This is a genomic window from Providencia sp. PROV252 (assembly GCF_033676005.1).
GTDB lineage: Bacteria > Pseudomonadota > Gammaproteobacteria > Enterobacterales > Enterobacteriaceae > Providencia > Providencia vermicola.
Map to the genome: position 1 here is coordinate 576,714 of NZ_CP096294.1, position 57,671 is coordinate 634,384.

Annotated in this window: 53 protein-coding genes (2 of these 53 cut by a window edge); 40 read left to right on the forward strand and 13 right to left on the reverse strand. The window is 42.4% G+C overall.

Going from position 1 to position 57,671, the window contains the following annotated elements:
• Positions 1-610, reverse strand: the beginning of a protein-coding gene (locus M1F05_RS02475) for an inverse autotransporter beta domain-containing protein (protein WP_206086299.1). 1,673 nt of this gene lie to the left of the window's left edge; only the first 610 of its 2,283 coding nucleotides appear in the window; its start codon is at positions 608-610; its stop codon lies off the left edge, out of view.
• Between the two features lie 236 nt (positions 611-846).
• Here M1F05_RS02475 and rnz point away from each other — a divergent pair, with 236 nt between their 5' ends.
• The gene (gene rnz / locus M1F05_RS02480; protein ID WP_206086300.1) at positions 847-1,761 is read left to right on the forward strand and encodes a ribonuclease Z; all 915 of its coding nucleotides are present in this window, start codon (positions 847-849) and stop codon (positions 1,759-1,761) included.
• Between the two features lie 38 nt (positions 1,762-1,799).
• On the opposite strand, the gene deoR is transcribed toward rnz, so the two are convergent.
• Together deoR and deoC are read right to left on the reverse strand one after the other, a co-directional pair.
• The gene (gene deoR / locus M1F05_RS02485) at positions 1,800-2,579 is read right to left on the reverse strand and encodes a DNA-binding transcriptional repressor DeoR (RefSeq protein ID WP_206086301.1); all 780 of its coding nucleotides are present in this window, start codon (positions 2,577-2,579) and stop codon (positions 1,800-1,802) included.
• Between the two features lie 55 nt (positions 2,580-2,634).
• Entirely contained in the window at positions 2,635-3,303 is a 669-nt protein-coding gene (gene deoC / locus M1F05_RS02490; protein ID WP_206086302.1) for a deoxyribose-phosphate aldolase, read from the reverse strand.
• Between the two features lie 168 nt (positions 3,304-3,471).
• On the opposite strand from deoC, the gene rbsK reads away from it, so the two are divergent.
• The 3 genes from rbsK (at position 3,472) to M1F05_RS02505 (ending at position 6,893) form a co-directional block, all read left to right on the forward strand.
• Entirely contained in the window at positions 3,472-4,401 is a 930-nt protein-coding gene (gene rbsK, locus M1F05_RS02495; protein WP_206086303.1) for a ribokinase, read from the forward strand.
• 107 nt (positions 4,402-4,508) lie between these two features.
• The gene (gene fucP, locus M1F05_RS02500; protein ID WP_206086304.1) at positions 4,509-5,816 is read left to right on the forward strand and encodes an L-fucose:H+ symporter permease; all 1,308 of its coding nucleotides are present in this window, start codon (positions 4,509-4,511) and stop codon (positions 5,814-5,816) included.
• 57 nt (positions 5,817-5,873) lie between these two features.
• A complete protein-coding gene (locus M1F05_RS02505; RefSeq protein ID WP_206086305.1) occupies positions 5,874-6,893 on the forward strand; it encodes an aldose 1-epimerase family protein in 1,020 nt (339 codons plus the stop codon).
• Positions 6,894-6,928: 35 nt separating this feature from the next.
• Here M1F05_RS02505 and M1F05_RS02510 read toward each other — a convergent pair whose 3' ends face one another.
• Positions 6,929-7,345: a DUF2750 domain-containing protein gene (locus tag M1F05_RS02510; protein ID WP_206086306.1), complete on the reverse strand. Its 417-nt coding sequence runs from the start codon at positions 7,343-7,345 to the stop codon at positions 6,929-6,931.
• 143 nt (positions 7,346-7,488) lie between these two features.
• Here M1F05_RS02510 and M1F05_RS02515 point away from each other — a divergent pair, with 143 nt between their 5' ends.
• From M1F05_RS02515 to M1F05_RS02535, 5 genes are all read left to right on the forward strand, one after another.
• Positions 7,489-8,508 carry a mechanosensitive ion channel family protein gene (locus tag M1F05_RS02515; RefSeq protein WP_206086307.1) on the forward strand — a complete coding sequence of 340 codons (1,020 nt, stop codon included), beginning with the start codon at positions 7,489-7,491 and terminating at the stop codon, positions 8,506-8,508.
• 272 nt (positions 8,509-8,780) lie between these two features.
• A complete protein-coding gene (locus M1F05_RS02520) occupies positions 8,781-10,940 on the forward strand; it encodes an ornithine decarboxylase (protein WP_206086308.1) in 2,160 nt (719 codons plus the stop codon).
• Positions 10,941-11,037: 97 nt separating this feature from the next.
• On the forward strand, positions 11,038-11,973 hold the full coding sequence (locus tag M1F05_RS02525) for a nucleoside hydrolase (RefSeq protein WP_206086309.1): 936 nt from the start codon (positions 11,038-11,040) through the stop codon (positions 11,971-11,973).
• Positions 11,974-11,976: 3 nt separating this feature from the next.
• Positions 11,977-12,450 (forward strand): DUF6882 domain-containing protein, encoded by a 474-nt coding sequence (locus tag M1F05_RS02530; RefSeq protein WP_206086310.1) that lies wholly within the window; start codon positions 11,977-11,979, stop codon positions 12,448-12,450.
• A gap of 102 nt (positions 12,451-12,552) precedes the next feature.
• A complete protein-coding gene (locus M1F05_RS02535; RefSeq protein WP_206086311.1) occupies positions 12,553-13,347 on the forward strand; it encodes an inositol monophosphatase family protein in 795 nt (264 codons plus the stop codon).
• A 49-nt stretch (positions 13,348-13,396) separates the two neighbouring features.
• On the opposite strand, the gene cbrC is transcribed toward M1F05_RS02535, so the two are convergent.
• Positions 13,397-13,984, reverse strand: a complete 588-nt coding sequence (gene cbrC, locus M1F05_RS02540; protein WP_206086312.1) for a PF03691 family colicin E2 tolerance protein CbrC — start codon at positions 13,982-13,984, stop codon at positions 13,397-13,399.
• Positions 13,985-14,229: 245 nt separating this feature from the next.
• Between cbrC and M1F05_RS02545 the strand changes: the two genes are divergently transcribed.
• The 3 genes from M1F05_RS02545 to dusA all read left to right on the forward strand — a co-directional run bounded on the left by M1F05_RS02545 (position 14,230) and on the right by dusA (position 16,390).
• Positions 14,230-14,439, forward strand: a complete 210-nt coding sequence (locus tag M1F05_RS02545) for a YdgH/BhsA/McbA-like domain containing protein (RefSeq protein ID WP_206086313.1) — start codon at positions 14,230-14,232, stop codon at positions 14,437-14,439.
• 110 nt (positions 14,440-14,549) lie between these two features.
• Positions 14,550-15,176 carry an isochorismate family cysteine hydrolase YcaC gene (gene ycaC / locus M1F05_RS02550; RefSeq protein ID WP_206086314.1) on the forward strand — a complete coding sequence of 209 codons (627 nt, stop codon included), beginning with the start codon at positions 14,550-14,552 and terminating at the stop codon, positions 15,174-15,176.
• A gap of 212 nt (positions 15,177-15,388) precedes the next feature.
• On the forward strand, positions 15,389-16,390 hold the full coding sequence (gene dusA, locus M1F05_RS02555) for a tRNA dihydrouridine(20/20a) synthase DusA (protein WP_206086315.1): 1,002 nt from the start codon (positions 15,389-15,391) through the stop codon (positions 16,388-16,390).
• Between the two features lie 61 nt (positions 16,391-16,451).
• Here dusA and M1F05_RS02560 read toward each other — a convergent pair whose 3' ends face one another.
• Positions 16,452-17,435 (reverse strand): quinone oxidoreductase, encoded by a 984-nt coding sequence (locus M1F05_RS02560; RefSeq protein WP_206086316.1) that lies wholly within the window; start codon positions 17,433-17,435, stop codon positions 16,452-16,454.
• A gap of 214 nt (positions 17,436-17,649) precedes the next feature.
• Here M1F05_RS02560 and dnaB point away from each other — a divergent pair, with 214 nt between their 5' ends.
• From dnaB to M1F05_RS02580, 4 genes are all read left to right on the forward strand, one after another.
• Entirely contained in the window at positions 17,650-19,062 is a 1,413-nt protein-coding gene (gene dnaB / locus M1F05_RS02565; protein WP_206086317.1) for a replicative DNA helicase, read from the forward strand.
• A 330-nt stretch (positions 19,063-19,392) separates the two neighbouring features.
• On the forward strand, positions 19,393-20,475 hold the full coding sequence (alr, locus tag M1F05_RS02570; protein WP_206086318.1) for an alanine racemase: 1,083 nt from the start codon (positions 19,393-19,395) through the stop codon (positions 20,473-20,475).
• Positions 20,476-20,575: 100 nt separating this feature from the next.
• A complete protein-coding gene (locus M1F05_RS02575; RefSeq protein ID WP_206086319.1) occupies positions 20,576-21,772 on the forward strand; it encodes an aromatic amino acid transaminase in 1,197 nt (398 codons plus the stop codon).
• A gap of 71 nt (positions 21,773-21,843) precedes the next feature.
• On the forward strand, positions 21,844-22,578 hold the full coding sequence (locus M1F05_RS02580; protein ID WP_206086320.1) for a hypothetical protein: 735 nt from the start codon (positions 21,844-21,846) through the stop codon (positions 22,576-22,578).
• A gap of 40 nt (positions 22,579-22,618) precedes the next feature.
• Here M1F05_RS02580 and uvrA read toward each other — a convergent pair whose 3' ends face one another.
• Entirely contained in the window at positions 22,619-25,453 is a 2,835-nt protein-coding gene (uvrA, locus tag M1F05_RS02585) for an excinuclease ABC subunit UvrA (RefSeq protein ID WP_272516346.1), read from the reverse strand.
• 449 nt (positions 25,454-25,902) lie between these two features.
• Between uvrA and M1F05_RS02590 the strand changes: the two genes are divergently transcribed.
• On the forward strand, positions 25,903-26,424 hold the full coding sequence (locus M1F05_RS02590; RefSeq protein ID WP_206086322.1) for a single-stranded DNA-binding protein: 522 nt from the start codon (positions 25,903-25,905) through the stop codon (positions 26,422-26,424).
• A gap of 256 nt (positions 26,425-26,680) precedes the next feature.
• Here M1F05_RS02590 and M1F05_RS02595 read toward each other — a convergent pair whose 3' ends face one another.
• Positions 26,681-27,088, reverse strand: a complete 408-nt coding sequence (locus M1F05_RS02595) for a helix-turn-helix domain-containing protein (RefSeq protein WP_206086323.1) — start codon at positions 27,086-27,088, stop codon at positions 26,681-26,683.
• Positions 27,089-27,342: 254 nt separating this feature from the next.
• The gene (locus M1F05_RS02600) at positions 27,343-28,512 is read right to left on the reverse strand and encodes an MFS transporter (RefSeq protein WP_206086324.1); all 1,170 of its coding nucleotides are present in this window, start codon (positions 28,510-28,512) and stop codon (positions 27,343-27,345) included.
• A gap of 338 nt (positions 28,513-28,850) precedes the next feature.
• On the opposite strand from M1F05_RS02600, the gene ivbL reads away from it, so the two are divergent.
• From ivbL to M1F05_RS02620, 4 genes are all read left to right on the forward strand, one after another.
• Positions 28,851-28,940, forward strand: a complete 90-nt coding sequence (gene ivbL / locus M1F05_RS02605; RefSeq protein ID WP_206086368.1) for an ilvB operon leader peptide IvbL — start codon at positions 28,851-28,853, stop codon at positions 28,938-28,940.
• Between the two features lie 103 nt (positions 28,941-29,043).
• Positions 29,044-30,741: an acetolactate synthase large subunit gene (gene ilvB / locus M1F05_RS02610; protein WP_206086369.1), complete on the forward strand. Its 1,698-nt coding sequence runs from the start codon at positions 29,044-29,046 to the stop codon at positions 30,739-30,741.
• 2 nt (positions 30,742-30,743) lie between these two features.
• On the forward strand, positions 30,744-31,028 hold the full coding sequence (gene ilvN / locus M1F05_RS02615) for an acetolactate synthase small subunit (RefSeq protein WP_047756595.1): 285 nt from the start codon (positions 30,744-30,746) through the stop codon (positions 31,026-31,028).
• A gap of 165 nt (positions 31,029-31,193) precedes the next feature.
• Complete coding sequence (locus tag M1F05_RS02620) at positions 31,194-31,856, forward strand: hypothetical protein (protein WP_206086325.1); 663 nt, start codon at positions 31,194-31,196, stop codon at positions 31,854-31,856.
• On the opposite strand, the gene M1F05_RS02625 is transcribed toward M1F05_RS02620, so the two are convergent.
• Positions 31,853-32,413, reverse strand: coding sequence for a helix-turn-helix domain-containing protein (locus tag M1F05_RS02625; protein ID WP_206086326.1), 561 nt, complete (start codon positions 32,411-32,413; stop codon positions 31,853-31,855). The genes M1F05_RS02620 and M1F05_RS02625 overlap by 4 nt on opposite strands.
• Positions 32,414-32,624: 211 nt before the next feature.
• On the opposite strand from M1F05_RS02625, the gene M1F05_RS02630 reads away from it, so the two are divergent.
• Positions 32,625-33,377, forward strand: a complete 753-nt coding sequence (locus tag M1F05_RS02630; RefSeq protein ID WP_206086327.1) for a sulfite exporter TauE/SafE family protein — start codon at positions 32,625-32,627, stop codon at positions 33,375-33,377.
• Between the two features lie 186 nt (positions 33,378-33,563).
• Entirely contained in the window at positions 33,564-34,760 is a 1,197-nt protein-coding gene (locus M1F05_RS02635) for an MFS transporter (RefSeq protein WP_206086328.1), read from the forward strand.
• A 31-nt stretch (positions 34,761-34,791) separates the two neighbouring features.
• Here the strand turns inward: M1F05_RS02635 and M1F05_RS02640 are convergent, their stop codons facing one another.
• Positions 34,792-36,477 carry an ArnT family glycosyltransferase gene (locus M1F05_RS02640; RefSeq protein ID WP_206086370.1) on the reverse strand — a complete coding sequence of 562 codons (1,686 nt, stop codon included), beginning with the start codon at positions 36,475-36,477 and terminating at the stop codon, positions 34,792-34,794.
• A gap of 636 nt (positions 36,478-37,113) precedes the next feature.
• On the opposite strand from M1F05_RS02640, the gene M1F05_RS02645 reads away from it, so the two are divergent.
• From M1F05_RS02645 to M1F05_RS02655, 3 genes are all read left to right on the forward strand, one after another.
• Positions 37,114-38,460, forward strand: a complete 1,347-nt coding sequence (locus tag M1F05_RS02645) for an NCS2 family permease (RefSeq protein WP_206086329.1) — start codon at positions 37,114-37,116, stop codon at positions 38,458-38,460.
• A gap of 258 nt (positions 38,461-38,718) precedes the next feature.
• Positions 38,719-40,368: a Na+/H+ antiporter gene (locus M1F05_RS02650; RefSeq protein ID WP_206086330.1), complete on the forward strand. Its 1,650-nt coding sequence runs from the start codon at positions 38,719-38,721 to the stop codon at positions 40,366-40,368.
• 57 nt (positions 40,369-40,425) lie between these two features.
• Complete coding sequence (locus M1F05_RS02655) at positions 40,426-41,325, forward strand: carboxylate/amino acid/amine transporter (RefSeq protein WP_206086331.1); 900 nt, start codon at positions 40,426-40,428, stop codon at positions 41,323-41,325.
• Here the strand turns inward: M1F05_RS02655 and metR are convergent.
• Positions 41,210-42,166: an HTH-type transcriptional regulator MetR gene (gene metR, locus M1F05_RS02660; protein ID WP_206086332.1), complete on the reverse strand. Its 957-nt coding sequence runs from the start codon at positions 42,164-42,166 to the stop codon at positions 41,210-41,212. The two genes, M1F05_RS02655 and metR, sit on opposite strands and share 116 nt — an antisense overlap.
• Before the next feature lie 108 nt (positions 42,167-42,274).
• On the opposite strand from metR, the gene metE reads away from it, so the two are divergent.
• Positions 42,275-44,554 carry a 5-methyltetrahydropteroyltriglutamate--homocysteine S-methyltransferase gene (gene metE, locus M1F05_RS02665; protein WP_206086333.1) on the forward strand — a complete coding sequence of 760 codons (2,280 nt, stop codon included), beginning with the start codon at positions 42,275-42,277 and terminating at the stop codon, positions 44,552-44,554.
• 56 nt (positions 44,555-44,610) lie between these two features.
• On the opposite strand, the gene M1F05_RS02670 is transcribed toward metE, so the two are convergent.
• Positions 44,611-45,000, reverse strand: a complete 390-nt coding sequence (locus tag M1F05_RS02670) for a YidB family protein (protein ID WP_206086334.1) — start codon at positions 44,998-45,000, stop codon at positions 44,611-44,613.
• Positions 45,001-45,384: 384 nt separating this feature from the next.
• Between M1F05_RS02670 and ltnD the strand changes: the two genes are divergently transcribed.
• The 13 genes from ltnD to M1F05_RS02735 form a co-directional block, all read left to right on the forward strand.
• Complete coding sequence (gene ltnD / locus M1F05_RS02675; RefSeq protein WP_206086335.1) at positions 45,385-46,293, forward strand: L-threonate dehydrogenase; 909 nt, start codon at positions 45,385-45,387, stop codon at positions 46,291-46,293.
• Complete coding sequence (gene otnK / locus M1F05_RS02680) at positions 46,290-47,567, forward strand: 3-oxo-tetronate kinase (protein ID WP_206086336.1); 1,278 nt, start codon at positions 46,290-46,292, stop codon at positions 47,565-47,567. The genes ltnD and otnK overlap by 4 nt, the downstream gene beginning before the upstream one ends.
• Positions 47,560-48,201, forward strand: coding sequence for an aldolase (locus M1F05_RS02685; RefSeq protein WP_206086337.1), 642 nt, complete (start codon positions 47,560-47,562; stop codon positions 48,199-48,201). Before otnK ends, M1F05_RS02685 begins: the two co-directional genes overlap by 8 nt.
• A gap of 11 nt (positions 48,202-48,212) precedes the next feature.
• Entirely contained in the window at positions 48,213-48,992 is a 780-nt protein-coding gene (gene otnI, locus M1F05_RS02690) for a 2-oxo-tetronate isomerase (RefSeq protein ID WP_206086338.1), read from the forward strand.
• Between the two features lie 12 nt (positions 48,993-49,004).
• Positions 49,005-49,772 carry a DeoR/GlpR family DNA-binding transcription regulator gene (locus M1F05_RS02695; RefSeq protein WP_206086339.1) on the forward strand — a complete coding sequence of 256 codons (768 nt, stop codon included), beginning with the start codon at positions 49,005-49,007 and terminating at the stop codon, positions 49,770-49,772.
• A 62-nt stretch (positions 49,773-49,834) separates the two neighbouring features.
• The gene (denD, locus tag M1F05_RS02700; protein ID WP_206086340.1) at positions 49,835-50,794 is read left to right on the forward strand and encodes a D-erythronate dehydrogenase; all 960 of its coding nucleotides are present in this window, start codon (positions 49,835-49,837) and stop codon (positions 50,792-50,794) included.
• 10 nt (positions 50,795-50,804) lie between these two features.
• Positions 50,805-52,181, forward strand: a complete 1,377-nt coding sequence (locus tag M1F05_RS02705) for a GntP family permease (protein WP_004914902.1) — start codon at positions 50,805-50,807, stop codon at positions 52,179-52,181.
• A gap of 267 nt (positions 52,182-52,448) precedes the next feature.
• Complete coding sequence (gene udp / locus M1F05_RS02710; RefSeq protein ID WP_206086341.1) at positions 52,449-53,207, forward strand: uridine phosphorylase; 759 nt, start codon at positions 52,449-52,451, stop codon at positions 53,205-53,207.
• A gap of 275 nt (positions 53,208-53,482) precedes the next feature.
• Positions 53,483-54,265: a tyrosine-protein phosphatase gene (locus tag M1F05_RS02715; RefSeq protein ID WP_206086342.1), complete on the forward strand. Its 783-nt coding sequence runs from the start codon at positions 53,483-53,485 to the stop codon at positions 54,263-54,265.
• Positions 54,266-54,402: 137 nt separating this feature from the next.
• Positions 54,403-54,933: a DedA family protein gene (locus M1F05_RS02720; RefSeq protein WP_206086343.1), complete on the forward strand. Its 531-nt coding sequence runs from the start codon at positions 54,403-54,405 to the stop codon at positions 54,931-54,933.
• Between the two features lie 107 nt (positions 54,934-55,040).
• Positions 55,041-56,396 carry a DNA recombination protein RmuC gene (gene rmuC, locus M1F05_RS02725; protein WP_206086344.1) on the forward strand — a complete coding sequence of 452 codons (1,356 nt, stop codon included), beginning with the start codon at positions 55,041-55,043 and terminating at the stop codon, positions 56,394-56,396.
• A 74-nt stretch (positions 56,397-56,470) separates the two neighbouring features.
• The gene (gene ubiE / locus M1F05_RS02730; RefSeq protein ID WP_047756010.1) at positions 56,471-57,226 is read left to right on the forward strand and encodes a bifunctional demethylmenaquinone methyltransferase/2-methoxy-6-polyprenyl-1,4-benzoquinol methylase UbiE; all 756 of its coding nucleotides are present in this window, start codon (positions 56,471-56,473) and stop codon (positions 57,224-57,226) included.
• A 1-nt stretch (position 57,227) separates the two neighbouring features.
• A protein-coding gene (locus tag M1F05_RS02735) for an SCP2 domain-containing protein (RefSeq protein ID WP_206086345.1) crosses the window boundary here: on the forward strand, positions 57,228-57,671 show its 5' portion. The gene runs 210 nt beyond the window's last position; the window shows 444 of its 654 coding nt (coding positions 1-444); its start codon is at positions 57,228-57,230; its stop codon lies off the right edge, out of view.

Here is a 57,671-nt window from a genome sequence, read left to right on the forward strand (position 1 = left end):
AAGTATTCGCACTTAGCTTTAAGTAATTTTGCCAGTATTCAGCGCCAAGGCCTAATCTGGAATGGTAATGTGAAAGGTCATGGTCAAAGAATGCATTGATACCCACAGTGCTCTTATCATTGAAATGACGTAGACCAACCCCATTGTTGCTTTGTAATCGCCCATCTGTATTGTGAATACTATGCTGGGTAAACAACAACATATTAGTTTGCTGGTACCAAGGGATCAGCCAATCAAAATGGCTGTTTTTAAGGGATAATTGTTGATCGAAATTCAGGCCAACTTTCACATTACCAGCCTTTGACAGCCAACGGGTAATCTCTTCTATCGCGGCATTAGCGGCTTGATTACTGAAATAACTTTGCGCCATTTGTGAGATTTCATGGCCACTTTTTTGTGAGTCGATCAATGTTGCTGCAGTTTTACTGTATTGAGCTAAATTGCGCTCGCCATCGTTATTTTCTGCCATTTGGTTAGGGCTGCCTAAAATTGGAAGCTCATCTGGTGTTAGCATTTTTGCATAGCTGGGTAATATTGGTACCATAGCTAATGGCCCGACCGCCATCAATAAGGCACAAAGGGTGGGAAATTTATTTTTAGAGCAAAACATTAAATCTATTCCTAGTCTGGATATTCATTACTATTATTTTGGAATATGAGCGACTGGAAACGCTTGGGAATTAATTGGATTAATACGGAAAGGAAATTTGTACGCTGGAAATGTTTGGAATTGGTGATGTTGATTAACATCCGCGAGCATATCGAATAATAATTAGAACAAGCTGATATTTTATTGTTTGGAAAAAATCTTACTTTAATAAAAACAAATAAATAGATAGAGGAAGTATGGAACTTACATTTTTAGGAACCAGTGCAGGGGTGCCGACAAAAGAACGCAATGTCACCAGTATGATATTAAATTTGGTCGGCATTCGAAAAAGTTATTGGCTGTTTGACTGTGGCGAAGGGACACAGCACCGTATCCTTAATAGCCCATTTAAAGCACCAAAAATTGAGAAAATATTTATTACCCATTTGCACGGCGACCATATTTTTGGCTTACCAGGGCTTTTGTGCAGCCGTTCAATGGGCGGGGCAACGGAGCCATTGACACTGTATGGGCCAAAAGGGCTCAAGCAATATATTGAAACGGTGTTGTCTCTTAGTGTGTCTTATATGACTTATCCAATTGAAATTATTGAAATTGAGGCGGGGCAGTTATTTGATGATGGCGAGTTGATTGTGACGGCTTACTCTCTTGATCACCGTGTAGAATGTTATGGTTATCGTATTGAAGAACACGCCAAAAGTGGGCCGTTAGATGCGAACAAATTGGCGAGTGATAACATTCCCCGTGGCCCATGGATGCAAGCGCTTAAAGCGGGTGAGACCATAACCCTTGAAGATGGTCGTGTGGTTAATGGTGCAGATTACCTTGGTGAACCTATCCCTGGTAAAGTTATCGCTATTTTTGGAGATACACAACCGACGCCACAGGCGTTTGAACTTGCTAGAAATGCGGATGTGATGGTGCATGAAACCACGTTGGAAGCAGCTTTTACAGAAAAAGCGAATGAGCGTGGGCACTCAACAACAGTGCAAGCGGCACAATTAGCCCGTGAAGCAGGGGTAAAGCGTTTTATTGCCACTCACTTGAGTGGGCGTTATATGAGCGAAGATATTCCAAGGTTATTAATGGAGTGCCAAGCTGAATTCGCGGAGACTCAAATTGCCGAAGATTATTTGACGGTGAAGATTTGATTTAGCGGGCAATGATGAGCCCGCCACCTATTTTTGACTCAGTAAATTACTTTCACAAATCCATTACGACAGTAAGTCTCATACTCATCGGAAAGCTGCCTGTTTGTGACTATCACATCAAATTGTGATAATTCCCCCATATTGGCGGTCGCCACTTCATCAAACAAGTTATAAGGTGCCAATAAAATTTTACGGATGGATTTTTCCATCGCTTTTTTCTTCATTGGTAAATCGTCAATATTATAACAGGTTACGCCATATGTGCTGTGGACGCCTGCGGCAGAAATAAAGGCCTTTTTGGGGTTAATGGAGTCAAGCAAGGAAGGCAGAGAAGGGTTGTAAAACGAGTCGCTTTTAGGGCGGTATTCACCACCGCATAATAAGGCGGTGGCGTTTTTTTTCTGGCTAAGGGCGAGAAAAACGTTATGGGAATAACAAATTCCCGTGAAACTGATTTCTTCTGGGATAAGGGAAATCAAGGTCGCCATCTCAATGCCATTATCGAAGAAAATAACGTCATCTTCTGTGACCATACTCGCCGCGAGATTAGGAATATAGAGTTCTTTGGTTTGATCTGGCGTGAAAACATCGGCTTGCTGCTCCTGGGCAACTAAATTTACAGGTTGGGTAACAGAAACAATGTAGCCACCAAGCAGTGACATCGGAATAGGGCCTTCTGCATCAGCGTTAAGGTCTCGGCGGATGGTCATTTCAGAGACTTCGAGTATCCTAGCGGCTTCTTTAAGATGAATGCGTCCTGAACGTTTCAAACATTCACTTAAGCGGCGAAGGCGTTCTTTTTGTTTAGTTTCTATCACCCTACAATCCTTTTATGATATACAAAATTGGCGCGGTTAAACCGCGCCCCATCACTTAGTAGTCACTCGGCTTTGTTGCCGTTCCTGTGACAATCGCAACACTTGCACTCGCACCAACTCGGTTTGCGCCCGCTTCAATCATTTTAATCGCAGTTTCACGGTCACGCACGCCACCAGAGGCTTTGACACCGATTTCGCTGCCAACGACTTTACGCATTAACGCAACATGGTGCTCAGTCGCTCCCATTGTACTGAAACCTGTTGAAGTTTTCACAAAACCGACGTTAATTGTGCGGCAAATTTCACAAACTTGTGTAATTTCTTCATCAGTTAACAGGCAATTTTCTAAAATGACTTTTAATGTTGCATTACCGCAGGCAGCAAATACGGCTTCAATATCTTTACGGACAAAGTCTAAATCGCCACTTTTTAACATGCCAACATTAATCACCATATCCACTTCATCCGCACCGCGGCGCACAGCTTCAGCTGCTTCAAAAGCTTTTGCTTCTGTTAAGCAAGCACCTAATGGGAAGCCTACCACACAGCAAACTTTTACATCGCTGTTTTTTAAAAGTTCATTGGCTAAAGGAACATAGCCTGTATTTACACATACGGAAGCAAAGTGGTGTTCAGCCGCTTCTGCACACAATTTTGTGATATCGCTGACAGTTGCGTTAGCAGCAAGTAAAGTGTGATCAATATATTTTGCTAAGTCTTGCATTTTCAACTTTCCTATATAAATGTGGGATAGACAACAAAGAATGAGGAAATGTGGTAGATGTAACACTTGATCATTCGTTATTCGAGATCCTAATCACAAATGATATTTTTGCAACATGATAATGTTACTATCATATCATTATGTGATTTATTTAACACGAGGGGCATCATGGATATAGCAGTTATTGGTTCAAACATGGTTGATTTGATCACTTACATTGATCAAATGCCAAAAGAAGGCGAAACGTTAGAAGCGCCCGCGTTCAAAATAGGTTGTGGTGGTAAAGGTGCGAATCAGGCGGTTGCCGCTGCTAAATTAAATTCAAAAGTGATTATGTTAACCAAAGTTGGAGATGACATTTTCGCAGATAATACCATTCGTAACCTTGAATCTTACGGTATTAACACCCGTTATGTTGAAAAAGTGCCTTGTACATCAAGCGGTGTTGCGCCGATTTTTGTTAATCAAAACTCATCAAACAGTATTCTGATCGTCAAAGGCGCCAACAAGTTCTTATCACCTGAAGATATCGACCGTGCAGCGGAAGATCTGAAGAAATGTAAGTTGATCGTTCTGCAATTAGAAGTGCAGTTAGAAACAGTTTATCACGCGATTTCATTTGGTAACAAACATGGGATCCCTGTCCTGCTTAACCCAGCTCCTGCACAGCGCTCGCTTGATCTGGATTTTGCTTGTCGTTGTGATTTCTTTGTGCCGAATGAAACGGAATTAGAAATTTTAACCAATATGCCAGTCGACACGATGGATAACGTCCGCCGAGCAGCACAATCTCTGCTGGATAAAGGGTTAAAAAACCTCATTGTGACCTTAGGGGAAAAAGGCGCTTTGTGGATGACCCGCGATAGCGAGTTATACATACCGGCAATCAAAGTGAATGCCATCGATACAAGTGGTGCGGGAGATGCCTTTATTGGTTGTTTCTCTCATTATTATGTACACACGGGGAATATTGAAGAAGCACTGAAAAAAGCAGTGATGTTTTCTGCATTTAGTGTGACAGGGAAAGGGACTCAATCTTCTTATCCAAGTGTTGAGCAATTCAATGAATTTGTGCAAATCAACACCTCAAACGCATAGCTAAATAATAAAACTCAACGTAGCTGTATACCCTTTGACGTATTAATTCGCCATTAGAGCGGAATAGGAACTCCTAGGGTATAAATTATAAAAATATAAGGGTTACTATGAACATTAAGAACATCACTCAGTTACCTGATGGGTACCTGAGTCGGACTCCTCTATTCCAATTTATCCTACTATCGTGCTTATTCCCTTTGTGGGGATGCGCCGCAGCATTAAATGATATTTTAATTACCCAGTTCAAAAGTGTCTTTGAACTCAGTAACTTCGCATCAGCTTTAGTACAAAGTGCATTCTATGGCGGGTACTTTTTAATTGCGATCCCAGCCTCTTTAGTGATCAAAAAAACCAGTTATAAATATGCGATTATGGTGGGGTTAATTCTCTATATCGCAGGTTGCAGTATGTTTTTCCCTGCGTCCCATATGGCAACTTATACTATGTTCTTGGCGGCAATCTTCGCCATTGCGATTGGTTTAAGCTTCCTTGAAACTGCAGCGAACACTTACAGCTCAATGATTGGCCCTAAACAATACGCCACATTACGCTTAAATATCAGCCAAACATTCTACCCAATTGGTGCTGCGGGCGGGATCTTACTGGGTAAATATTTAGTCTTCTCCGAAGGGGATAGCTTACAAAGCCAGATGGCAGGCATGAATGCAGAACAAATTCATGAATTTCGCTTAGCGATGTTGGAAAACACCCTCGAACCTTACCGTTATATGATTATGGTATTGGTGGTGGTGATGATCCTCTTCCTCATTACTAAGTTCCCGAAATGTAAAGTGGCAGAAACCCAAGATCATAAACGCCCAACCGCATTAGAAACCTTAAGATATTTAGCAAAAAATAGCCGCTTTAGAAAAGGGATCATTGCCCAGTTTTTATATGTGGGTATGCAAGTTGCGGTTTGGTCATTCACTATCCGTTTAGCGCTGGAAATGGGCGATATTAACGAACGTGATGCCTCGAATTTCATGGTGTACAGCTTTGCGTGTTTCTTTATTGGTAAGTTTATCGCCAATATCTTAATGACTCGCTTTAATGCCGAAAAAGTCCTGATTATTTACTCGGTGATTGGTGCACTGTTCTTAATTTATGTTGCATTTATTCCTAGCTTCACCGCGGTCTATGCCGCCGTGATGGTGAGTATTCTGTTTGGGCCTTGCTGGGCAACAATTTATGCAGGCACATTGGATACAGTAGATAACGAACACACTGAAATGGCAGGGGCGGTGATTGTGATGGCAATTGTCGGTGCTGCTGTGGTGCCTGCCGTTCAAGGTTACGTGGCCGACGTATTACATTCCCTACAACTCTCTTTCTTAGTTTCAATGCTGTGCTTTGTGTATGTCGGTATTTATTTTGTTGGAGAACGCCGCTTTAAAGCGAAGCAAGAAGCCAAATAATCTCTAGTTTGGGTAGTGAAAGCTACCCAATTTCCTTTATTAACCGTGAGTATGAAAATGAATACACAAATTCCTCTTCACAAAAGCGTATTTACGGAAAACCCGACGCTTATTCTTAAAAATGACCAATTCACCGCCACTGCATTTCGTTATCACACTGGCGTGGAAGGTTTACGTATTGAAAATCAACAAGGTTATCTAACGATTTTACCTTTTTTAGGGCAAATGGTTTGGGATGCCGAATTTTGTGGCCAAAATCTGAAAATGGAAAATATGTTTTCAGCGCCTAAATCGGTTCCTACAGTCATTGAAACCTATGGTTGTTTTGCTTTTCACTCAGGATTAATCAGTAATGGCTGCCCTTCACCAGAGGATAACCACCCATTGCATGGCGAAATGCCTTGCGCACCGATGGACAGCGCATGGTTAGAATTGACCGAAAACGGTTTAAAAATTTGCGGCGAATATGAATATGTGATGGGGTTTGGCCACCATTACCACGCCGCGCCGTCTGTTTCATTAAAGGCAAATAGCTCATTGTTTGATATTCATATGTCTGTGACAAATTTGGCCTCAGTGCCAATGCCACTTCAATATATGTGCCACATGAATTATGCCTATGTGGATGATGCTACATTGACCCAAAATATTCCTGAGCAAGCGATCAAATTACGTGAATCGATACCTGGGCATGTTCACCCAACGGAAAAATGGCTTGAATTTAACGAGGCATTGAAATCGGGAGCCGTAAAGCTAAATCAGCTTAATCAGCCACAAATGTGTGACCCTGAAATTGTGTTCTTTATGGATAACCTGAGCCAATATACAGAAAACCCTGAGTTTAGAATGACTTCACCCGCAGGAGATACCTTTGTTACGCAATTTAAGTCCAGCGAATTGAATTATGCGACGCGTTGGATTTTATATAATGGCGACCAAAAAGTGGGGGCGTTTGTATTACCTGCAACGTGCAGACCTGAAGGTTTTTTAGCGGCGGAGAATAACCAAACCTTAATTTGGTTAGCGGCAGGGGAAACGCGCCAGTTTACGGTTACCACCGGCGTGGAAAAATCGTGATTTTTTGACGACACCAGAGGCAGTGGTTAACTGCCTCATTCGTACTGCTGGCACTCTTCTGCTAAATCAGCAAGTAACATTGAGGCATCATAAGCATCATAATATGGTGCATTGGCCCCATTGGGTTTCATCATGATGGCAGCTTTAATATTCGCCTCATGCATATCAGGAAGGAGCTCTGTCATGAGTTGCTCAAGGGTCAGTTGCATTGGCGTAAAATGCGCCCACTGATGCACTAAACATAGCTCGACATAAGCTTTAGCCGGCCACAACGCAACAGCAATCCCGTTTTCCTGATCCCTGAGGGTGACGAAGTTTTGCCCATCACTTACTGTCCATACTTGTTCCCAGTCAGCGACCTTACCGACAAAATAGCGGTACTTTTGGTATGGGCCAAGGGCATGAACATTTTGTATTTCTTTATCATTAGGGGAAAATGAGTTGTTATTCATGATTGGATAATCTAAAAGGTAATTGATAATTAGTGGGAAAATTATATTTATAATTGTTATCTTAATAACAAGATAACTTAACATCATACACAGTAAAACACATAAAAATAATATCTATCAGGTAAATTTTAGGGCGGTTAGAGATGATAGAAGTCTTACTTGAAAAATATGCCATTGGCATGACCATCATCGCAGCATGCCTCATGCTGTATGTCTTTTTTGAGATATTCCATAAACGACGTAAACATAAGCACAAACATAAAAGCATTATTATTCATGTTATTCAAACAGTTGTATTATGTTCTGTCGTTGTGGTCGCGGCGCAATATGTGGATATGGCCGCGGCTGATTTTGATTTGAATTTTATTTCCACACCGCTGGTCAATTTTATCACGATCGCATTAATTGCTTTGATTTTAATGCGAAAATTGTTTCAACTTGCCAATCGGTTAGAGAAGACACAAATCAAAAAGGGCAGTGATCCAACTTCGGCTCGTATTGTGGCCCGGGTGTTTAAAACCACGGTATTTGTCGTTATGGTACTGTTGTTTGGTGAACACTTTGGTATGAGCCTATCAGGGCTGATGGCCTTTGGTGGCATCGGTGGTATTGCCATCGGTATGGCGGGTAAGGATATCCTGAGTAATTTTTTCTCAGGGTTGATGCTGTATTTTGACCGCCCGTTTAATATTGGGGATTGGGTGAGTTCACCCGATAGAAATATTGAAGGTACGGTAGTGGAAATTGGTTGGCGGATCACCAAGATCATCACGTTCGACCATCGGCCATTGTATATTCCAAACTCAGTATTTTCGTCCATTAGCGTGGAAAACCCTGGGAGAATGACTAACCGTCGGATCAAAACTGAATTAGGTTTACGTTATGAAGATTCCGATAAAATTGGTGCGATCGTCGACGATATTCGCACAATGCTACAGCAAGATGAAAATATTGATACCAGCCAAACTCTGCTGGTGTATTTTGATGCGTTTGCAGATTCATCGTTAAATATTATGGTGTACTGCTTTACTAAAACGACGGTTTGGGCTGAGTGGTTAGCGGCGCAACAGGACGTCTATTTAAAGATCATTGAGATTGTTAAGCGCCACGGCGCAGACTTTGCATTCCCTTCTCAAACATTGTATGTGGAAAAAAACCACTAACGTCCCATACAGGATAAATTGACCGACTGATTTCATAGATTTCTGCTATTAGTTGGTCATTTTATCTATAAATTTTAATTTATCTGATTTTATATTTTGGTTAAGGTGTCGAGTAGCATGAATATTTTTATGCTATTAACCAGTGGCTTATAAAAAACATTCGACTCCACTCATTTCCCGCTTTTTTACCGCAGTGCAAATCATTTCAATTCCCTGATCTATCAAGTATATTGACCGCCTCTTTTCCTCAGCTAACTAAGAGCCAGACTGCTATGAACAAAATCAATGTGGCATGTAGCCAGGGGGTCGCAATCTATTTCACTAACCAATTTCAGTGGGTAGATGTTCGCGATGCACAGTTAAACAATATTGCTGCGGTAGTGCTATCTGAACAAGATGCTGACCAAGGGCTGTGGGAAAGGATAGCTCAGAGTAAATTGAGTATTCCGCTGTTTATCATCAGTGATAAACAGCTACCAACAAATGAGAGTTTACCGCCATACATCACGGCATTATTACCACCAACGCCATCGGAGCGGGAAGAAAATAGTCGCCAATTGCTTGATGCTGCCAATCAGTACCTAGAGCAGTTATTACCGCCATTTTTTGCGCGAATGATGGATTATGCTGCGGGTCATAACGTTACGTTTGCCTGCCCTGGCCATCAAGGTGGGCAATTTTTCCGCCGCCACCCAACGGGAGAGCAATTTTACCAATTTTATGGTGAAAATTTATTCCGTACCGATTTATGCAATGCGGATGTCGCGATGGGAGACTTGCTGATCCACGAAGGTGCAGCTAAAGAAGCCCAAAAGTTTGCGGCAAAAGTGTTTAATGCAGACAAAACCTATTTTGTTCTCAATGGGACATCATCTTCCAATAAAGTGGTGCTCAATGCATTATTAACACCTGGTGATTTGGTGTTATTCGATCGCAACAACCATAAATCCAACCACCACGGTGCATTAATTCAAGCGGGTGCTACCCCCGTTTATTTAGAGACGGCACGTAACCCGTTTGGCTTTATTGGTGGTATTGATGCCCATTGCTTTGAAGAGCGTTATTTACGTGAGTTAATCCAAGATGTGATGCCTGAAAAAACGCAACAAACGCGCCCTTTTCGCTTGGCGGTGATCCAACTCGGTACTTACGACGGCACCGTGTATAACGCAAGGCAAGTGGTCGATAAAATAGGCCACTTATGTGACTATATTTTATTCGACTCGGCGTGGGTGGGTTATGAACAGTTCATCCCGATGATGCGCCAGTGTTCCCCTTTGTTGCTTGAATTAAATGAAAGCGACCCAGGTATTATGGTCACTCAGTCAGTGCACAAGCAACTGGCGGGGTTTTCACAAGCGTCACAAATTCACAAAAAAGATAACCATATCAAAGGACAAGAACGTTTTGTTTCCCATAAGAAACTGAATAATGCCTTTATGATGCACGCCTCTACTAGCCCATTTTATCCCTTATTTGCCTCGTTAGATGTTAATGCACGCATTCATCAAGGCGCAGCAGGTGAAATGATGTGGATGGATTGCGTAAAAACGGGTATTGAAGTGCGCAAATCAATTTTCCAGCACTGTCGCTATTTTAGGCCGTTTGTGCCTGAATTGATTGACGGAAAAGCATGGCATGAATACCCGACAGAACAAATTGCTTCGGAACAACGTTTTTTCAATTTTATCCCTAAGGAACGTTGGCATGCCTTTGAGGGCTATGCTCAAGACCAATATTTTGTCGACCCATGCAAACTCATGTTAACGACGCCTGGTATTGATGTCGAAAGTGGGGAATATGAGTCGTTTGGCGTACCTGCAACTATTTTGGCGCATTTTTTACGTGAACACGGTGTGATCCCTGAAAAGTGTGACTTAAACTCGATTTTATTTTTATTAACCCCTGCAGAAACGACGGAAAAACTCGCACTGTTAGTTTCTCATTTAGTACGCTTTGAACAATTATTGGATGAAGATGCGTTATTAGAAGATGTACTTCCATCAGTATACCAGCGCTACCAAGAGCATTATCAAGGTTATACATTGCGTCGTTTATGCCAAGAAATGCATCAATTGAGCGTTAATGACAATATCAAGCAGTTGCAAAAAGAGATGTTCCGCAAGGCGCATTTCCCTGAAGTCAAAATGAACCCACAACAAGCGCATTTAGAATTTATTCGTGGCAATTGTGAGCTATTGCCATTGGATGAACTCGAAGGGCGCATTGCGGTAGAGGGCGCTTTGCCATATCCACCTGGCGTCTTATGTGTTGTGCCTGGGGAGGTGTGGTCAGGCCCTGTACTGCGTTATTTCAAAGCTCTTGAAGCGGGGATTAATGCGTTACCAGGCTTCGCACCTGAGCTGCAAGGCGTGTATATTTCGAAAAATGAAGGCGAGAAAAAACGTGTCTATGCGCATGTTTTAAAATAATTTCCTTCGTATTCAGACTTTAAGCGTAGATTTTGCCTTATCGGGTCGTTACATTGGAGTCAGAGCCATCTCTGACTCCAAATTTATAAGGTAAGGTATGAGCAAAAAAATCATTCTTGATTGTGACCCTGGTCATGATGATGCTATCGCATTATTACTGGCTTACGGTAACCCAGATATCGATTTATTGGCTGTAACAACCGTTGCAGGTAACCAAACCCTTGAAAAAGTGACTCGTAATGCACTGGCAATCGCTGAAATGGCGAAGATCACGGGTATTCCATTTGCTGCGGGTTCGATTCGCCCATTAGTTCGTGGCATTGAGGTTGCACCTGATATTCACGGCGATTCAGGGCTTGATGGGCCTGTATTACCCACGCCAACTTTACAGCTTGATGAAAGACATGCTGTTTCATTGATTATCGATACCATCATGTCTCACCCACCGAAAACCGTCACATTAGTTCCGACAGGTGCGCTGACAAACATTGCCCTTGCTGCTCGTCTTGAGCCACGTATTGTTGAGCGGGTGAAAGAGGTGGTTTTGATGGGAGGTGGCTACCATGTCGGTAATTGGAGTGCGGTGGCGGAGTTTAATATCAAAATTGATCCTGAAGCGGCACATATTGTCTTTAATGAAAAATGGCCATTAACGATGGTTGGGCTAGACTTGACCCATCAAGCATTGGCAACACCTGAAATCGTAAACGAAATTGCTGCGATTGGTACCGATTGTTCGCAATTTGTCGTTGAACTACTGGATTTTTTCGGCAAGATGTATAAGCAAGCTCAAAACTTTGATGCCCCACCTGTTCATGACCCTTGTGCAGTCGCTTATGTGATTGACCCTTCAGTAATGACCACGCAAAAAGTCCCTGTGGATATCGAACTTACTGGTTCACTCACACTTGGCATGACCGTTGCTGATTTCCGCCATCCTGCTCCAGTGGATTGCCATACGCAGGTTGCCGTCAAACTCGATCATCAAAAGTTTTGGCAATTAATTGTGAATTCTTTAAAAAATATTGGATAATCAATGAGTAATGAATTAGAGCAATTGCCTTACGAGGCGTTGATTGAACGTAGTATGAACAGCCTACAAGCGAAAAACCAATTTCATTGTGAGACATGGAAGCTGGATGAGGCTGATTGGTCGGTTGATCAAGACGAAGGCACCATTATTTTTCATGCGCCAGACAATATAGTGGCAACCGCACCGGTACAAATTGTTGGTACCTATGACCAAAGCCAAGGGAGTTGGATGTGGGGCTGGGCAAACAGTTCTATTGACAGCGCATTAACACAAGATGCGATTGCGGTGAAAGCCTATGGTGAACGCAAAGACAACACACTATTAACGGCGCGGGTCAGTCAAATCGAAGAATATGACGCATGGCAATTAACCGCGCTGGCCTGTGAGCTTAACAACCAGCAAGGGGTATACCGTGGCATTGCGGGGCATACGCTGATCTTCATGACATTTGGTAACGTTTCTCTGCAACAAGTTTAATGGTTAACTCGGTGCTTTATCTGTTGGTTGATAAGGCACTTTAGCCCTCTTTTTTCCATAACCTACCCGTTATACTCAGTTTTTTCAGTCAGGAGCCAGCGCATGTTAGATATTGCACTCGAAGCCGCTAACTTAGTCAAAACCATGACAGTAGAGGCATTTCAAGGTTCGGGCAAATTTGATTATAAACCCGATCGTTCTGTGGTCACGGAAACGGATATCCGCGTTGAAGAAACTATCAGAGCGCTTTTTGCCCAGCGTACCCCGAATATTGCTGTTTTAGGTGAAGAGTTTGGCTTTGCCGGTGAGCAAAAATTTAGCTCGGGTTGGGTGATTGACCCGGTCGATGGCACCCGTGCCTTTATTTATGGTGTGCCATTATTTAGTACCTTAATTGCTTATGTGGAAAATGGGGAACCATTACTCAGTGTGATCAGCTTTCCTGCAATATCTACTCTTTACTGGGCTTCGCAAGGGGAGGGCTGCTGGGTGCAAAACGCAGGGCAGGCGCCAAGGCAACTGAAATTGGGTAGTCAATCGCCTAAATTATTATCAGAGGCAGTGGTAAGCGCATCTGGTATTCACAGTAGTAATTATAACCCACGTGAAGGGGCTCATATTTATCATCTTGATGCCGTGGTCAGCCAAGCTAGGGACTTTATTTTTGCTAATGATGCTTATCAACATGCCATGGTGGCCAGTGGGCGTATTCACGCTGCGATTGATACCATCATGAAACCATGGGATAGCGCGGCACTGATTCCGTGTATCCGAGAGGCTGGCGGTGAGGTGTGTGCGCTAGATGGCAAACGGCAGCAAGCCATGTTTGCGGGGAGCTTGCTATCAACCGCCACACCAGAATTGGCCGAACACATTATTGAATTGATGAATAGTTGAAGATGAGCGCGTGAAGATAAGTATCCTCACGCGGTTTAATCGTGGTGAATTAGCTAAAATCAAAATGCAAACGCAGCTTTTTGCAATGTAAACAACGGAATAAGTAACCTTGGGCATCGCTATCTTGGTGGAGAATATTTTCCAGTTCTGAGATTGAAAAACCATAATCAGCGATATCATTTTCAAGGGAAACAAATTCATCCAGCCTATCTTTGATGTCATCCCAACAAACATAGCCTATAAATTCACAGGGTTCTTGGCAGTGTGCGAGCCAAATTTCTTGCTGCCATCCGCGATAACCTGGTGTTCGTTTAATCAGCTCGTCAAACTTTTCAGTCGGATAGGGGTTTATGGTTTGTAAAAACTCGCCGTTCTCATCATATTCACAATCAATACCTTCAACACTGGCAGCGTCTTGAAATTCCCCATCAAATTTTGCACTCGCAGAGCCATCAGCAATACACCATGGGCAAAGTGCTTCAATATCATCAATAGAATAAAAAGGGCTTTCATAATAAATATCAGTAGGTTGCTGACAGCAATCACAGTTTACTGTTTTATCTGTCAGAAATGCTTCTGTTTCAATTGGGTTTGGATGGTATTTAAACTTAGGGAGTGTTCGGTTATTGAGCGCCATATACAGTTCCTAATAAAGGTTGCACCGGAAGTAAGCCAACGAGTGGGAAAGAATATCACAATGCCGTTTGATTATGTTTCTCGGTTTTATTGCATAGGCGGGTTTCAGACAAATCAAAACATTCAATTAATTTGAATGAGTCGAGCGATATTATTAGATTTAACCTAAATGTCATTACCGCTATGATACCTTCATCGCAGACAACAAGGGTTGTCTCATCGTATACACAGTGAAGGAATTAGATTATGAACATATTAAAAACTTTGATGGCAGCTTCAGTATTATCTATGGTCGCATTTGGTGCATCAGCAGCAACAATCACTGCAACAGGCGATACACTGGCTTCAACCGAAGCGATGATTGCCGCTAAAGCCAAAGCAGCGGGTGCAGACAGCTACACAATTACCAGTGCTCGTATGGGTAACTTTGTCACAATGAGCGCAGAAACTAAATAACGAATTGTGTGAGTTTCTCTTATTGAAATATTTTTGATGAAAAGTGGTGTTTATGAGGCTGTAAGTAGATTCAATGCCACTTTTTATCTGATAATTGAGGAGTCGTTGAGATGAGTTTTAAATATAACCGCCTAGATAAAGATAATGCAGCTGTATTACTTGTTGATCATCAAACGGGTTTGTTATCGTTAGTTCGTGACCAAGATCCAGATAAATTCAAGAATAGCGTGTTAGCACTTGCCGATCTGGCAAAGTATTTTAACTTACCAACTATTTTGACGACATCTTTTGAAGATGGCCCTAATGGCCCGTTAGTCCCTGAATTAAAAGAAACCTTTCCTAATGCCCCTTTTATTGCCCGCCCTGGCCAAATTAACGCGTGGGATAACGAAGAGTTCGTAAAAGCTGTCAAAGCCACAGGTAAAAAACAGCTAATTATTGCGGGTGTTGTGACAGAAGTGTGCGTGGCATTTCCTGCACTATCTGCACTGGAAGAAGGCTATGAAGTTTTTGTTATCACTGATGCCTCAGGTACATTTAACCCCATTACACGTGACGCCGCGTGGGATAGAATGTCAAAAGCAGGTGCTCAACTGATGAGCTGGTTTGGTGCTGCTTGTGAATTACACCGTGATTGGCGTAATGATGTGGAAGGGTTAGGAACTTTGTTCTCAAACCATATCCCTGATTACCGTAACTTAATGACCAGCTATGCACTGCTTTCTGCGAAAAAATAGTGCGTGACTAAGTATTAAAATGACATAATTGGTTTATAAACCCTCGATATGGCATTGCTCATATCGGGGGTTATTTCGTTAAATTAACTGACCCCAGCAGCTTATTTTCGTCATCATCGCACTTAGTTCTCTCTATGTTATAATAGCCACTGTTTTTGCTTGGCTCCTTGCTTTTTGGGGCTATCCATTTGATTTAAACACACAAGATCACCATGCATCAAAATACCTCAAAACAAGGCTATACCAATTTAAACCGATTTTCCGTTGCGCCGATGCTCGATTGGACTGATCGTCATTGTCGCTATTTCCATCGTTTGTTAAGTAAAAATACCTTGCTGTACACTGAAATGGTGACAACTGGGGCGATCATCTACGGGAAAGGAAATTACCTTGCGTTTAGTGAAGAAGAGCACCCTGTTTCGTTGCAACTAGGTGGTAGCGACCCTGCAGCGTTAGCCCAAAGTGCTAAATTGGCCGAAGAACGCGGTTATGATGAAATAAACTTAAATGTGGGTTGCCCATCTGACCGTGTACAAAATGGCCGTTTTGGAGCTTGTCTGATGGGGGATGCGCAGTTGGTGGCGGATTGTATAAAAGCGATGCAAGACGTGGTATCCATCCCTGTTACGGTCAAAACTCGCATTGGTATTGATGAGCAAGATAGCTACGAATTTTTGTGTGATTTTATCGAAACAGTCTCTACCAAGGGCGGCTGTGAAATGTTTATTATCCATGCGCGTAAAGCATGGTTATCTGGACTAAGCCCGAAAGAAAACCGTGAAATCCCCCCATTAGATTACCCACGTGTTTATCAATTGAAGCACGATTTCCCGCATTTAACGATGGCGATTAACGGCGGTATTAAAACGTTAGAAGAAGCAAAAGAACACCTTCAACATTTAGATGGCGTGATGGTGGGTCGCGAAGCATATCAAAACCCGTCTATTTTAACAGCGGTTGATAACCAATTGTTTGGTGAGCACTTTCCTGTGACGAATGGTGTTGATGCCGTGCGGGCGATGTACCCGTATATTGAAAGTGAATTGTCTAAAGGTGCTTATTTAGGCCATATGACACGCCATATGTTAGGGATTTTCCAAGGCATTCCTGGTGCTCGCCAATGGCGTCGCCATTTGAGCGAAAATGCCCATAAAAAAGGTGCTGACTTAGCGGTCGTTGAACAGGCTCTGGAGTTTGTGACTCGCGGTGAATAGCATGTTGATTATAAAGAAAAAACGCCAAAACAGGCGTTTTTTCTGATCGACGAGATACCCGTTATGGGATCAACAGGCTTGATCCTTGGGTTTTTCTTGATTCAATCGTTGCGTGGGCTTTTTGTGCATCTTTCAGGGCAAAAATTTGTGATTGCGGCACATCCACATTCACATTGCCACTTAAAATCATATCAAACAACGCGTGACTGGCTTGGTCTAACTCTGCACGGTTAGTCACATACACCCCCAAAGATGGGCGAGTGACGTATAAACCGCCTTTTTGGTTGAGAATGCCCAAATTTACACCCGTGACAGGGCCTGATGCATTACCAAAACTCACCATCAATCCGCGGCGTTTCAGTGAATCTAAAGAAGCAAGCCATGTGGATTGCCCCACAGAGTCATAAGCCACATTGACTTTTTCACCCTGAGTGATCGCTTTAACGCGTGCAGCGATGTCTTCGGTTTGGTAGTTAATCACCTCCCATGCACCCGCGTCTTTTGCACGCAGTGCTTTATCCGCAGAGCCCACGGTACCAATCATTTTGGCACCCAGTGCTTTTGCCCATTGGCAGGCAATTAGGCCTACGCCACCTGCGGCAGCATGGAATAAAAATACTTCATCACGCTTAAGTTGATACGTTTGATGGAATAAATAATATACCGTCATTCCTTTGAGTGAACTCGCTGCGGCTTGTTCAAAGGTAATGCCATCAGGTAAATGAGCAACAGCGTGTTCAGGTACATTGTGCACTTCGCTGTAGGCACCCAGCGGGCCTTGGGCGTACACCACGCGGTCTCCAGGTTTGAAACCTGTGACGTGGGCACCTGTTTTAACGACGACACCAGCGGCTTCAGTTCCGAGACCACTTGGCAGTTTAGCGACAGGGTAAAGGCCACTGCGAACGTAGGTGTCGATAAAATTAATGCCGATTGCGCGGTTTTCGATTTGAATTTCGTTATCAGCAGGTGCGGTTGGGGAATAATCTACAAAGTTTAGAACGTCAGCGCCGCCATGTTGCGCGAACTCGATACGTTTTGCCATGACAATCTCCAATAAGAACCATTTAGTTTTGTTTACAATATCAATCGTTTTACTATAACGCCATGTTTCAATCAGAAGAATTATTGGTTTGTGCTTTTTGTTGAAAACGTTAGCAGGCAATTCTCTTGCCTGAGGGCGTAAAGAAAGCCACAACAAAAATCAGATTGGCGTATACTAGAAGCTGTTCGTTAATTATAGACTTGGATGCAAATGTATGGCTAAAAAACCCTCATCGAATTTTAAAACAGATGCCCCTCGGGATCACCAAATGGAAGGTTTGAAACTTCCACCGCACTCTCTTGAGGCGGAGCAATCTGTTTTAGGCGGTTTGATGTTGGATAACGAACGTTGGGATACTGTCTCTGAACGGGTCACACACGCTGATTTTTTTAGCCGCCCTCACCGCACGATTTTCTCGCAGATGCAATTATTGCTAGAGCGGGGCAAGCCTATCGACTTAATTACCCTGTCCGAATCCTTAGAGCAAGAAGGTGAGCTTGATAGCGTAGGGGGCTTTGCCTACTTAGCTGAATTATCCAAAAATACGCCAAGTGCGGCGAACATTAATGCTTATGCAGACATCGTTCGCGAACGTGCGGTTGTACGTGACATGATTTCTGTTGCCAATGAAATTGCAGATGCGGGTTACGACCCACAAGGGCGTAGCAGTGAAGATTTGTTGGATTTAGCGGAAAGCAAAGTTTTCCAAATCGCAGAATCCCGAGCGAACAAAGATGAAGGGCCAAAAGGCATTGAAGCTATTTTGTCCGAAACCGTCGAAAAAATTGAGCAGCTTTACCAGCAACCTCATGATGGGGTAACGGGGGTTTCTACAGGTTATCAAGACCTTGATAAGAAAACTGCGGGGTTACAAGGTTCAGATTTAATTATCGTGGCAGCGCGTCCATCGATGGGTAAAACTACCTTTGCGATGAACTTGTGTGAAAATGCGGCGATGACAGAAGAAAAGCCAGTGCTTATTTTCAGCTTGGAGATGCCAGGTAACCAGATCATGATGCGTATGCTTGCGTCACTTTCTCGCGTTGACCAAACGCGTATTCGTACCGGCCAATTGGACGATGAGGATTGGGCGCGTATTTCCAGCACGATGGGGATTTTGATGGAAAAGCGCAACATGTACATTGATGACTCATCTGGCTTGACACCTACAGAGGTACGCTCCCGTGCGAGGCGTATTTACCGTGAACATGGTGGTTTAAGCCTGATCATGATTGACTACCTTCAGTTAATGCGTGTTCCTTCGCTTTCTGATAACCGTACTCTTGAAATTGCCGAGATTTCTCGCTCGCTAAAAGCCTTAGCGAAAGAGCTTAATGTGCCTGTGGTGGCATTATCACAGTTGAACCGTAGCCTTGAGCAACGTGCGGATAAACGCCCCGTTAACTCCGACTTACGTGAGTCGGGGTCTATTGAGCAGGATGCGGACTTAATCATGTTCATCTACCGCGACGAGGTTTACCACGATAACAGCGAGCTTAAAGGGGTTGCGGAGATTATTTTAGGTAAGCAGCGTAACGGGCCAATTGGTACGGTGCGGTTGACGTTTAATGGGCAGTGGTCGCGCTTTGATAACTATGCGGGGCCTGCGTATAACGACGAAGACTAAATACTCGTCATAAATACTCGTCATACTTTGCGCTGTCGCGGTGTTGGCTGCACTCAGCTACGCGAGTCACATACTCGTGTATGCTCCCCGCGATATCTTCGCTTGCCGCCTAGCGACAACCCAAACTATTTAGAGTATTAGAGTATTAGAGTATTAGAGTATTCAAACTATTTAGAGTATTGGAATTAGAATATTAAAATTAAATGATTCATAAAAATAATATCGGATGGAAATTGATATTTTTTAGCGTATAACAAATAGAGAATAGACTAAGCTGCCAATGTGCAGCTTAATTTTTAGACAAATTAGAGAGAAGCAAACGAGGGGATCATGAAAGCGGCAACCGCATTAATAAACCGCCGCGCTCTGCGACACAACTTGCAACGGGTGAAAGAGATTGCACCCAATAGCCAACTGATTGCAGTTGTTAAAGCAAACGCTTATGGCCATGGGTTAGTTGGAGTGGGAAGTGCAGTGGAAGCGCTGGTGGATGGCTTTGGCGTGGCAAGGTTGAATGAGGCATTGCTACTGCGCCAACATGGCGTTACAAAGCCCGTCGTCTTACTGGAAGGTTTTTTTGAGCAGTCTGACTTAGTATTGATGGCAGAGCACAAAATTGACACCGTTATTCACTGCATCGAACAGCTTGAAATGCTTGAAGCGGCTAAGTTACCACATTCCCTCAAAGTTTGGATGAAATTAGATACAGGGATGCATCGCCTTGGTGTATTACCAAAAGACGCTGAGGCTTTTTATCAACGCCTGCAACGTTGCCAACATGTTGAACTGCCTATTAATATTGTCAGCCATTTCTGTCAAGCTGATGCGCCGCACTTGCCAACAACTCAACGTCAAATCGATTGCTTCAAACAGTTTATTGCAGGCAAAGAAGGCGAAAAATCTATCGCGGCATCCGCAGGTATCCTATTATGGCCTGAAGCTCACTATGACTGGGTTCGTCCAGGAATTATGATGTATGGCGCTTCTCCCCAAGAAGGAAAAAGCGCGGCAGATTTCGGCTTGCAGCCAGTTATGACTTTAAAATCCACCTTAATTGCTGTGAGAGAACATTCAGCAGGCCAATGTGTTGGCTACGGTGAAACGTGGTGCAGTGATCAAGATACTCGCCTTGGGGTTGTTGCCATTGGTTATGGCGATGGCTACCCGCGTAACGTGCCGTCTGGGACGCCAGTATTAATTAATGGGCGAAAAGTGCCGATTATTGGTCGTATTTCGATGGATATGACTGTCGTGGATTTGGGGTTAAATGCCACCGATAAAGTTGGTGATGACGTGGTTTTGTGGGGGAATGGACTGCCAGTTGAAGAAATTGCCGCACAAACGGGTATTATCAACTATGAGTTGCTCACTAAATTGACCTCACGAGTTGCGATGGAATATGTAGACGAATAGTCAACAAAGGGTTATTTTCAAGTAACAACGTAATAACCACGCTGAATAACGCAATGCGCGCTGACATTATCAGTGCCAAATAATGATTAGGAGATGTCCTGTGTTTGAACATGTTGATGCTTATCCGGGCGACCCAATTCTGTCGTTAATGGATGAATTTAATAAAGACACTCGTGATAACAAAATTAATCTGAGTATTGGTCTTTACTACGATGGTGAAGGTAAAACGCCTGAACTGGCAACGGTGGGTACCGCTAAAGCGTCACTAAACAAGTTACCTGCAAGTGCTTCCTTGTATTTACCAATGGAAGGCTTAAAAGATTACCGTCTTGAACTGCAAAAATTGGTATTTGGTGAAGATTGCCCGCTGATTGCACAAGAGCGTATTGCAACAGTGCAAACCATTGGTGGCTCTGGTGCATTAAAAATCGGTGCTGATTTCCTACATCAATACTATCCTGATTCAGAAGTTTGGTGCAGTGACCCAACATGGGAAAATCATGCCTCTATTTTCTCTGGTGCGGGCACAAAAGTTCATTATTACCCATACTTTGATGAAAAAACCAAAGGCGTTAAATTCGATGAAATGCTTGCAACCTTTAAGAAATTGCCAGCAAATAGCATCATTTTAATGCACCCATGTTGCCATAATCCAACGGGTTCTGATTTAACACCGGCGCAGTGGGATGAAGTCACGAAAGTGGCGATTGAACACAAACTGATCCCATTCTTAGATATCGCTTATCAAGGTTTTGCTGAAGGTATCAACGAAGATGCTTACGCGATTAGAGCGATGGTTAAAGCGGGTTTGACCGTGTTTGTCAGCAACTCATTCTCTAAAATCTTTGGTATCTATGGCGAACGTGCGGGTGGATTATCGGTGATTTGTGAAAACACCGATGAGCGCGATCGTGTATTAGGTCAGCTTAAAGCTGGTGTGCGCCGTTTATATTCAAGCCCACCCTCTAATGGGGCAAAAATTGTGGCTGCGGTACTGACCAACAGCGCAGAAAAAGCAAAATGGTTAGCAGAAGTGGAAGAAATGCGTTTACGTATTTTAGACATGCGCACCGTGTTGGTGGATGAGCTGAAAAAAGCGTTACCAACCAAAAACTTCGACCATTTATTGAAACAGCGCGGGATGTTCAGTTATACCGGTTTCACTAAAGAACAAGTGGCTCGTCTAAAAGACGAGTTTGCGGTGTATTTAGTGGGTACGGGCCGAGTATGTATGGCAGGTGTTAACCGCCACAATGTAAAACGTATCGTTGAGGCATTTGCTGCTGTTAGCCAATAGTTAAAGCTAACTCAATGATAAGTAAATAGACGCAGGCTAATCCCTGCGTTTTTTATTACTCGGTTATATTTATGAAACAATTAAGTCTATCTTCTCCTGTTTTATTCCTTGAATTTTTTGTCCGAAAATTTTCCTTTTTTGGTAAAGGTTCTACCCGAGCTCAATTACCTGAAGATGCGTTTTTCTATATGGGAACTTCAAAGGCTAGCCGATATCGTTATTTTGAACGTGTCCACGAAGAATTCATTCAGCGGGATAAATGTTTGCAAGAGTGGGGCTTCAATGCCTATCAACCTATGATTTCATCACAAATGAGTCAAGAGCAACAACAAATTTGGCAATCACCATCAACGCGTGCAATCATGAAATTGACAGGGAAATACTTCCATGAAAATGAATGGGTTAGAGCGAAGAGTGAAACTAAAGTCGCAAAATATTCAGGTGATTGTGACACACTGATGTTTGAAAATATTCAGTCATTAGCCCCATACTATTTTGATGTTCATAGCGTGTCGGAACTAGGGGATATTACCACTCACTTCCCACGAAAAACGGTTCCATTGATGATAAAAGCGGGGGAAAGCGTCTGTTTTCTTTGCCGACGAGAAGAGTATGAGTTTATAGGGTGGGGAGGGAAACAACCTAATTTGAACCTAGTGATGTGGGTAAAAAATTACGGTTTTCATAGCCAATTACCTATTTGCGAACAAACTATTATTGATGGTTATGATGGTGCTCACCTCATTGAGCAAGAATACAAAATTCGAGACTTTAGAAAGAGCCATTTGCGTTTCGAATTGGGCTAATGAATACCCTTGCCAATAACACAAGGGTATTCATAGAATATTAGTAGCCGCGTTCTAAAATCGTCTTTAAGAACCTTGAAGTGTGGGACTTCTCACATTCGGCCACCTCTTCTGGTGTACCCGCGATGAGAATTTCACCGCCGCCGCTACCCCCTTCAGGGCCTAAATCAACAATCCAGTCTGCTGTTTTAATCACATCAAGGTTATGTTCAATGACGACAATGGTATTGCCTTGATCACGTAACTGATGCAGAACGACTAAAAGTTGTTGAATATCAGCAAAGTGTAAGCCTGTCGTTGGTTCATCCAAAATATAAATAGTTTGCCCTGTACCGCGTTTGGAGAGTTCCTTAGCCAGCTTAACACGCTGTGCTTCACCGCCTGATAACGTGGTCGCTGATTGGCCAAGACGAATATAGGATAACCCTACATCCATCAAGGTTTGCAGCTTACGAGCAAGGGCAGGAACCGCATCAAAAAACTCACGGGACTCTTCGATAGTCATATCGAGAACCTCATGAATGCTCTTACCTTTGTATTTGATTTCCAAGGTTTCGCGGTTATAGCGCTTACCTTTACACTGGTCACATGGCACGTAGACATCAGGCAAGAAGTGCATCTCAACCTTGATAACGCCATCACCCTGACAGGCCTCACAGCGCCCGCCTTTCACGTTAAAACTAAAGCGGCCTGGGTTATAACCGCGGGTACGGGACTCTGGCACCCCTGCAAATAACTCACGAACAGGAGTAAACACACCAGTATAGGTCGCAGGGTTAGAGCGCGGTGTTCGCCCTATTGGGCTTTGGTCAATATCAATGACTTTATCGAAATGTTCCAAGCCCTCAACATCCAAATAAGGTGCTGGGGTAATGGTGGTTGCCCCATTGAGTTGGCGCTGGGCAATTGGGAATAATGTGTCGTTAATCAGTGTGGATTTACCTGAGCCAGATACGCCCGTAATACAGGTAAATAACCCGACTGGCACTTTTAAAGTCACATTTTTCAGGTTGTTACCTTTTGCGCCAAACACAGTGAGCATTTTGTCTTTATTGACAGGAACTCGCTGTTTCGGAATTTCAATTCGTCGTTCACCGCTTAAGAACTTACCTGTTAAGGAGTCAGGATTCGCAACAATATCTTCTAATGTACCTTGGGCGACAATTTGACCACCATGTACCCCCGCACCTGGGCCAATATCAATCACATGATCAGCGGCGCGAATAGCATCTTCATCGTGCTCTACGACGATCACGGTATTGCCTAAATCACGCAGGTGGATCAAGGTTTCTAACAGGCGATCGTTATCCCGTTGATGCAGGCCAATTGACGGTTCATCAAGCACATACATCACCCCCACTAAACCTGCACCAATTTGGCTAGCAAGGCGAATACGCTGTGCTTCACCACCTGATAAGGTATCTGCAGAGCGTGACAAACTTAAGTAGTTTAAGCCAACGTTAACTAAGAATTTAAGGCGGTCACCAATTTCTTTCAGTACTTTTTCAGCAATTTGCGCGCGCTGGCCACTCAGCTTTAAGTTTTGGAAAAACTCCATCGCATGGCCAATACTGTAATCTGCGATTTCAGGTAACGTAGTGTTTTCAACAAATACAAAGCGCGCTTCTTTACGTAAACGCGTTCCATTACAAGAAACACAAGGGCGGTTACTGATATATTTCGCTAGTTCTTCACGAACGGCGGTGGATTCCGTTTCTTTATAACGGCGCTCCATATTATTGAGAACACCTTCGAATGGATGGCGGCGAACGGTAATATCCCCGCGATCATTACGATATTTAAACTCAATGGTTTCTTTGCCTGAACCGTACAAAATGATTTTTTGCACTGCAGGACTGAGTGAATCATAAGGGGCTTCAACATCAAACTTATAGTGCTCAGCCAATGACATTAGCATCTGGAAATAATAAAAGTTACGACGATCCCAGCCGCGAATAGCGCCGCCTGCTAAAGAAATTTCTGTGTTTTGTAACACGCGTTCAGGGTCAAAAAATTGCTGAACGCCTAAACCATCACAGCTTGGGCAAGCCCCAGCTGGGTTATTAAAGGAAAACAGACGCGGTTCTAGTTCCACCATGCTATAGCCACAAACGGAACACGCAAAGTTTGCAGAGAAGACCAGCTCTTCTGCTTGTGGATCGTCCATATCGGCAACAACAGCGGTACCACCAGAAAGCTCTAGCGCGGTTTCAAATGACTCAGCTAAACGTTGCGCGATGTCATCGCGGATTTTAAAGCGATCAACCACGACTTCAATGGTGTGCTTTTTCTGTAATTCGAGTTTAGGGGGATCAGAAAGATCGCAAACTTCCCCGTCAATGCGTGCGCGGATATAACCTTGGCTCGCTAAGTTATCGAGTAATTTAACGTGTTCCCCTTTACGATCTTTGACGACGGGAGCAAGTAACATCATACGGCGATCCATTGGCTGCGCTAAAACATTATCAACCATCTGGCTGACGGTTTGCGCTGCTAATGGAATATCATGATCAGGGCAGCGAGGCTCACCAACCCGCGCAAACAATAACCGCAAATAGTCATGAATTTCAGTGATGGTTCCCACGGTAGAACGTGGGTTATGTGAAGTGGACTTTTGTTCAATCGAAATCGCAGGAGAGAGCCCTTCAATATGGTCTACATCAGGCTTTTCCATTAAGGACAGGAACTGGCGCGCATAGGCAGAAAGTGACTCAACATACCGGCGCTGGCCCTCTGCATACAGGGTATCAAAGGCTAAAGAGGATTTTCCAGAGCCTGACAAACCCGTGATAACAATCAGTTTATCACGAGGAATAACGAGATTGATGTTCTTCAGATTATGCGTGCGTGCGCCGCGGACTTCGATATTATCCATTTACCACTTCCCGGATGATTTGATATTGAACAATCGCAAGCGATCATTATCACATATTTTTCCCTGATTGGATATACAGTACTCGTTATATTTTCTGGCCTGTACCGATTTAAATTCGCTGTGTTGTTGGCTGCGCTTAGTTGCGTAGTAGTAAGCTCCCTACGATGCATTCATTTACCGACTAGCTGTATTCAGAATCGAATGTTTTGAGGTGAAAAATACAAAATTACAAACAAATTCAAGGGGAAAAATAATTTGTTGGAAGGCGTGCTACTGAGAGAATAATTTTGTGTCTATACTGAAAAAAGTGCTCTGGGATTTCACTTAATTTTGGAAAGCGTTTCGCAAGTTTAAATATGCAATTTCAATTGTTGGTGCAAATCAGTTCGGTCATTGGTAAACTTCAAGGCTAATCCAGAGATTAAAATTCAATGCATCAGGAGCAATAAATGGCCAGCAGAGGCGTAAATAAAGTAATTCTTATCGGTAACCTAGGGCAAGATCCTGAAATCCGTTATATGCCTAACGGCGGAGCTGTGGCAAACCTGACTCTGGCAACTTCTGAAAGCTGGCGCGATAAGCAAACTGGCGAGATGCGTGAAAAAACTGAATGGCATCGCGTGGTGATTTTCGGCAAATTAGCTGAAGTTGCAGGTGAATACTTGAAAAAAGGTTCACAAGTCTATATCGAAGGGTCTTTACAAACGCGCAAATGGCAAGACCAAAGCGGTCAAGATCGCTACACGACGGAAGTGGTTGTGAATATTGGCGGTTCTATGCAAATGTTAGGTGGTCGTGGCGGTGATGCGCCATCACAAGGCCAAGGTGGTCAAGGTGGTTGGGGTCAACCTCAACAGCCACAAGCTGCACAACAATTCAGTGGTGGCGGTGCTGCACCTGCACGCTCACAAGCGCCAGCACCACAAAATAATGAGCCACCAATGGATTTCGATGACGATATTCCGTTTTAATTTGTTATTTTAATAACTATAAATATATAAAAGGCTTCCTCGTGAAGCCTTTATTCTTTTATATTTTAAATATAACTATCAAATAAAAATTTTTTATTAAGATAATAAAATAAAAAATGGTTATAAACCTTAAGGGATTATTAATTTTTTTATCAAAAATAAATAATAAAAAAGCTCCAGTAATTAACTTACTTGGAGCTTTGTATTGAAGGTGGAATAAAAAGGGTAAGTACAAATTTTATTTTCATATTGCGTATCAGGCTACTTTAGGTTCCAGTAGTAAAGGGTCATTCTGACTTTCACCGGAAATTCGGTAGACTGATGGCGACGTACCTAAATAAGCGCGGAATCGCTTTGCAAATGATTGCTGGGAGTCAAATTGGTATTTTAATGCAATATCAATTACTTGTAGTTCTGTGGTGCAGAGGTCTTTTGCTGCTTCACAAATCCGCCTTCGACGAATATATTCACCTAAAGGTATCCCGACAACCTTACGAAACACTCTTTGTAAATGCCATTTTGTATATCCAGATTTTAGTGCAATATCATCCAGTAATAGACGACTGGTTAAGTTCATTTCAATCCAAACTATTATTTCATTAACAACTGTAGATTGAAATTCTGTGTATTTCCCATTATAGGGAACAGGGATTTCTTTATACATAATGTTTTTCCTACGAGTTACTTTTTAATCATATCCTTCATTAAGTAAACAGCCAATAAATAAATACTAAACAAATAGGAATACAGGCTGTTAATTTGTTAAATGACATTAATAGCAAATTTTAATTAATCTCTAACCAGTAGTGTTTGCCTTAAGATAATATATTTATCAGGAATCGAGTAAAACGAGTGATAACTGAACCTCGATCCTACAATAAGCATTACAATCACCAGGATCGAGACAGTTCATACTGATCAGTGTGTTGGAATATATTTTTTAAGTCTCCAAAAGCTGAGCAAAATAGCGATGGAAATTATAATGGATAGTATATTCATCGCTTGCCAGCCAATGGTGAAAAAGAGAATGCCAGCCCCGAGGCTGCCAATGCCGCCAAAAAAGTAGATCAGAAAATCAGTTGTTCCTTGCACTTTTGCTCTTTCATGAACTTCATAGCTGTGGGGCAGTAAATTGGTGGTGCTGATTAAAAGTAAATTCCAAGCTACCCCAACAAAAATACCAGAGAGCAAATAGTGATAAAAACCATTACCTAGTAAATTCATCACAGCAGATAAAATCAATAAAATGATGCCACATAAAATAATGCGTTTTGCCCCTAAATGCTGAATTAATGTCCCTGTGAAAAATGAGGGAGCAAACATACCCAATACGTGAAACTGAAACACGATTGCGATTGATGAAAATGGAAAATCATGTTGCTTCATCGAGAGTGGAATAGAGGCAAAAGTAAAGACGACAATCGCATAACCAATGGCACTCACAATCGCGATTAATTTCAGTATTGGCTGTGAATACAATGCCTTATAGCTTCGTTTAATTAAATTTTCATCGAGTGGTACTTTCACCATTTTTTTCAATGGCACAATGAGCAATAAAATAAATGCGATAACATAAATACCCGCTAACGTAGCAAAAGGGCCTGCAAACGGATATTTTGCAAAAAATCCTTGGGTCATAATAGCCAGTGTTGGGCCAATTAAGGCAGCGGCAATACCACCACTCATCACAAGACCAATCGCTTTAGCGCGCAGTGAAATAGGGGCTTCTTCGATAGCAGCGAAGCGAAATTGTTGTGCAGTGCCAATCGCAATTCCAGTGAAAAATAAACCTAGGGAGAAATAGATTAAATTACTTTCTAAAACCCCAAGAATCGATAATCCAGCACCAATTAGCCCGCCAATGTTTCCGATAATAAACCCAATTCTTCTTGAATATTTTTGCATCAAAAAGGCAATAGGGATTGTTGCGAGTATCAAACCAATATACTGACTTAACAGGGGAATTGTGGCATGTTTTGGGTCAGTTGCTAAGTTTTCGCCAATCACAACAGCAACTGAAAGGACAATGGCATTCCCTGTTATAAATAATGCAAGTGTGGTGGCTAACCACCAAACAGACCTTGGCATAGAGACCTCTTTCTTATAAAAATCAAATAAAATCAATTTATTGAATATGAATTTTGTTCACATCGTCATATTCTTTGGCTCTATGCTACAACTTCAAGTTAACTTTAAGTCAAGTGATAGGTTGGGGATGTTTTAATAGTTAATTCTGCTTTATTTTGATTTAAATTAAGATGATGGCTCTGATATGGTTGAATGTGATGAGGCTCGCATTTAGGAGGGATGAGAACTGAAAAACGAAAAAATGATTGTCAGAGTAACAAAATTATGTTTTCTTAAAGGGAGTTAAGAAAACAACAAAAAATTAAACAAACAGACTAAAACAGGAAAACCCCGTGAACATGACTTTTAATCACTTAAACCTACTACTAACCGCGCCACGTGCTGCGGTGGTCGTGCGTGTGGTGGTGGTCGTGGGCTTAGCGCCGTAACGGGTACAAATCAACGCAGATTTAGAAACCCCGCCGGCGCAAACCGAGCGGGGTTTTTTATTCTCTCTCGCTCAAATCCGCAGGCTAGCAAAGGATAATTATGATGAGCGAATCGGGCAACACATCACCACAGAAAACGCGTTTTACGGGCGCAGAATTAATTGTACATTTACTGGAAAAACATGGTATTACCATTGTTTCTGGCATTCCAGGTGGGGCAGCTTTGCCTTTTTATGATGCATTAGGAAAAAGCAAAAAAATTCGCCATATTCTTGCTCGTCATGAGCAAGGGGCGGGTTTTATTGCTCAGGGTATAGCTCGAACAACAGGCAAAGCCGCTGTGTGTATTTCGTCCAGCGGCCCTGGCGCAACCAACTTAGTGACTGCAATTGCTGATGCAAAACTAGATTCTATTCCACTGGTTTGTATTACGGCACAGGTGCCTTCTTCAATGATAGGGACAGATGCATTCCAAGAAGTTGATACTTATGGTATTTCTATTCCAGTTACCAAGCATAACTATTTAGTTCGCAGCATAAATGATTTGCCACAGGTGATTTGCGATGCTTTTCGTATCGCTGAATCAGGCCGTCCAGGGCCAGTTTGGATTGATATACCGAAAGACGTTCAAACCGCGACTATTGAGTTAACCGAGATACCTGACATTTTACCGAAAGATAAAGCGCCAAATTTTGATATGGAAAAAGTACTCCAAGCGGCGCAAATGATCAACGAAGCTAAACGTCCAGTGCTGTATTTTGGCGGTGGTGTGATCAGCTCTGCTTCAACAGAAACGGCGATTGCATTTGCAGAAAAGGCTGCTTTGCCCACAACCATGACCTTGATGGCATTGGGTACTGTGCCTATGCGACATCCTTTGTATTTGGGAATGTTAGGTATGCACGCCGCGGCAAGTACCAATATGGTGATGGAAGAATCAGATTTACTGATTGTTATTGGAGCACGCTTTGATGATAGAGCCATCGGAAAAGCTGAAAAATTTTGCCCTAATGCCAAAATTATTCACGTTGATATTGATAAAGCGGAAATCAGTAAAATTAAGCGTCCAGACATTGCTATCCATGCTGATGCAGGGCAAATTTTGGAATTATTGTTGCCATTGGTTGAGCGAAATACGCGAAATGAATGGATCAAACGAGTCGATGAGTTAAAAGCAAAATACCCATTAAACTTAAGCGATGCAGATAACCCATTAAACCACTATGGTTTGGTGTTAGCTGCGGCTCGTGCCGCGGGTGAAGAGGCCATTGTCACAACCGATGTTGGTCAGCACCAAATGTGGGCTGCACAAGTTTATCCGTTGTCTCGCCCTCGCCAATGGTTAACTTCAGGCGGTTTAGGCACGATGGGCTTTGGTTTACCTGCTGCGATTGGTGCTGCTTTGGCTGAACCTGAAAAAACCATCGTATGTTTTTCTGGTGATGGTAGCCTGATGATGAATATTCAAGAATTAGCGACAGCAGCTGAACATCAATTAAATATCAAAATCGTTTTAATGAATAACCAAGCGTTAGGTATGGTTCATCAGCAACAAGATTTATTTTTTGAAAACCGTATATTTGCTGCAGCTTATCCGTACCAAACTGACTTTATTAAGATAGCGGCAGGCTTTGGTTTACAAACCTGTGATTTGAATAATGAGGCAGACCCTGCAATGGCACTGGAAGCGGTTATGAATACCAAAGGCCCTTGTTTAATACATGCCCTGATCGATGTGAATCAGAAGGTATATCCAATGGTTCCGCCAGGTGCCGCTAATATTGATATGATTGGAGCGTAATTATGGTACTTGAACACCACCCAATTGCTTTAGAGTTAATTGTGCGTAACCACCCTGGCGTTATGTCTCATATTTGTGGCCTATTTGCTCGTAGAGCATTTAACGTAGATGGCATTCTTTGTATGCCAATTAAAGATAAAGACGAAAGCCGCATTTGGTTATTAGTCCAAAAAGACGAACGCTTATCGCAAATGATTAATCAAGTCGAAAAACTTGAAGATGTTAGGGAAGTACGTTTTAGCGATAATTTACAGCTGTTTGAAACAATGCAAAATTATTTGCAGTAATTCTTAAACTTGGTTTTTCAAATAAGCTCATACTTTGGTATGGGCATATTTTTTAGCCAAATAATGTTGAATCGGGGTTTCTTAAAACGAACGAAAGTGATATAACATCAAAAGATAAACAAATAGTTTCTCAGTTTATGATGAAGAATAAAGGGAACAAAAACGATGCAAAACAATATCTATCTTTCGAATACCTATCAATATGAAGTAGAGACAATGTTAGTTAATACAGGCCATGATGAGGAGGGTGAGTGGATTGCACTTGAAGATAATATTTTTCATCCTCAAGGCGGCGGTCAACCTGCGGACACAGCCTGGGTTAATGAATTTAGTGTTCGGATAAAGAAACACTTGAATGGGTTAATTGTTGCTTATTTACCTGAATGCGCTTCTCTCAATGCTGAGGAAAGGGTTATAGCAAAAGTTGATAGTGAGAAACGCCGACGCTATGCTGCGCTTCATACTGCAGGGCATTTGTTAAATTGGGAATTACGTCGTTTTGGCTGGATGGCACAAAAAGGGCATCATTTCCCAGATGAATCAAGAGTAGAGTTTACTATGATGGAAAATCAAGTAACCCCTTTTGAAGAACTTGATAGCGCTGAAATTGAAGGCATTATCAATCAAAGTTTACAAAGTGCCCGTAAGGTTGATATTAAGCAAAATGGTGAAATGCGGATAAGCTATATCGACCAAACAGAAGATATGCCATGCGGAGGGACGCATGTCGCCTCGTTAGATAATATTTGCCATTTTTCAATTAAGTCGATGAAATTTAAAAAGGGAACGTTACGTATTAGCTATGATGCACAGCATGTTACAGTTTAAACGCCATCACTAAGATGTGAATATGTCATCACTACAGTTGCTTGAAGTTCACCATCCATACATAAGTAGGAATGTGGAAAATCGCCGCTAAATGCATAAAAATCCCCTGCTTCTAAGACAATATTTTGGTCGTTGTTTAAGCGTAACATGAGCGAACCTGAATTAACCATAATATGTTCGTGGGTTCCCGTCATGTGAGCAGGGCTATTAATGATTGCGCCTCGTTTCATGGTTAGCTGCCAGATTTCCGAGATATTTCCCATGCTGATACGAAATTTAAATTGCTGAGAGTACTCGCTTTCATCACTCGGTGTAGATTTTACAAAATAAGGGTAGGCTTCATGTTGACGCGTAAATAAATCGCTTAGCGGAAATCGCAGTGCTATAGCAATGGACTCCAATGTATCGATACGTGGGTTTGAATCCCCAGATTCTAATTTTGAGAGCGCCGCTTTAGATATGCCTGAAAGGCGAGAAAGTTCGTTAAGTGAAAGATTTCTCGCTTGTCTAAGTAAACGAATTTTTTGGCCAATTTTTATATTAATTTTTTTATCCATGTTGTGCCTTTCCTTGAATATTGGTCTATTGTGCTAATTCTACATCACTCAGCGAATCAAATCACATACTCTTGGTTATCCATACTATTTCAATGCGTTATTTAATTTTTTGATAGAGATTTGAATTTTTAAAAATGAAAAAAATAAAGCTATTTAATAAATCTGATAATAACTATAGTGAGGGCGTTAAAAACTTTCGGAGTTAAGCGCTATGCCGTTTGAATTATTCTCACCAGAAATGGCGATTTGTTTTACGACGTTGTTGTTTGCCTATATTGTTTTTGGAATGGCGGGCTTTGGGTCTGCACTGATTGCTACACCTGTACTCGCGTTGTATTTACCTCTGAATATGATCGTTCCCATTTTAGCGTTAATTGATTTAACGGCTGCGGTATTAAATTTACTTAAAGATGGAAAAAATGCGGATTATCAGGAAATAAAATGGATTATTCCCCTAATGATAGTGGGAAGTTTAATTGGCGCAGCGATTTTATTAAAAACACGACCAGATATATTAGTTTTGTTATTAGGGCTGTTTGTTATTGGTTATGTGTTAAATGCTTTCTTATCAAAAAAAAACAAAAAACCGTTTTCAAAAGCGCTCGTTGTCCCTTTTAGTTTGATTGGCGGGGTTTTTAGCGCGTTATTTGGGAGCGGTGGTTTTATTTATGCAATGTATTTATCCAGTCGGATTGAAGATAAACAGCGTTTTCGTATCACCCAAATGACACTAATTGGTTTTAGTACGCTAACACGTGTGGTCATTTTTTTGGTTATGGGAGTGTACCTAAACCTTGATACTTTATTGATTGCATTAGCATTCTGTCCAGCAATGTTGCTTGGAACTTGGTTGGGTAGGCACATTACATTAAAAATCACCCGTGAAGCTTTTTTGAAAATTATTAATCTAGTGATTTTAGTTTCAGGTATAGCCTTGTTATATCGATATTTCTTTGTTCTTTAATTATAAATACCCGTTAAAACACAAATTTATTTTATAAAGATAAATAGCAGTATATAGGCGGCATGCTACAATCACCGCTGGCATTATTAGGTTTATTGATAATGCGGCGGTTTTTTATATTATTAATAATTAATTTTATGGAGTTAAAATCTAATTCTTTGATTAAGTATTTAGATTAATACCAAAATGAGCTCTGATAATCAGTGTTTACACAATTTTCGACATTCCCCTTCATTTGCTATTTTTACGATTACGACCAGTATTGCCGTTATTGGCATCGTCATTGGGTTAAGTATTCCAATGGTAGCTTTGAGATTAAATAACTATGGTGTGAATGAACTCACCATCGGTATTATTTCCGCTGCGCCAGCTTTAGGGATGTTTTTAATCGCGCCTGTTGTACAGCGTATTGTGCAATGGTCAGGCAAGCGCAAAGCGATGTTAATTGCCACCATTATTTCAGGTATTAGCTTATTACCGCTATTAAGTACGCTACCTCTTTGGTTATTACTTCCTTTACGATTGATAACAGGGCTTGCCAGTGGTGTCATGATTTGCTTAGGCGAAACGTGGATTAACGAATTATCGCCTGAAAACAAACGTGGACGGATCCTCGCGATTTATACCACGGTATTTACTGTGAGCCAGCTACTTGGGCCTTCTTTTATTGCTTATTATGGTGTAGAAGATAAATCCCCTTTGCTTATTTGTACCCTTATCCATTTGATTTCGGTTGTGTTATTTATATTAATGGATCAAAAAGTAGGTGATCGATTGTCCGCTACAGCAGAAAAATCAAATTTTTCTATTATCCAGTTTGTGAAAGTTGCGCCTGGAATTTGTGGGGGAATATTATTTTTCGCCTTTTTTGATGGCACGATTTTATCCATGTTCCCTATCTATGGGATGGGGATGGGACACACAGAAGCGGTGGCTGCACTGATGATTAGCGCGATTTTAGCGGGTGATGCAATCATGCAGCTACCTTTTGGCTGGCTTGCTGACCACATGAATCGGGAGAAACTCTATCGGATCTGTGGTGTTGTAACATTGGCAGCTAGTTTCTTATTACCATTTACCATTACTCAGCCTTATTTAATTTGGGTATTGTTGTTTGTATTGGGAGCAACTGCGGGGGCAATTTATACCATTGCGTTGGTGCAGATTGGCCAATATTTTAAAGGGAATGAGCTGATTATTGCGAATGCGGCAGCAGCGATGTTGTGGGGGATTGGTAACTTATCTGGGCCTCTGCTCGCAGGGGTGGCGACATCAATTTCACCATCAGGCCTACCTATTTTATTGATTTTGTCTGCGGCTATTTTTTTGTGGTTTACCCGAGCGAAATACAGTGCGCAAGTTACTGAGCAAGCGACATATTAATTTTAGCGGGTGAATTAGCACCCGCTTCACTTTATTCTGTGACTTTATAAACGACTAAATTCTCACGGTATTCATCTGGTCGATGGTTGTGCCAAAAAAGTACCATACCTTGTGGGGCAGGCTTCACTTCTTTTGATAATACGATTAACCAGCGGCAGTGCTCTGGTTTTTGGAACTTATCCTGTCGTTGGTGTAGAACTTTTGTGTAGTAATACAACATTGGCGCTTCTGATTCTCCAATATTATCAGAGGCCATACAATCATCAGCTGTATATTGGCCTACTAAATGCTGTTTTAAATCGACAAAAACCCCTTCAAAACCTTTTGTGTAATCAACCCAACCCAAAAATAAGGTTAAGATCACTCCCCAAACAGTACAGAGCCCGAGTACCCAGTTTTTCATCATTTGAAAAGCGGGGGAAAGGTTTGGAATGATTCGGTTACGCAAGAACCAAACCAGTGTAATCAATACCCCGCAGATGAAAGTGATAGTGGAAAAGGGCATTTGATAACTCATGGGGAGCCAACGGCTAAATAATGTTAAGTATTCTTGATGGTGGCCCGTTAATACGATGAAATAGCTGCCCCATAGAAATGCGACTAAGAATGACCAAAACACAGCAGAGAAACGTGAAACCCCATTGAGAACTTTTTCAGGAATAGCCAAAAGTGCAGGTGTACCAATAATCGCCATTGGTGCGATAAAAGGAAGAAGGTATAGTGCACGGCCAGAGGCAGAAATTTGCAAAAAGACTATGCCTAAGAGCGGGAATAATGTGAGTAAATAGGTGTTAGAAGTCATTAAGCATTTGATTGGGTGGCGTAAGAAATAAGCGACTGCCAACAAACCCGATGGTAGAGCAAACAATGAAACGGCTGCAGGGATACGTGTTAAATTTGCTTTTGCACCGAGTTTTTCAACAGAAAAGCCAAAAAAGCGACCGATGTTATTTTCCCAAAACCAAACCATAAATAAATCAGGGTGTTGCTGGTAAAGCATGATTGGCCAAGGGAGGATAGCAATAAGCGCTGCTAATCCAGCCGCAAAACTATAGCACCAAAATTGTTTTGTACGGCATTGAGTTAAAAATACAGGGGCTAATAGCAGACAAATCCACAGGACTCCAGGAATAAAGACACCTTTTGAGAGCATCGTTACCACTGTTCCCACGCAGAGCCAAACCGCTGACATTTCCATTTTTTGTTGTTGGATCAACCCTAATAGCCCATAAAGCCCGATTGTTGCACCTGCTACCAGGGCGACATCAGTAAACATATCATGGCTATGGCGGAGGATCCCTGGCGCGCAAGCATACAGTGCAAATGCAATCCAAATACGGATATCAGTAAAGTCCTTTGCAGTAAAAAAGCGGCGAGCTAAGAACACAAAAAATGAAAAGTTAATGACTGAAAAAAATAAGCTGGCAGTTCGTGCCGCATCATAGAGTGGCATAAACCCTGAAAATAAGTGGGAGGTTAGGGTTGCAACCCAATAATAAAGCGGGGGTTTTTCCATAAAAGGCTCACCCGCATTGGTTGGAACTAACCATTTCCCTGTTTCATACATGGTTTGAATAATACCAAAGCTGTAGTTTTCATCTTGTTTCCATGGACTATGACTATAGATACCAGGGAGTAAATATAGGACAAGGAAACTGATAAAAAGTAGTAAAACACCCCGTTGTAATGTGATGGATGGTGTATTTTTATTTGGCATATTCATTTAAGACTTTAGTTCACGGTGATAAAAATAAAATAATAACTACGGTTAATAGTTTTTTAGCTCATATATAAAAATAATATTTACTCATTGACGGATATTTATATTTTTTGAAAATATTATTCACTAACACATATTTAAACTATTTTACCATGAAATAATAATGAGTTAGCTAACCGTTTTGTAAGCAAATATTCAGTGATTATATCAAAAAAAATAATCTCGCTATATAAACAAAGTCTATATGAAATTGAATTAGCTATTTTTACCTAATGTTATCTTTAATAAATGGTGAAGAATAATAAATATTATTAATAAAGCCGTATTTATCATCGGGTATTTTATTCTATTTTTCGAGGTGGAAAATGAGTTTGATGCAGAGAAAAAACTAAAAACACTTGATCATTTGCCCGTTTTCGAACGATAATTGCTCTCCTCACAATACGCCCTATTCTTATTTTTAAGCCAAACGATTGCGCCATTGTTTTGATTGAGATTTTTCCTCTCGGTCAATAAGGTTTTTAGAAATACGTAATCGTTTACGTCAGCGGGAGTGTGATGAGCCAGTAAGATGGGCATATAAACTTATTGGCTTTTAGCGTGTTCGTTTACCATTAACAGCAGAGGTACACCATGTCAGGCCAACAGGCTTCATCCAACTGCAAATTGGATTCATTTTTTAAGATCACCGCTCGCGGCTCTTCCATTCGCCGTGAAATCATTGCAGGGCTAACCACATTCTTAGCGATGGTTTATTCTGTTATTGTGGTGCCTGGTATGTTGGGGCAGGCTGGTTTCCCGCCTACTGCAGTGTTCATTGCTACCTGTTTAGTGGCGGGTTTCGGTTCATTATTAATGGGGTTATGGGCGAATTTGCCGATGGCAATAGGTTGTGCCATTTCACTTACCGCATTTACCGCTTTCAGCTTAGTTTTAGGCCAGCAAATTAGTATCCCTGTTGCGTTAGGCGCCGTATTTCTAATGGGGTGCTTGTTTACCATTATTTCTGTAACAGGCATTCGTAGTTGGATTTTACGTAATATGCCAATGGGCATTGCACATGGTACAGGGATTGGTATCGGCCTGTTTTTATTATTGATTGCTGCAAATGGCGTGGGTTTAGTGATTAAAAACCCAAATGCTGGCCTACCTGTGGCTTTAGGTGAATTTACCTCTTTCCCTGTTTTAATGTCATTAGCGGGTCTTGCAGTTATTTTCGGCTTAGAAAAGCGCCGTGTACCAGGTGGCGTGTTATTAGTCATTATTGCGATCTCAATTATTGGTTTAATTTTTGATCCTGCAGTGAAATACCAAGGTTTCTTTAAATTACCGTCATTAGGTGACGATGGTCTTTCTCTTGTTTTTAATATGGATATCATGGGTGCGTTGCAACCAATGGTACTGCCAAGTTTATTGGCGCTAGTCATGACTGCCGTATTTGATGCGACGGGTACAATCCGTGCCGTTGCAGGGCAAGCGAACTTATTAGATAAAGACGGGCAAATTATTGATGGTGGAAAAGCATTAACCGCTGACTCCGTAAGTAGCATTTTTGCGGGGGCGATAGGTGCTTCACCAGCGGCGGTTTACATTGAATCAGCCGCGGGAACAGCTGCTGGTGGGCGTACGGGGTTAACTGCTGTTGTTGTTGGAGTGCTATTCCTACTGATCCTCTTTTTATCGCCATTGTCATACTTAGTGCCTGCTTATGCGACAGCACCAGCACTGATGTACGTTGGTTTGTTAATGTTAAGTAACGTTTCAAAATTAGACTTTGATGACTTTGTTGATTCGATGTCTGGCCTGCTGTGTGCGGTGTTTATCGTCCTGACATGCAATATCGTAACGGGCATTATGCTTGGCTTTGCAGCATTAGTGATCGGTCGCATTTGTGCGGGTGAATGGCGTAAGTTGAATATTGGTACTGTTGTGATTGCTGTGCTTTTGGTGGCGTTTTATGCTGCTGATTTGGCCATTTAAAGGTAATTAAATTAAAAAGGCGGGGGTTGTTACCGCCTTGTAACGTATTATTTCGATTAATCGCAAAGTATAAATTTTTTTCCCATAGGACGGTAGCTAGGGATAGAATAGATATAAGGCGGTGAATCAAGTGGAAGTCCCATTTTTCCACTCGTGACCGCTTGATTGTCATAATCGAGGTCTGGACGGTGCTATCTCTTACTATGCGGCGGCAGGCAATTTTGAGTTCTGGTCGTCTAGTTAATCAGTAAGGGCAACATGGAAATTTTCTTTACTATTCTTATTTTGATTTTAGCTGTCTCTGTGTCAGGGGTTGCTGCTAAAATTCTTCCTATTCGTATTCCACTTCCCCTCATTCAAATAGCCATTGGTGCACTATTAGCTTGGCCACAATTTGGCTTGCATGTCACGTTTGACCCCGAATTGTTTATGGTTTTATTGATTCCGCCTTTACTGTTTGTTGATGGCTGGAAAACACCAACCCGTGAATTTTTCCAAAATGGCCGGGAAATTTTTATTCTCGTGTTGGTTTTGGTATTGGTTACAGTTATAGGTATCGGTTACTTAATTTACTGGTTAATGCCTGGTATTCCACTCATCGCCGCATTTGCCCTAGCTGCGGTACTTTCACCAACGGATGCGGTTGCGCTGTCTTCCATTGTGGGGAAAGGGCGTATTCCTAAACGTATGATGAGTGTCCTAGAAGGTGAGGCATTAATGAATGATGCTTCAGGTCTGGTGGCATTAAAATTCGCAGTTGCCATTGCGATGGGGACAATGGTATTTAGCACATCTGGCGTGACGATTGAATTCTTTAAAGTTGCTGTGGGTGGCTTACTTGCAGGGATTATTGTGACATGGTTGTACAGTAAATCTTTGCGTTTAATGAGCCGCTGGAGTGGTGATGACCCTGCAACACAGATTGTTTTCATGCTATTGCTGCCATTTGCTTCATACATGATTGCAGAACATATTGGGTTTTCTGGCATTTTAGCCGCTGTTGCCGCAGGGATGACTATCACCAAATCTGGCGTGATCCGTAATGCGCCACTCGCAATGCGTTTACGTGCGGATAGTGTTTGGTCGATGTTGGAATTTGTATTTAACGGCCTAGTTTTCATCATGTTAGGGCTACAGTTGCCAGGGATATGGGAAACTTCCGTCATTCAAGCAGATCTCGACCCAAGTGTTGAGACATGGATGTTGTTTGCAGCCGTTGCCATTATTTACTTTGCCTTGTTATTGCTGCGTTTTTGTTGGCTGTGGCTGATGAAAAGATTTAGCCGTTTGTTCCTAAAGAAAAAACCACTGCAATTTGCTAATTATACCGTGCGTGAGCTGTGGCTGGCTTCTTTTGCGGGGGTGCGTGGGGCGATTACCTTAGCGGGTGTGCTCTCTATTCCGTTGTTTTTAACCGACGGTTCTCCTTTCCCTGCTCGTTACCAACTGGTGTTTATCGCCGCTGGGGTGATTTTGTTCTCCATTTTTGCAGGGGTGATCGCATTACCGTTATTGCTGCGCAATTTCAAAGTGGGTGACAAAGAAGCGGATGCCAACGAAATACGTATGGCGAAGGCTAAAATGGCAGAAGTAGCGATCGTTAGCTTGAATAAAATGGAAGAGCGTTTATCTGCGGACGTGGACGAAAAACTTGATTCAGAAGATATCAGTGAGGTTGCTTCTCGCGTGACAGGTTATCTCAGACGTCGTACGGCAGGGCAAGATGAAATTGAACATAACTTGCAAATTGAAGACCTTGAGCGCCGTTTCCGTTTGACCGCGTTGCGTGCAGAGCGTGGTGAGCTTTATCACTTGCGTGCTACGAAAAAAATCAGCAATGAGACACTACAATCTTTGTTGGTCGATTTAGATTTATTAGAAGCGGTACTGATCGAAAAAGAGCATTAAAACGAAAAACCGAGTATTCTACTCAGCATTCTTTAGTTTGAGACAGAATACAGCATTATGTGGTTACTTGTTATCACGACGCTGCTTTGGGCAGCGTCTTTTAGTTTGATTGGTGAATATTTAGCAGGCCAAGTCGACAGCTGGTTCTCAGTTTTGGTGCGTGTTGGCCTTGCTTCATTAGTATTCCTGCCTTTTCTTCGCTGGCGTCAATTTGGCGCTAAAGTGATTTCACTTTACATGTTAGTGGGTGCTTGCCAGCTTGGGATCATGTACCTGTTTGTTTTCCATGCCTATCAATATCTTACTGTTGCTGAGTTTTTACTGTTTACGGTATTAACGCCACTGTATGTCACATTAATTTATGACTTATTAGAACGGCAGCCACTGCGCAAAGGGTACTTGTTTAGTTCTTTGCTGGCGGTGATTGGGGCGGCAATTATTCGCTATGATCATTTGAGCGAATCATTCTGGTTGGGGTTATTGTTTGTGCAGTTAGCCAATATCTTTTTTGCTATCGGGCAAGTGGGGTATAAGCGTTTGATGGAGGTACATCCCATTCCTCAACATCAGGCTTTCTCGTGGTTCTATTTGGGGGCGACGTTAGTGGCACTGATTGGCTGGTTGCTCTTTGGTAATAAATCCATGATGCCAACCACAAACCTCCAATGGGGAGTACTGCTGTGGCTTGGTATTGCTGCATCAGGTATTGGTTATTTTATGTGGAACTATGGGGCAACAAAAGTTGATGCTGGAACCCTTGCTATTATGAATAACATGATGGTTCCAGCTGGCCTATTAGTGAATTTTGCCATTTGGCAGCAACATCCTAATTGGTTGAGTTTTACCATTGGATCGAGCCTAATAATTGCGTCTCTTTGGGTGCATAAACGTTGGATACTTTCGCGGGCTTCACATACGAAAGGCTCTCCACAGCGTGATCCGTCGCGTTCTCAGTAAATGCCTCGATAGCTGGCTGGCGCTGTTCTCCTTCACGGCACGCAGCGTACAGCCGGCTCCATAAGCCACTCCCCAATGTTTTAGTCTTAATCAACCCTTGCTTCTCGAAGGAATCTACGGCCCAATGGGGTAATGCGGCAATTCCCATTTTAGCTGCTACCATTTGAATTAAAATCAATGTGTTATCTACATTTTTTACATTTGGTGAAACGCCCGCAGGTTGCAGGAAGTGGCGCCAAACATCAAAACGTTCTCGTTGTACTGGGTAGAGCAGTAACGTTTCATTCGCCAAATCATGTGGTTCAATGTGTGGCTTCTTTGCAAGTGGATGGTCACAGGCGACGATCAATTTCACTTCATAATCGAACATTGGCGTGTAATGAATACCTTGGTCAGGCAGGATATCTGACGTCATCACAAGGTCGAGCTCTCTTGAAAGCAACTCAGGCTGTGGGTCGAATGTCACCCCCGATTTAAAATCCACACTCACTTGCGGCCAGGTCTGCCTAAACTGTTGCAATGCAGGTGTTAGCCATTGAATGCAACTGTGGCATTCGATAGCAATACGTAGCGCACAGACACCAGGTTCATTACAGACGCGAATGGCATCTTTGACCAAGGGTAGTACTTGTTGTGCCAGCTGCAATAAAACTTCCCCTTGTGGCGTAAATTGTAATGGCTGGCTTTTTCGTACAAATAAGCGAAAGCCTAACCGATGCTCTAAATCACTAAACTGGTGTGATAGAGCTGATTGTGTCTGGTGCAAGTGTGTTGCTGTAGCCGCTAATGAGCCGTACTGGCTGAGCGCTTGCAATGTTTTTAAATGTTTTAGTTCGATCATGAGAAACCTTCACGGTGACAATGAAATATTTGCGCTTGTGCTTTATACAGTACCTGTTGATTATGGATGTGTAAACATCTAGACGGCTAAATATTTTAAGGGGTCAATATGTCTGTTATAAATCATACACTTGGTTTTCCACGCGTCGGTCTGAAAAGAGAGCTAAAACGAGCACAAGAAGATTATTGGGCAGGCAAAATTAACCAATCGGCGCTTTTAGCGGTGGGGCATGAGTTGCGCGTTCGCCATTGGGAGCAGCAAAAAAATGCAGGTGTTGAATTATTACCCGTTGGTGATTTTGCTTGGTATGACCAAATTCTGACAACCAGTTTACTATTAGGTAACGTGCCGCCACGCCATCAAAATGAAGATGGTTCTATTGATTTAGATACCTTATTTAGAGTCGCTCGTGGCCGTGCACCAACAGGGACTCCCGCGCCAGCAGGTGAAATGACCAAATGGTTTAACACAAACTACCATTACATCGTGCCTGAGTTTCAAAAAGGGCAAAAATTTGCGCTATCTTGGAACCAATTGTTTGATGAAGTTGATGAAGCACTTGCGCTAGGCCACAAAGTTAAACCTGTGATTGTGGGGCCAATTACCTACCTGTGGTTAGGGAAAGTTAAAGGCGAATCATTTGATCGTTTATCGTTGCTGAATGAATTACTGCCAGTTTACCAACAAATATTGGCGCGCTTAGCTGAAAAAGGCATTGAATGGGTGCAAATTGACGAACCCGCACTGGTACTGGATTTACCTATTGAATGGCAACAAGCATACAAAGAGGCCTATCAAGCGTTATCAGGCCACATAAAATTATTGTTGACCACGTATTTTGATGGCGTTAGCCATCACTTAGATATCATCAAACAGTTAGCTGTCCAGGGGGTACATGTCGATGTTGTGGCGGGTTCAGATGATATTGAAATACTGCACCAAGCGCTGCCTGCTGACTGGGTTTTATCACTAGGTGTGATTAATGGCCGTAATGTTTGGAAAGCCGATTTAGGTGAAAAATTTACCCAAGTAAAACCACTGCTAGGTCAACGTTCAGTGTGGGTAGGAACCTCCTGTTCACTGCTGCACAGCCCCATTGATTTGAATGATGAAACGCGTTTAGATGCGGAAGTGAAAAGCTGGTTCGCGTTTGCATTACAAAAATGTGAAGAGCTTGCCTTGCTGAGTAAAGCACTCAATCAACCCACTGATGCAAACATTGCAACGTTAGAAACATACAGTGCGCCGATTCGAGTTCGTAAAACCTCAACTCGAGTGAATAATGCCACCGTCACACAACGTTTAGCGGCAATTCGTGAGGGGGATGCAGAGCGTACCAGCCCATATTCACAACGTGCACAGCTTCAGCGTAAACGCTTTAACTTGCCATTATGGCCAACTACCACGATTGGTTCTTTTCCTCAAACCAGTGAAATCAGAACGCTACGGTTAGATTTCAAAAAAGGTCATGTAGATAAAACCTATTACCGTACAAATATTAGCGAGCACATCAAACAGGCGATTAAAGAGCAAGAAATTTTGGATATCGATGTGTTGGTACACGGTGAAGCTGAACGTAATGACATGGTTGAGTACTTTGGTGAACACTTTGATGGCTATGTATTTACGCAAAATGGTTGGGTACAAAGCTATGGTTCGCGTTGTGTGAAGCCACCAGTGATTATTGGGGATATTAGCCGCCCTGAGGCAATTACCGTTGAGTGGGCGAAATATGCGCAATCGCTAACGAAAAAACCTGTCAAAGGCATGTTAACAGGCCCAGTCACTATCCTGTGTTGGTCATTCCCGCGTGAAGATGTTAGCCGTGAAACCATCGCAAAACAAATCGCACTGGCACTACGCGATGAAGTGGATGACTTACAGAAAGCGGGTATTGGTATTATTCAAATTGATGAGCCTGCGTTGCGTGAAGGCTTACCACTGCGTCGAAATGAGTGGGCATCATACTTAAAATGGGCAGTCGATGCCTTTAAACTCAGCGCTGCCATCGCTGAGGATGACACACAAATTCATACCCATATGTGTTATTGCGAGTTCAATGACATCATGGATTCGATAGCGGCGCTAGATGCAGATGTGATTACTATCGAAACTTCGCGTTCAGATATGGATCTGTTGGATGCATTTGAACATTTCGATTATCCAAATGAAATTGGGCCAGGTGTCTATGATATTCACTCACCGAATGTACCAAATGTGGCGTGGATTGTTGAATTGCTCAGAAAAGCGGAAAAACGTGTCCCTGTTGAGCGTTTGTGGGTCAACCCAGACTGCGGACTGAAAACCCGCGGCTGGACGGAAACCCGTCAAGCGTTAGCCAACATGGTTGAAGCCGCGAAATTGCTAAGAAATGAGCACTCATCTTAAAGCGTAATAAAAGGCAGGGAAACCTGCCTTTTTGCGTATACAGATTGGTTAACGGGTTAACCAAATAATTTGGATTTCAACAGATTCATACCAATAGAAGCCAAATCGAGGTTTTCAGGAAGCTCACCATTTGGTGTTGCACTATCAACCAGTTGGGGCAGATATTTAGCCACTAAATCTGATGTTGATTGTGTATCTAAGCCCACAGATTGAGCCAACTCTTGAAGATTAACATTGCCAAACACTTGCATTAATTGGCTTCCATCAATCGGTAAATTCGCCCCTTCGCTAATCCACGACGTAATAATGCCACCTAAGCCTTGTTCGTTAAATTTATCAACGACACCAGAAAGGCCACCTTGGTTTTCAATCCAATTAATAACGGATTGAAATTGTTGCATTTTATCACCTGCAACCATCCCTAACATTTGATCGAATAGCCCCATTTTTTGACTCCTAGGTAACATGTCACTTGATGCTCTCACTCATAGTATGGAGCATTATTTGAAAAATTGTAGTCGGCTATTTTGATTAATTTATTTTTCAGGTCAATGAAAATGATGCATTTAAGATAACCCGATATAACAAGGTGATGTGATTGAGCTTATGGAGGATGTGAATAAGCACAACCGATGTCACATTTTTTATCACACATTTGTGTGAATGACTTTCATGAGGTGTGAATTTATTTATTTGTTCTATATCAATAGATTACATCGAAATTGATTGTTTTTTATATTATTGGCAATGTGATGTTGGTCATGTGTTTGTGAATTTTGTTGTGTGAAAATTCACAACAGTCACGAAGATTAACAACATCAGGGGTCATTATGGGAAATTTCGTTAATAATATTGGCGTTATTGGCCTTGGTTCCATGGGGATGGGCATTGCACAATCTCTAATAAAAAAGAATATTCCAACCTATGGATTTGATTTAAACCAAGAAGCTTGTCAAAACTTACTTCGTGTTGGGGCAAAAGCTGTAGGGCGAAATGCCGCTGAATTTGCTCAGGAAATAGAGGCGTTATTGCTCGTGGTTGTTAATGGCCGCCAAGTTGAAGCTATTTTATTTTCTGGGGATAAGCCACTTGTTGAACAACTACACCCAGGGACAATCATTGTCTTACACAGCACTTTAGCTGCTGAGCAAACTAAACAAATTGCAAAACGCCTTGCAAGTTACCAATTATCATTGGTGGACGCACCTATTTCAGGTGGTGCGATTAAAGCGGCTGAAGGCAAACTCACCATAATGGCTTCTGGTGAACCCGTTTTATTTGAAAGGTTATCACCTGTCTTTGATGCCATTTCTGAGCGTCTCTATCGTGTTGGTGATGAGGTTGGCTTAGGGTCAACGGTAAAAACCATCCATCAATTACTCGCGGGTGTACATATCGCTGTAGCAGCAGAAAGTATGGCGCTAGCATCAAAAGCGGGTATCGACCTTGATGTGATGTATGACATTGTCACGCATGCGGCAGGGAATTCTTGGATGTTCGAAAACCGTATGCAGCACGTATTAGACGGGGATTACACACCAAAATCATCCGTTGATATTTTTGTGAAAGATTTAGGCTTAGTGATGGAAACGGGGAAAGCGTTAAACTTCCCGCTTCCTCTCGCCGCGACTGCCCATCAAATGTTTATTTCTGCAAGTAACGAAGGCTTTGGTCTGCAAGATGACAGCGCAGTGATTAAAACATTTAAAGGAATTACTTTACCGGAGAAAAAAGCATGACAGTGAAGTTAGGCGTAATCGCCGATGATTTTACCGGTGCGACCGATATTGCGGGCTTTATGGTACAAAACGGCTGGAAGGTCGTTCAACTATTGAACGAACCTGATGAAAATACCGTTGTACCTCATGATGTTGATGCGATTGTTGTCAGTTTAAAAAGTCGCTCGTGTCCTGTTGATGAAGCAGTGAGTGCTTCAATCAATGCGTGTAACTGGCTAAAACAAAAAGCGCAGTGCCAGCAGATATTCTTTAAATACTGTTCGACGTTTGACTCGACAGAAAAAGGCAACATCGGTCCTGTGACTGATGCATTAATGGCACAATTGGGGACGGATTTAGCCTTAGTTTGCCCTGCATTACCCATCAATGGCAGAACTGTTGTTCATGGCCATTTATTTGTTAATGGTCAGTTGCTTAACGAAAGTGGGATGCAACATCATCCTGTGACACCAATGACGGATGCAAATTTATTGCGCGTTATGGAGAAACAGTCGAAAGGGAAAGCGGGCTTAATTTCACTGGTAGAGGTACAGCAGGGTCACGACACGATAAGTGCACAGCTAGCGGCGTTTGCTGAACAAGGCATGAGTTATGCGGTTGTCGATGCGATCACCATGGATGATTTATTACCCATCGCGAGTGCAGTGAAAACAATGCCATTACTCACTGGCGGCTCTGGTTTAGGCGCTGCACTGGCAAACATTGATAGCCAATGTGTGTGGGGTGGTAACACCACCAGAGGGGAAAAACCGACTGGCTTAGCTCGGAAAACAGTCATTTTGTCAGGTAGTTGCTCTGTTATGACAAACAAGCAAGTACAAGCTTATCAGCAAATTGCGCCTGCAAAAGCGTTGGATGTTGGAGAGTGCTTAAATAACCCAGCGTATGCAAAATCATTGGCAGTTTGGGTTCAAGAGCAGCAATCGACAGGTTTAGCACCATTACTGTATGCGACTCAGCCACCTGAATTATTAAAGAAAACACAAGAAAAATATGGCGCTGTAGCGTCGAGCAGTGCAGTAGAAAACGTATTTGGTGAAGTGGTGAAGGAACTTCAATCGCAAGGGTTTAACACGTTTATTATCGCGGGTGGTGAAACGTCGGGCAAAGTCGTTCAAAGCCTTGGTATCGAGCAATTAAGTATTGGTTCACCGATCGCCCCAGGCGTTCCTTGGGTACAAGATTTAGCAAGCGGAAACTGGTTAGCATTGAAATCAGGCAACTTTGGCCAAGAAAATTTCTTCCAGTTCGCACAGGAGATGTTTAATGAGTGATGAAAAGGCGCTGCGTCAAGAGTTAGTCGATTGGGCTAAGTCAATGTTTAACCGTGGATATAGCAGCGGTGGAGCAGGAAATATAAGCGCTAGGCTACCTGATGGCTGCATTATTGTTACACCAACAAATTCCAGTTTTGGGGATTTAGATCCAAATAAACTGAGTAAGCTAGATGCCGATGGAAATTGGATTGATGGTGATAAGCCAACAAAAGAAGTGTCTATGCATATGGCAATGTATCAGCAACGTCCTGATTGCCAAGCTGTTGTTCACTTACACTCTCCGTGGCTTACTGCGCTCTCGTGCTTAGCTGGGTTAGATACCGCAAATTGCTTGCCCCCGATTACGCCTTATTACGTCATGCGTGTGGGGAAACTGCCATTGATTGAGTATTTGCCGCCAGGGGACGACCGAATTGGTGAGGAAATTGCGAAATTAGCACCGACGCATAATGCGGTATTGCTATCTAACCATGGACCTGTGGTGGGTGGAAAAACACTAAGACAAGCATTTTTTAATGCAGAAGAGCTAGAAGATACAGCTCGCTTATATATCACATTGCGCCCACACGGTTTCACGACATTAACGCAAGAGCAAGTCGAGTTGCTCGAGAGTCGTTATCCACAAAAGTAAGGAGGCAAAAAATGGCTAAGTTTGCAGCAAATCTCAGCATGATGTTTAACGAAGTGCCTTTTATGCAACGTTTTGAAAGTGCAGCGAATGCAGGTTTTAAAGGCGTTGAATATCTTTTTCCTTATGAAGAAGATGCCAATTTAATTGCGAATGAACTGAAAAAACACAATTTAACGCAGGCATTGTTCAATATGCCTGCAGGTAACTGGGCTGCGGGCGAGCGTGGCATGGCATCTCTTCCAGGTCGTGAGGCTGAATTTGCCGAAGGTGTACAAACGGCTCTGACATACGCGAAAGCATTGGGTTGTAAACAAGTGCATGCAATGGCGGGGAAAGTGAATGAAAACGTCACATTAGAACAGCAAAAAGCGTGTTTCATCAAAAATATTCAACATGCTGCGGATGTGATGGCGGAGCATGGGATCCGTGTACTGATTGAGCCAATCAATACCCGTGATATGCCTGGGTATTTTTTAACGACTCAAAAGCAAGCTGAAGCATTATTACCTGAAATTAATCGTGAAAACGTATTTATCCAGTTGGATTTATATCACTGCCAAATTATGGAGGGTGATTTATTGAAAACAATCGAACGTTTATGGGGTAAATTTAGTCATATTCAGATAGCGTCAGTCCCTTACCGTCATGAACCCGATAGTGGCGAAGTGAATTACCCTTGGATTTTCAAACAATTGGATGAAATGGGTTATGACGGCTGGTTAGGATGTGAATATCATCCTGCAGGCCGTACCGAAGATGGGTTAGGCTGGCTTAAACAAGCAGATTCATAATTAGGAGAACCTATGCTCCCTTCTGAGCGTCGTGATTTTATTTACCGTTACGTACATGAGCGCCAAACTGTGTCGATCAGTGACTTAGTTGAGCTTATGAATGTCTCTCATATGACCGTACGACGTGATATTCGGATGCTAGAAGAAGAAGGGAAGGTGCTCAGTATCAGTGGTGGCGTTAAGTTAAATGATGTGTTGCGTCAAGAACTACCTTGGAGTGAAAAGGCGCGATTGCATCACCGTCATAAGCGTGAAATTGGCCAGTTTGCCAGTTCGTTAGTTGAGGATGGGCAAGTTGTGTACCTCGATGCGGGGACGACAACATTTGAAATCGCTCGTGTCCTTGGTGAACGCTTTAATTTAACGATTGTCACTAATGATTTTTCTATCATGCAGTATTTGATGGATAAATCGCAGCTCAACCTTTACCACACAGGTGGGCAAGTGGACAAACGCAATCATTCTTGCGTTGGGAATACCGCCGCGATGATGTTGCAAACCTTGAATGTGGATATTGCGTTTATCAGTACCAGCTCATGGGATTTGCAACATGGTGTTTCAACACCTCATGAGGAAAAAGTACAGATAAAACAAACGCTACTAGATGTAAGCCGACGCTGTGTGTTGGTTTCAGATAGTAGCAAATTTGGCAAGTATGGCATGTTCCGTGTTTGCCCTCTAAATCAGTTGCACGACATTGTTTGTGATGATCGATTACCCATCGATGTGGTGCAACGGATAACAGAACAAAACATAAAACTTCATTTAATAAAGACATAAAACATAAATAATCTTACCTAGAACTGCATAGCCAGAAAAAGGCTATAGCAAGGAGAATTACAATGAAAGTTATTATTACTGGTGGCGCAGGCTTTCTGGGCCAGCAGCTAGCCGCTGCTTTGCTTAAAAATAGCCAGGGTTTAAAATTTGACCACCTTGTTTTAGCCGATATTCAGTGCCCTACATCGCCAGTTGAAGATGCGAGAGTGACCTGTGTCGCGTTGGATTTAACCCAGACTGGCGCAGCTAATGAACTGATTGATGCGCAAACGGATGTGGTTTTCCACCTTGCAGCTATTGTGAGCAGCCATGCTGAAAGCGATTTTGACCTAGGCATGAAAGTCAACTTCGAAGCAACGCGCCAATTATTGGAAGCTGCTCGTGAGAAGAACCCTGCAATTAAATTTATGTTCACCAGCTCATTAGCTGTTTTTGGTGGGCAATTACCTGATGTGATCACTGATCTGTGTGTTGTGAACCCACAGTCGTCTTATGGCGCGCAAAAAGCGATGTGTGAGTTAATGGTGAATGACTACTCCCGTAAAGGCTATATAGATGGACGGGTTATGCGTTTGCCAACAATTAGTATTCGCCCTGGAGTACCAAACAAAGCCGCTTCTTCATTTGCCAGTGGCATCATTCGTGAGCCATTAAATGGTATTGAGAGCGTTTGTCCAGTTTCACCTGACTTAGCATTATGGTTATCAAGCCCAGAAACGGTGATTAACAATTTTATTCATGCGGTGAGTATTCCTGCGGAAAAATTTGGCCAGTCACGGACAGTGAATTTGCCAGGCATCACCGTCACGGTTCAGGGAATGATTGACGCATTACGTGATGTTGCAGGTCAAGAAACGGTTGATCTTATCCGTTTTGAGCCCGATGAAGCCATTAATCGCATTGTGGCGAGTTGGCCAGGCAAATTTGATATTAGCCGTGCATTGGATTTAGGTTTCCGTGCAGATGGCTCGTTTGGTGATGCGATCCGTTCGTTTATCACCCACCACGGCTCGTCTAATTAGGAGATAGCCTATGTCCTATATTCCTGTTATTGGCCTCGCGGTGGCCATATTCGTTCTGATTTTTCTCGTATTACGAACGCGCGTTCATGCGTTATTGGCAATGCTCATTGCCGCGGCAATTGCGGGTGTTTCTGGTGGTTTAACAGCAGCGGAGACAGTGACAGTCATTACAAAAGGCTTTGGGTCAACACTTGGTAGCATCGGTATTGTTATCGGACTCGGGGTAATGATGGGAAGGGTGCTGGAAGTTTCAGGTGCTGCTGAACAAATCGCCTATAGCTTTATCAAATGGTTAGGGAAAAAACGTGAGGAGTGGGCACTGGCAATTACGGGCTATATTGTCAGTATCCCTATCTTCGTTGACTCCGCTTTCGTCATTTTATATCCATTGGCAAAAGCGCTGGCGAAAAATGGTAAGCGCAGCATATTAACCTTAGGTGTTGCACTGGCTGGTGGTTTAGTTGTTACGCACCATACAGTTCCTCCGACACCAGGCCCTTTAGGCGTTGCTGGTATTTTTGGTGTCGATGTTGGGGCGATGATCCTGGCTGGAATGAGCCTCGCTATTCCTTGTGTAATCGGAATTGTTTTTTATGCAAAATGGTTAGGAACTAAATATCCTGAGTTTATGCCAGATGAAACGGGCAGTGAAGATCTGAAAGAAGTTCATGCACGTTACATGGAAGAAAAAGCAAACAAACCATTACCAAGCTTATTTTTATCTTTACTACCGATTATCACGCCAATCTTGTTGATTTTTATCAATGCAATTAATGGCTTGATTTTAAAAACTGAATCATTCCAAGGAATGGAAAGCAATTGGTATTTTCAGACATTTGAATTCTTAGGTGCGCCAATTATTGCTTTATCAATTAGTGTGTTGATATCGGTATACACATTAATGCCAAAAGCAACAAAAGAAGAAGTCATCGACCGTATGGAAGAAGGCTTACAAGCCGCTGGGATTATCTTGTTAGTGACAGGTGCTGGTGGTGCGTTAGGCGCAGTATTACGTGATAGTGGGACAGGTAATATTCTTGCTGAGCACGTTGCAAACTTACCAATTACACCTGTACTAATTCCTTTTATTATCGCGACATTAGTGCGCTTAATTCAAGGGTCTGGCACGGTAGCGATGATCACAGCAGCATCCATATCTGCACCAATCATCAGCCAAATACCCGATATTAACTTATTGGTTGCGGCGCAAGCGGCAACAATGGGGTCTCTGTTCTTCGGTTATTTCAACGACAGCCTATATTGGGTTGTGAACAGAATGATGGGGATTAAAGACGTAAAACAACAAATGATCGTTTGGTCTATACCTACAACAATAGCGTGGGCGATTGGTTTAGTTGGCGTCCTTGTCCTTGATGTAATTCTCTAAAATTGTACTTTAAGCTTTACCTGCCAATCCAAAGCGCCTTTACAGGCGCTTTTTTTCGATAATCAGGTACATTCATCTATACTGATTGCATCTTAAACATATTCTCAATATGGCACCTTTATTTTGTGATTAAAATCACGTTTTATTGAAAATAAAATGATGATGTTTTCATTAAAAGAGATACTCGTCACTAAATTAACTTGTGCTTATCGCTATATTAATAGTAGCTAATTAATTCAATGATGCCATTGTGTAAAGGAGTTTGATATGTCTGACGTTTTCCACTTAGGTTTAAAGAAAAGTGACTTACAGGGTGCAACCGTAGCGATTGTTCCTGGGGATCCTAACCGTGTTGAAAAAATTGCACGTCTGATGGATAACCCTGTACACCTTGCGTCATTACGTGAGTATACTTCGTGGCGTGGTGAGCTCGATGGTAAAGCTGTTATTGTTTGCTCAACAGGTATTGGTGGCCCATCTACCTCTATTGCAGTTGAAGAACTCGCGCAATTAGGTATCCGTACTTTCCTACGTATTGGTACAACTGGTGCAATCCAAGAAGATATTAATGTGGGTGATGTATTAGTCACCACAGGTGCAGTACGCTTAGATGGTGCGAGCCAGCACTTTGCGCCACTTGAATACCCAGCAGTGGCGGATTTTGATTGTACTAATGCATTATTTGCAGCGGCAAAAGATGCGGGTGCAACGGTTCATGTTGGTGTAACAGCCTCTTCAGATACTTTCTACCCAGGCCAAGAGCGTTATGATACCTATACTGGTCGTGTAATGCGCCATTTCAGAGGCTCAATGAAAGAGTGGCAAGACATGGGCGTTATGAACTATGAAATGGAATCAGCAACGTTACTGACCATGTGCTCAAGCAGCAAAGGCTTACGTGCAGGTATGGTTGCAGGGGTGATTGTTAATCGTACACAACAAGAAATCCCAAATGAAGCATTACTGAAGAAAACAGAAGGTAATGTGCTGAGTATTGTTGTTGAAGCGGCACGTCGTTTACTGTAATCAATGATTTACTGGCTCGCCTATTTAAAATTCACTCGGTTGTGGAAAGGCAATAGGCGGGCTTAGTTTGCCCTTCAAATTATTTATTTGAATCATAATCCTGCCAAGTTTTTAACAGTTTGTAATGAATTTCCAGAAAATAACGTGATCCTCTTATTCATTAGATCTGTTATTGTCATAAAAACAATTATCAATATTATGTGCCCTTTAATCGTTTGGGTTGCATCTTCTTTATTTGCAACTTAGACGTGTGCTGTGGGCAAAAAGGAATCATTATGTCAACAACACCTTACCTTCACCCTTCCGTCCTTCCACTGAAAGGGGGGATTAATTTCCGCGATTTAGGTGGGAAAAAACTATCAAATGGCAATAAAATCAAACCTGGCGTGCTGTTCCGTTCAGGGGCATTAGATCGCTTAACTCAGGATGATGAGTCGGTTTTACAATCACAAAATCTTTTCCAAATTATTGATTATCGTGACGAAGTTGAAATCATTGCTAAGCCTGATGTTGTTTGGCAAGGTGCACATTATGTCCATGCTCCGGCAAACCCGCTCGCCAAAGAAGTGACAGCAAACTTAGATAAGCTCACGCCAGAAATATTGGAACAGTTTGATCCACAAGCCTTTATGTTTCGTTTGTATGAATTATTACCGTTGAATAACCCCGCATATCATCAATTGGTGAACATGCTACAGCAACCCGAAAAAGGGGGGATTGTTCAGCACTGTGCCGTCGGGAAAGACCGCACTGGTGTCGGCTCGGCGTTGGTTTTATTTGCTTTAGGTGCTGATCTTGAAACGGTAATGGAAGACTATTTACTCACTAACGAAACATTAGCGCCATATCGTAAGCACTTACTGGAAGAACACGCAAAAACCATGAGTGATAGCATCGTGAAAAAGTTCGAGTATGTGTATTCTGTCCGTGAAGAGTTCCTACAAACAGCCTTAAAAAGCATTGAAAAACAGTATGGTAATGTGAATAAGTGGTTGGAAACCGATTTTGGCTTAGGGCTGAAACAACGTGAAGACTTACAGCAACACTTCCTCGAATAATAGATGTTACTTTGGCTGATGTTGTGTGAATAAAGGTATGAGCACATAACTCAGCTGAATTTATTGTCCTGTTTAATCTTGATTTATACGTTTTTCGCTACTGTAATACATCTAACCATTGATGGAAGGAATATACCGTGACGCTCAATGAAATCGTGACCGTTGTGACGGATTTTACTCGTGAACATGAAGTATGGGCGCTACCCATTATTTTCTTTCTCGCCTTTGGTGAATCTCTCGCTTTCTTATCACTTCTTTTACCTGCAACAGTGATACTGCTTGCGCTTGGCGCTTTGATTGGTGAAAGCAATATTGTTTTTTGGCCTATTTGGTTGGCTGCTGCGCTAGGGGCCTTTTTTGGCGATTGGCTTTCTTACTGGTTTGGTTTTCATTACAAAGAAAACGTACGCAAGATGTGGCCGATTTCCCGTAATCCGCAAATGATTGATAAAGGGCAAGTTTTTTTTGATCGATGGGGGATTTGGGGGATCTTTTTTGGCCGTTTCTTCGGGCCATTGAGGGCCGTCGTCCCTTTGGTTGCAGGGATCTGTGCGATGCCTCAACGCCATTTCCAACTTGCCAATATTGCCTCTGCGATGATCTGGGCGTTTGGCATACTCGCCCCAGGAGCCCTTGGTCTTAAATGGTTTGCGAGTTGGATAGGCTAGGCTTGCGAAGCGGCTCGCAAATAAACGGCGGCAAATGAAATTACCTCTGGACACTTATACAGTATCCCATTACCTTACACTAGATTTTGTAAAGTAAGGATTTAATCGTGGATACCTCTCTTTTATATGCCGTTATTGGTGCGTTGAGTGGCATTTTAGTCGGTGGTTTAGCGACGTGGTTTTCTATTGCCCAAAAAATCGCGCACAAAGATCAAGAGCTACAACAGGCTTACCGCCAACTTGCAGCCAGCGATGAAAAAAATGTGCATCTTGCTCAGTGGAAAGAGGAGTATGACAGGCTTGATCAAGAGCTTCGTACACAACGTGACATTAACCGGGAACAAGAGGCCGAATTACGCGAAGTCATCACACGGTTAGAGCAAAATCAGCTTGCTAACGAAGAAAAACAACGCATTTTACAGAACAGTGAGCAACGCTTAACGACTCAGTTCGAAAATTTAGCGAATCGTATTTTTGAACAAAATGAGCGTCGTGCTTCAGAACAGCAGCAAAAAAGCTTACTCGCAATGCTATCGCCTTTTCGTGAGCAATTAGATGGTTTTCGCCAACAAGTTCAACAAAGTTTTGGTGAAGAAGCGAAAGAAAGGCATACATTGGCCTATGAAATTAGGCAGTTGCAGCAGCTCAACAATCAGATGACCAAAGAGGCCGTTAATCTAACGCGTGCGCTGAAAGGGGATAACAAGATACAGGGTAATTGGGGAGAAACTATTCTAACCCGTATCTTAGAAGTTTCCGGTTTGCGCGAAGGCAGCGAATTTGAAACCCAAGTCAGTATTAATACGGGTTATAATAGCCGCTATCAACCTGATGTCATTATCCACCTTCCTGAAGGTAAAGATGTGGTTGTCGATGCCAAAATGTCATTAGTGTCTTACGAGCACTATTTCAATAGTGAAGACCCTCATGAGCAGCAACAAGCATTAAAAAACCACGTTGCTTCCATTCGTAATCATATGCGAATGCTGAGCCGAAAGGATTATCATCAGTTACCAGGAATTCGTTCACTGGATTACGTTTTAATGTTTATTCCTATTGAGCCAGCCTATTTGCTGGCTTTGAAAGAAGCCCCTGAGCTACTCGATGAAGGAATAAAGCAAAATATTATGTTAGTTTGTCCATCCACCTTGCTAGTGGCGGTTCGAACAATTAATAATATATGGCGTTATGAGCGACAAGGGCAAAATGCCCAAGAAATTGCAGATAAGGCAGCAAAAATGTACGACAAGCTGCGTTTATTTGTGGATGATATGCAGGTTTTAGGCACCAGCCTTGATAAAGCGAATAATACTTACCATTCGGCGATGAAACGCCTTGCTCAAGGGCGGGGTAATTTGATTAGCCAAGCGGAAAGTTTTAAGGAGCTTGGGGTAGAGATAAAACAACCTATTGAGCCTCAACTTGTAGAGCGGTCAGATTCACCTAATTGTGCTGAATCGTAGACTTCTAATAGGGTTTTACCTCAAAGGCTGTTACACTTCCTACAAAGTTTGAATGATAAGCAGGCATAAGAGAAATGACTGAACCAACGAAAGAAACCATTGATTTTGGTTTCCGCACTGTCGGCAAAGAGGATAAAGCTGGCTTAGTAGCGAATGTTTTTCACTCTGTAGCATCAAAATATGACTTAATGAATGACCTGATGTCATTCGGTATTCATCGTATCTGGAAACGTTTCACGATTGAAGCAAGCGGTGTGCGCCGTAATCAGCGTGTACTGGATCTTGCGGGTGGAACAGGGGACTTAACCGCAAAATTTTCACGCTTGGTGGGTGAAAAAGGGGAAGTCATTCTGGCAGATATTAACGATTCCATGCTGAAAATGGGGCGTGAAAAATTACGTGACCTCGGCATTGTGGGAAATGTTAATTATGTTCAAGCTAACGCAGAAGAACTACCATTCCCAGATAACTATTTTGATTGTATTACCATTTCTTTTGGCTTGCGGAACGTTACCGATAAAGACAAAGCACTGCGTTCAATGTTTCGTGTGCTAAAACCAGGCGGTCGCTTGCTGGTCTTAGAATTTTCAAAACCCGTTATTGAGCCACTGAATAAAGCTTATGACGCATATTCATTCCATATTTTACCGCGTATTGGGCAGGCTATTGTCAACGATCCAGATAGTTATCGTTACTTAGCAGAATCAATCCGTATGCACCCAAATCAAGAAACTTTGAAAGGGATGATGGAAAATGCCGGTTTTGAACAAGTGTCTTATACAAATATGACCGGTGGTATTGTTGCACTGCACAAAGGGTTTAAATTCTAAGATGGAAGCAGCATCAGCACATACCGAAATCCAACATACGGTTTTGTATTCTTTAATAACAGCAATGATGGAAACCTCTCTTAATCATATGCTGTTTAAAGAGAAAGTTCTGCAGCCTGCTAGGATGCGTTTGGCGGGTAAGGTGATGTCCATTGAGTTAAAAGAGCTTAATAAAACACTGACCCTGATTTTTGCGGAAAATCATGTTGATGTACTGAGCGAATGGACTGAAGCGGCAGATTGTACAATTAAAACGTCGCTGTTCACTTTAGTGAAGTTGAAAGACAAACAACAATTATCTCAATTGATTAATCACGGTGATATCGTGATTGAAGGGGATATGCAGATTGTCCAACATTGGTCTTCTTTGCTCGATTTAGCGATTTGGAATCCAGCTCACTATTTATCACCGTATATCGGCGATGTAGCAGCGGAAGGGTTGAGC

Bases quoted from the DNA above. Each gene is read 5' to 3' on its own strand.
- metR (WP_206086332.1), bottom strand. From the start codon at position 42,166: ATGATCGAACTAAAACATTTAAAAACATTGCAAGCGCTCAGCCAGTAC.
- rbsK (WP_206086303.1), top strand. From the start codon at position 3,472: ATGGATATAGCAGTTATTGGTTCAAACATGGTTGATTTGATCACTTAC.
- ilvN (WP_047756595.1), top strand. From the start codon at position 30,744: ATGGTACTTGAACACCACCCAATTGCTTTAGAGTTAATTGTGCGTAAC.
- M1F05_RS02545 (WP_206086313.1), top strand. From the start codon at position 14,230: ATGAACATATTAAAAACTTTGATGGCAGCTTCAGTATTATCTATGGTC.
- M1F05_RS02520 (WP_206086308.1), top strand. From the start codon at position 8,781: ATGAACAAAATCAATGTGGCATGTAGCCAGGGGGTCGCAATCTATTTC.
- ycaC (WP_206086314.1), top strand. From the start codon at position 14,550: ATGAGTTTTAAATATAACCGCCTAGATAAAGATAATGCAGCTGTATTA.
- M1F05_RS02650 (WP_206086330.1), top strand. From the start codon at position 38,719: ATGGAAATTTTCTTTACTATTCTTATTTTGATTTTAGCTGTCTCTGTG.
- M1F05_RS02595 (WP_206086323.1), bottom strand. From the start codon at position 27,088: ATGTATAAAGAAATCCCTGTTCCCTATAATGGGAAATACACAGAATTT.
- fucP (WP_206086304.1), top strand. From the start codon at position 4,509: ATGAACATTAAGAACATCACTCAGTTACCTGATGGGTACCTGAGTCGG.
- dnaB (WP_206086317.1), top strand. From the start codon at position 17,650: ATGGCTAAAAAACCCTCATCGAATTTTAAAACAGATGCCCCTCGGGAT.
- M1F05_RS02640 (WP_206086370.1), bottom strand. From the start codon at position 36,477: ATGCCAAATAAAAATACACCATCCATCACATTACAACGGGGTGTTTTA.
- M1F05_RS02705 (WP_004914902.1), top strand. From the start codon at position 50,805: ATGTCCTATATTCCTGTTATTGGCCTCGCGGTGGCCATATTCGTTCTG.
- M1F05_RS02635 (WP_206086328.1), top strand. From the start codon at position 33,564: ATGAGCTCTGATAATCAGTGTTTACACAATTTTCGACATTCCCCTTCA.
- ilvB (WP_206086369.1), top strand. From the start codon at position 29,044: ATGAGCGAATCGGGCAACACATCACCACAGAAAACGCGTTTTACGGGC.
- M1F05_RS02600 (WP_206086324.1), bottom strand. From the start codon at position 28,512: ATGCCAAGGTCTGTTTGGTGGTTAGCCACCACACTTGCATTATTTATA.
- M1F05_RS02685 (WP_206086337.1), top strand. From the start codon at position 47,560: ATGAGTGATGAAAAGGCGCTGCGTCAAGAGTTAGTCGATTGGGCTAAG.
- dusA (WP_206086315.1), top strand. From the start codon at position 15,389: ATGCATCAAAATACCTCAAAACAAGGCTATACCAATTTAAACCGATTT.
- deoC (WP_206086302.1), bottom strand. From the start codon at position 3,303: ATGCAAGACTTAGCAAAATATATTGATCACACTTTACTTGCTGCTAAC.
- M1F05_RS02670 (WP_206086334.1), bottom strand. From the start codon at position 45,000: ATGGGGCTATTCGATCAAATGTTAGGGATGGTTGCAGGTGATAAAATG.
- M1F05_RS02510 (WP_206086306.1), bottom strand. From the start codon at position 7,345: ATGAATAACAACTCATTTTCCCCTAATGATAAAGAAATACAAAATGTT.
- uvrA (WP_272516346.1), bottom strand. From the start codon at position 25,453: ATGGATAATATCGAAGTCCGCGGCGCACGCACGCATAATCTGAAGAAC.
- M1F05_RS02505 (WP_206086305.1), top strand. From the start codon at position 5,874: ATGAATACACAAATTCCTCTTCACAAAAGCGTATTTACGGAAAACCCG.
- denD (WP_206086340.1), top strand. From the start codon at position 49,835: ATGAAAGTTATTATTACTGGTGGCGCAGGCTTTCTGGGCCAGCAGCTA.
- M1F05_RS02580 (WP_206086320.1), top strand. From the start codon at position 21,844: ATGAAACAATTAAGTCTATCTTCTCCTGTTTTATTCCTTGAATTTTTT.
- alr (WP_206086318.1), top strand. From the start codon at position 19,393: ATGAAAGCGGCAACCGCATTAATAAACCGCCGCGCTCTGCGACACAAC.
- M1F05_RS02630 (WP_206086327.1), top strand. From the start codon at position 32,625: ATGCCGTTTGAATTATTCTCACCAGAAATGGCGATTTGTTTTACGACG.
- M1F05_RS02560 (WP_206086316.1), bottom strand. From the start codon at position 17,435: ATGGCAAAACGTATCGAGTTCGCGCAACATGGCGGCGCTGACGTTCTA.
- otnI (WP_206086338.1), top strand. From the start codon at position 48,213: ATGGCTAAGTTTGCAGCAAATCTCAGCATGATGTTTAACGAAGTGCCT.
- M1F05_RS02625 (WP_206086326.1), bottom strand. From the start codon at position 32,413: ATGGATAAAAAAATTAATATAAAAATTGGCCAAAAAATTCGTTTACTT.
- M1F05_RS02715 (WP_206086342.1), top strand. From the start codon at position 53,483: ATGTCAACAACACCTTACCTTCACCCTTCCGTCCTTCCACTGAAAGGG.
- M1F05_RS02645 (WP_206086329.1), top strand. From the start codon at position 37,114: ATGTCAGGCCAACAGGCTTCATCCAACTGCAAATTGGATTCATTTTTT.
- M1F05_RS02525 (WP_206086309.1), top strand. From the start codon at position 11,038: ATGAGCAAAAAAATCATTCTTGATTGTGACCCTGGTCATGATGATGCT.
- rnz (WP_206086300.1), top strand. From the start codon at position 847: ATGGAACTTACATTTTTAGGAACCAGTGCAGGGGTGCCGACAAAAGAA.
- udp (WP_206086341.1), top strand. From the start codon at position 52,449: ATGTCTGACGTTTTCCACTTAGGTTTAAAGAAAAGTGACTTACAGGGT.
- M1F05_RS02530 (WP_206086310.1), top strand. From the start codon at position 11,977: ATGAGTAATGAATTAGAGCAATTGCCTTACGAGGCGTTGATTGAACGT.
- ubiE (WP_047756010.1), top strand. From the start codon at position 56,471: ATGACTGAACCAACGAAAGAAACCATTGATTTTGGTTTCCGCACTGTC.
- ltnD (WP_206086335.1), top strand. From the start codon at position 45,385: ATGGGAAATTTCGTTAATAATATTGGCGTTATTGGCCTTGGTTCCATG.
- M1F05_RS02515 (WP_206086307.1), top strand. From the start codon at position 7,489: ATGATAGAAGTCTTACTTGAAAAATATGCCATTGGCATGACCATCATC.
- M1F05_RS02620 (WP_206086325.1), top strand. From the start codon at position 31,194: ATGCAAAACAATATCTATCTTTCGAATACCTATCAATATGAAGTAGAG.
- cbrC (WP_206086312.1), bottom strand. From the start codon at position 13,984: ATGGCGCTCAATAACCGAACACTCCCTAAGTTTAAATACCATCCAAAC.
- metE (WP_206086333.1), top strand. From the start codon at position 42,275: ATGTCTGTTATAAATCATACACTTGGTTTTCCACGCGTCGGTCTGAAA.
- ivbL (WP_206086368.1), top strand. From the start codon at position 28,851: ATGACTTTTAATCACTTAAACCTACTACTAACCGCGCCACGTGCTGCG.
- M1F05_RS02590 (WP_206086322.1), top strand. From the start codon at position 25,903: ATGGCCAGCAGAGGCGTAAATAAAGTAATTCTTATCGGTAACCTAGGG.
- otnK (WP_206086336.1), top strand. From the start codon at position 46,290: ATGACAGTGAAGTTAGGCGTAATCGCCGATGATTTTACCGGTGCGACC.
- M1F05_RS02695 (WP_206086339.1), top strand. From the start codon at position 49,005: ATGCTCCCTTCTGAGCGTCGTGATTTTATTTACCGTTACGTACATGAG.
- M1F05_RS02535 (WP_206086311.1), top strand. From the start codon at position 12,553: ATGTTAGATATTGCACTCGAAGCCGCTAACTTAGTCAAAACCATGACA.
- M1F05_RS02655 (WP_206086331.1), top strand. From the start codon at position 40,426: ATGTGGTTACTTGTTATCACGACGCTGCTTTGGGCAGCGTCTTTTAGT.